The organism is Aeromonas fluvialis (genome assembly GCF_000819885.1).
Classification (GTDB): domain Bacteria; phylum Pseudomonadota; class Gammaproteobacteria; order Enterobacterales; family Aeromonadaceae; genus Aeromonas; species Aeromonas fluvialis.
Genome location: NZ_CDBO01000014.1, coordinates 1 through 42,818 on the forward strand (window position 1 = coordinate 1; position 42,818 = coordinate 42,818).

Genomic DNA, 42,818 nt, shown 5'->3' on the forward strand with positions numbered 1-42,818 from the left:
AAACACTTCATGCTCCCGGTCCTGCAGCAGGGTTTGCAGCCGCTCGGCGGCCTCAGTGGTACTGGTAATGGCAGTGCCTTTGGCCAGGCGTTTACGGGCAATCTGATTGGCAATACGCAGCAGGTCTTGCTCGGTCACCGGCTCGGTGACGACATAAGTGCCGGGGCATTCTCCGGCTTTGAGTTTGTGGTAACGCATGGTGGTCTCCTGAAAAAGAAAGACCCCGGCACGCATGAAGCATGGCGGGGTCAAAGGTAGATAGGTTGTTGGTTCGCTCGAAAGGGGTTTTCAGTTGGCCGTGGAGGGGCCTGTCGTGGCTGCGGGGTCACTCTGTACCGGTGTCAGCGATTCGGGGACTAGCACAGTGAGCGGTATAGCCAGCGCCAGGCTCAGGCGCTCGGCTAGTTCGTAAGCTGGGCCGATGGTGTCGTAGTCAGCTACCCAGGTTGCCAGAGCAAGGTCACTGGCCTCTACCGCCCGCAGATAGACGCTGTAGCCTTGAACTGTCAGGCCACTGTCGCGCACCACCTGCGTCTCGCCATCTCGATTAATCGCTTCAAGCTCAACGGCGATCGGTTGGTTGGGCATCGTGTGTCTCCTCTGGGGGTAAGGGATCACTCTCCACGCGATAGCCGAGATGAATGCAGGTACGCTGCAAGTCGGCCAGAAAGCTGCCCAGTACACGAGGCTGCTCGGTGAGAGAAACCGGTCCTGCTTGGCAGCGCCAGAAACAGCGACGAGTGGGGTCCACACAGATCTCATCCCTCGGTTGGCTCATGCTCCGCCAGTCCTCGGCATTGGTGAGGGAGAGCAGTTGCCACTGCACGCCAGACCAGCGCACTTGTAAGGTGACTGTGCGGGCTGGTGGGCTACCAGGAGTCAGGTGCAGCAGCCAACGCTGACCACTGCGAGTGGGGGTTAGCTTGGCGCTGATGGCGACTCGACCCAGCCACTGACGCGAGGTGTGGGAAAGCGGCAGTTCGTTAGTCATCACACACCTCCTAATCCCCACTGACCGTGACTGTGAAGTACGCCATCCGGCAGTAGGCAACAAAGTTGGTCTGCCACAGGGTGAATAACTCATGGGCCTCTGAGCGCTGGATAGGCCCCCATCCTTGCAGATAGTGTTCGTCATCCAGGAAGTTGAAATCGAGCTCCTTGCAGAGCTCGGCATCCTGGCCCAGTCCCTGATAGCTGAAGTCGGTGACGTAATCGAACAGCCAGCCATCAAGGCCGCGTATCAAGCGGATCTCGACCGGGTGAGCCCCTCCCTGATCGGGGCTGTAGGTGGGGCTGCGAAAGTTGAAGGTGAGTTGGGTCATACGCTCGAGGTTGAGGCCGATATTGGCAACCTCCTGATTGAGTAACGTGAGCAGCGCTTGGGCAACGGGCAGGGCAAAGCCATCCCGGAAAAAGGGAATAGTCATAAGCGTTCCTTGTCATATATCCAATAAAACGAGGGAGGCATTAGCCTCCCTCTGGGTGTGGTTGAAATGGTGGGTGTAAGCCATCGTCACGGTGTGCCAAAGTCCTGTGATGACCCAGGCGCAATACAGTTGTTATCTGGCGAGCCAATGGCTGGCAGTACCTCTGCAAGGTGGCTGGTGGGCAAATCGATGGGGGGATTTGACGGCAGCAATAGCGCCACCGAAGTTGCGTTGCGAAGTGCTTCCCAGAGCGTGGGGAAGTCACCTTGCCGGTAAGGGGCGTCATAGCGTTGTCCGTCCACCAGTAAGGCAAACTGACGTTTGCTGTCGCTGCCATAATCACGACCGTTCATCGTCGCCAGCATGGTGAGCGGCGCATCATCCCGGCAGATAATAGTGAGCAGGGCGGAGCCTGCGAGGGTGACATTGTAATTCGCCTGCGTACCCGGCCCCCAACTGCGAGACCAGCCATTTTCCTCTGCCCCGACACCACTGGTGGCAAGAGCCACCAGCAGCGCGATAAGTCGGTTCATTGTGATTACCTTTTAAAAATAACAGGGAGGCTGTTGCCTCCCTGGGTTGGGTTATTGGTCAAACGACAGCGTCTGCTCGCCACCCAGGGTGGTCACAGTGACCTCAAGGGGGTTACAGTCCTCCGGCAGCAGAGAGAGCGTCACTTTGCCGCCAAAGCCCATTCGAAATGGCAGCTTGGCTTTAGGATCGATCTTGCAACTACCCCGGTTGATCTTGAGATCGGTGATCACCATCCGGTTGCTGCGGCTGGTGATATCGAGCAGGTACTTGTTCCAGGTCGTCTTGCCGTAATAGGGATTGCCGCGTTTTCTCAACTGTACATCGCCCTCCTTCAGCGGTTCGATGTTAGCTAGGTCTTCGTCGAGGACGGCGGCGTCATAGGTCTCTTGTGATTGGCAAGGAAAACCAGGCGAGCCCAGCGCCGGTAGCGTGTTTGCAATGTTCGCTGTTGGGAACGAAAATTTGCGGCTGCCTTTTTCGCGTTGATATACGCCTAGTTCTTTCGCATTTCTCAGTGCGGTCCAGAGTTCCTCAAAACTTTTCTGGTCTTGAAGAACCTGGTGGCCAATGAAGATCTTGCCATCCACTTCAAAAACGAAATCACTTTGATAGTCCTGAGAGCCGTATTTTCCGACACTCATGATGTCCACATTGATGGTGGCGGGTTTCTTAGGATGACACCGAATGGTGAATGAATCCGCCCGGTCATAGACACCATAGCTGTATCCCTCAGTAGCGTTACCAAATTGCTTCCATCCTGTTTGCTTAGGGGCATCAGGTATTGATTCCGGTTTAGGCCGTGCCTTACAGATATATTCGGGTGAATCGACGGCAGGCAGCACGGAGGTGAGCCCCTCGATCGGCAAGGGAATTTGCTGGTCTTTGGTCAGCATCTCCACCTGTTTGGCGTGGCGCAGTGCTTCCCAGAATGCCGGGAAATCTTCCCCTAGCTGTCTGATGTTCTCAAAACGCTTGCCATCAATCACCAGCCCTACGCCGCTATAGCCAAAGTCCCCCATGTGTGAGTAACCGAGGTTGGCATCCAGCGCGACAGGCTGAGTCGGGTGGCAGGCGATAGTAAAATCGACCCGCTCTTCCCCCGAGCCTGGCAACGCTACTGTGTAGTTGTATCCCGCAAGCGGGTAATTAGCTTGTCGCCGCCACACACCCTCTTCGCCAGATGTCTGTGAGCCATCCAGAGCCTGAACCTGGGCGGTGGCCAGCATCGCTAGCAATACCATGGATTTTTTCATGTTTGTTTCCTTGTAAATTGTATTGATGTAATTCGATCCATTCGGTCCACATCCAACCAAAATCAACCACAAAAGGCGATCCTCACCCTTTTGAGTCCTTCATGTCAACAAGTCCAACTGCCAACTTTAAAAGTTGGATTTGGAGGTGTGATGGGTATCAATCAGGACGCGTTAGCCAAAGCAGTGGGCAGAGCCATCGCTTATCAACGTCAACAGCGGGGAATGACCCAAGAGGAAGTCGCGGAACGACTGCAGATTGGGATGGAAGCGGTATCTCGCATGGAGCGGGGTATTGTGGTTCCGACTATCGTGCGACTGGCTGAGTTGGCACAGATATTTGGATGTGAGCTGACGGACTTGCTCCGTGAAACCAGTTCGCGGCCCCTTGAGCAAGCCGTCAGATTAGCTCACCAACTCGAGCAACTCACCGACGATGATCGTCAGTGGGTCACCGATACCATGACTGCCCTGATGAGCCGTCTAATCCGTTAACCAGTTCCACAGCTTGTGTGCGCCGTAGGCTGCAGCAGCCCCGACAGCCAACGGTGCCCACGCTGGCGCTGTGGACACCCCTACCAAGGATGTCAGTGCCGCCGTGGTGGCACCACCAGCTACGGATGAGCTCAGAGAGGCACCTGTTACCCCTGCGGTAGCCACTGAGGTCAGGTGCCCCAGTGAAGATCGCGTGACTTGAGCCGCCAGTAACGTGGCTGCGGCCTCCGTGACCTGGGCTGAGTGGTGCTGGTCTTTGATACACCACATCACGAAGTGCTCACAGTTGTTGAACAGCAGGTTATAACTGCGCTCGCCCAGACGGCTGTGCGCTCGATTGACACTCTGGTCCGGGGTCAGTCGCTGAGGATGGCTCCTGATAATAAAGTCCTTCTCTTGGCAAAACGCCCCTAACGTAGACATGACAACCTGACACGAGTCATGACCAGAAAACGGGCCTTGGTAGTGGATCACCCAATCGTCACCGACGTAGATCCCGTGATGCTCATACCCGATGCGCGGGGAGATAAGGTGGTCGCCATAGTGCAATGAAGACATGTTGGTCTCCCCTACTGCAGCAGAGTGATGGCTTGCGCCAGGGCACGGGATTTGAGTTGTGCCCCTTGGCCAAACCAGGCGGAGTCCAGCCGATGATCCTGGCTGCGGGTACGGCGATGATGATCGACATACTCGGTCACCGCATTAACCAATCCCCACGCGGTGTTATGCGAGCTGGCCAGCTCGGCCCCCATCCCTGCCCCTTGATAGAGCTCATGCAAACGCTGCACAGGCCGAGTGAGCACAATATTCTCTTCATCCACAGGCTGTGCCAGCAGATCACTGAAAAAGCGCAGTGCCTCTTGAGGTGCCACAGGGCGTTGGCTGAGCGCTTTAGCATGCTGACCGAAATGGTCCCACTGGCTTATCCCCAGTCCCAGCGCCTGTTTCACGGCACTTGCGTCGAACTGGGTTGAGTGGGGCACCTTGATGGCGGCGGACTGGTTACCTACTGCTACCTGCAGGGTGTTGTTGCAGACTACCCGCACCGAGGTGAATTGCGCCGTGGTGCAGAGCGTGCCATCACAACTGGTCGCCAGCAGCAGATAAGACTTCACCAGATCACCGCCTGTGAGCATCAGGTCCTGACCGGTCTTGGCCAGGGCCCAGAGTTTGCGACCACCTTTGAGTGAGCCTGCTGTCTCCAGCTCGAAACCACCGGCTTCCACCAAATCTTGATAGAAGTGCAGTACCTCATGAGGCTGCACCACGTTGTAGCGCTGTGAGACCACCGATAGCGGTGCCAGGGTATCGGAGCGGTAGAGGACTTTGCTGTCGGGGTAGGTGTGCAGGATGGGATTGTCAGGCGATCCCTGATACAGCACATCGCTTTGCTCGATGGTCCAGTCCATCCCGGCTGCTTGCAGCCAGACATCGAGGGATTGCTGTGGGGGTAAGACATTGCCGAGGCCATGCCAAGGGGTTTGGCCGGTGTAGGCCATAGAATCAATCAAATGAGCCATAGAGATCTCCAATGAAAAAGGGACTGCCGAAGCAGTCCCTGAGGTAGGTTCATGGAGATAACATATGTCTGAGATTTGGTTCATTAGGAGTCTGTGTGCGCGTAGTAATAACGCCTAATTTCAATCCATTCATCTTTATCAAGAAACATCAAGAGGAGTCGTCTTCCAGACATCTTGCGCCAAAGAGATCAGCAGTCCGTGACGTTTTTCGATAGATAAAGCATTCCATGACGGAAACGATTCAAGTTTTGCATTGATCCGCGAGATCGAGGTGTTTTGCCCTACGTTGGTAAGCATAACCAAACTGCGGGTCAGATAATTGCCACTCTTGCTGTACTCGACTAGTTTGCCTGTATAGAAGTCATTGCCTGCGACAATGTTAATGGGTTTCTCAAGTAAGGTCAGGTTACCTAATCGGTTCTTGTAGTCGTCGTAAAGCATACCTGGATTCTCGGTGTTCCACTTGTCGCGCAGATCATTCTCTGGCTTGTTGGGCAGGATATGCTCTATGTCCAAATTGGTGAACGACGCTAAGCTGCCTGGCACCTTCAATCCACTAAAGGCCATTTCAACATGCTGAGCTAGTCGCGCCAGAAGGTAACGTGTTCTGTACTGCTGCATTGAATACAAGGTGAAGCGTTTGAGAGCATCGGCTAGTTCCTGTGACTTACCAGCCATGTTCCTTTCGAAGCGATCGGCGACGAAAGTATTGAGCTGAATTTTCTGCTTAACAGGGTCAATTATCTCAGCAATCGCACGAAGCTCGTCGGCCCATTGGGAAAAGTTGCGCTCCAGTGCCTTGGTTGGGGTTTTGGTGAAGATATAGTAGAAGAGAAAGCTCTCTAACTGCGCGACAAAATGGTCGTATAAGGACTTGGGAAAATTGGCGGCAGCCAGTAGCAGAACGTAGTGCAAGCTGAATGCGCCCCCGGTCAGCCGCTTGAGACTGTCCATCACTAAACTGGGCTTATTGTCATTACCCAACCCACTGGCAAATGCGAGGTAATGCTCTACGTTGCGGGTCACCTTTCGGACGAACTCAAAAGGCTTATTGGCATAATCACACAAGGCCGCGTTTTCCCCGACTACGAACCAGTCGTAGATTTCATCTTCGCGCACAACTGAGTCACCGCGCTCATTTTTGATAACGTAGTTGGCCATCAAGAAGTAGCGCAGGAAGCGTAGCGGCTTTTCCTTGGACTTCTCCAGTGGTTTGGTAATCCTCTTCCACTCATCTTTGAGTTGAGTGAACTGGGTTTGTTTGACCTGCGTGAATAGCAGGTTTTTCAATAAATCCATCGGGTTGAGGCCTACGCCGCGCTCGTTAATCGTCTCGAAAATTTTCAGAGCGCTGCTGACATCGGTTGATATCTGGATGAATACCACGTTGTTGGCTAGATAGCCCCAGTATTTTTTAAGCTTGGCGACATCGTCGTAGTTGTCCTTCAGGTAGCGGTATAGGGTACTGTAGGCATTGACCAAATTTTCCAGTGACCCAAAGCTGGCGATGCCTGCAGCCTGAATACCAGATCGTACCGTCTGTGGCTCAGAATCCAATTCCACCAGCTTAGCCATCACTTCACCTGCGTTCTCGTAACGCGGCTCCAGTTTTAAACTGGAACGAACCTCGCCCTCGCTGTCCACATAGCTGGTCGAGATCAGCCCGGAAATCATCTGCCGTTGAAGTTCACCTTGAAACAAATGTTTTAGAGCACACAGTAGCAGGAAGAAGGTAGTCAAGCGTTGCTGACCATCGATGACTTCGTAATGATTCTTTTGATCTGTTGGGGACACCAGTATTGTTCCGATGAAATATTCCCGCGTAGTGCCAACATCAATCTGTTCGCCGATGTCTTCCAACAACTGATGTACTTCTTTATCCGTCCAGACATACTCGCGCTGGTAGTCTGGGACTATGTAGAAGCATTCTCTGAACGCTTCCTCAATACTGTATTTATGATTTTCGATGCGAGCCATGCTTGTCCCAGTTTCCTTCTGATATAGCCTTGACTAGGGCTGTAGTATTTTTGGCGAAAAACGCATGGCATGGTGATGGGTAAAATCTACTTCAGCAAAAAGTATTCCCCTTAGCCACGCATACCGAGGAGATGCTATCAGATAATCAATTGAAGCTGCTATTCCACGTCATGTTGAACTCCACAGAGGCCCCCTGACAGCAGTTCAGGGGGAAACTGGTGAAGAAGGGCAGACCAGTTAGGCTCTCGTAGTGCTGCTCAAAGACGCTGCGTGTGGATCTGGCAAATTGCTCGATAGTCAGATACTACCCCAGGGAGACCTTGAGAACCCAGCTCTTGAGCCGCCTTATCTGAATACACTGGTCCTCAGCAAGATTGCTGCAGCAACTGACAAACTTTGACATTCGCCTCAACAAACTCTTCCCAGCTATACAGACCTGAATAATTCATCCGGAATTGCCGTTCCACCCGGCAAATATCTGGCCGGGTTTCATAAATCCGGCATTGCTTGTCTGCATCACAGTAGTGCAGGCAAGCGCCATCCCCCCGATCCAGATATCGGGTTTCCTCCGCCAGATGCACATTGCGGCAGCACTGCCCGCATTGAGTACAGGGAAAAGCTGGTAACGTCATACCTTTGAAGCCAACCAGTTACGGGTGCTGGCGGCATTCCCCATCTCGAACGGCAGTTCTATACCGCGGGCCAGCACCTGTTGCTGCAACACCACACTACGCTCAAGTTCATCGTTACAGCTTTGCAGTTCGAGGGTAAAGGTCTGCAATTCTTCTACGTCTAGATTGAATTCCAGTTGACTCAACTCGGCCAGATAACGATCCAGTTCCGCATTGATAGCCTGGAACTGTTTAAGCGTGCCTGCATGTGGCCCCATGGATTCGACGAAGGCCCACAGCTTACAAGCCACACTGCTGTGCAGCAAAAAATAGTTGAGTCCGAGGGTAACAGTGCCTGTTATCAGAGCACTGGCAAAGGCTGCAAGCTCGGCACCGAACGGAAAACTGCATATTGGCAGCAGTTGGGCGTAGGCCATGGAGCCTACGGTGGTAGCTGCTCCGACTGACAACAATGAGGTGACCGCCTGGCACAATTCAACGAAGCTGAGCTTGTCGGGATTGAAGGCCAATAACTTGATGGCTTTGACCAATACACCCCAGATCTCGCGAATGATCTTAATCGCCATTACATGGGTGGTGGCGAGGATGTTGAATACGGTGGTGGTAAGGCTACCGAGGATGCCTGAAAATACGCCGTCTTTGAATGCAACCAAGAAGGCGTTAAAACGTGCTTTGACTCGTTCCCAGATGCCTTTAAGCGAGGCAGTGATGCTGTCTACAAACGTTTCGAAGCTGAAATTGACTTTGAGCTTGGTCAGCAGGGCTGGCAGTTGCTCGCGTAGTTCAAACCACACCTCTGCCATGACCATTCCGAGCATTTGTCGGGTGCCCATGGCCAAGCCGGCTTTACCTGCGGCGCTGGCGGTTTGGTGGAGAAACTTGCTGCTAGTGTAGTAGGTGTGGTTAATCTGTTGCTCATACGGCGCTCTAGCCTCTGCATCACGTTTACGCATGGCATCAGGATCCACCGACTTGAGTTTTGAGACTTTGATTTCGGTTTTACGGATCGTGTCTTCCAGCTCCCGGGCCTTGTGCTGCTGCTCTGGTGTGTCGCGCTGCAGGGTAGCCAAGCGGGCTCGGTCTTTAGCCAGCTGAGTTTCGTGCTCATTAATCAGACCCGGTAGCCGTTGCAGATACTGGTTGATAGACGAATCTTTTTTCGATTTATTGACGGTTTCGAGGGTGGTTTGCAGGTTGCTACTTTGATTAGCCAGTTCCACCCCATTTAGACCGGCCAGAACACGACCAGGATCGTTATGGATTTCATTTGCACTGATAACGTGGTCGAGGTTGCGTTGTTCGTTCGCGCCCATCATCGTATTGCGATAAGGGTCATGCAAGGTGCCGGCGGATTGCTTGGCTTTATCCCGCTCGCCGGTGGCAATGTAATTAGCGTGCTTATGGTAGAGCCCACTATTGTAATCTTCGCGTTGTTCATAACGCAGCTGTTCATCAGTTGTGGCCCACACGCCATTACGAACATTGTGGATCGTGTTTACATCACCGCCCTTCTGATCTTTAAACAACAAAAAGTCCAGTCCAAAACTGGTAACCAAGCTATTGATAACGGTTTTCTCGAGCTCTACAGTCCACGGGAAGTCTTGCGCGGCGGTGTGCATAGTGGCGTCCATGACTATCTAAACAATATCAAAAGGGGGCCTAACGGCCCCGCAAGTAAGTTACGCAGGCTCAATGCGGGCCGCGCTGGTTTTGGTGTCGCAGAGTTGTTTATCCAGCTGATCTGTATTGAGGATCATTGAGCCGTCTTCGTCCGTATCCATCACCGGCACGCCATTTTCGTCTTTCTGGATCTCACCGTTGACATGCTTGACCCGGAACAACGGTGTGGTGATCAGGTCAACGAGGATAGCTGCCAGTGCATAGCCGTTGCCAATTGCACGCATAATCGTGTCGCTCAATTGAGCCAGCGCCACTTGTGGATCCTGTTTGAGCATCTTAGCTGCTTCAATTTGGTGTGAGACGGCCTTGAGTATGTCGAAGTACTGGTCAAACTGGATGTAAACAGTCTTTATCACCTCGATAATTTCGAAAGCATAATCTTCGGTGTTACTGAGCTGTTCCTGAGCCTTTTTAAGTTTCGCAATAGCGCTGCCAACTTGGCTGTTTATTTTATTCGCGTTCTTAATCGCCTCCTCGCCGTGGCTGTTGTATGCCCAGCCAGCAATAGCTAGCACTGGACCAGCCACGGCTGCACCGAGGATCGCGCTGCCTCCAGCCATGCCCAAACCACCAGTGGCAAGAGACCCACCGCCAATGGCCGCCAGAGTAGCGTTGGTAGCAGCGACGCCGGATAACGCAGAAATACTTATACCGGTAGAGGCAGCACCCAGAGCCATGACTCCGCCATAAATGGCAAATCCGGCCGCAGCTCCAGCAGCCCCAGCTCCAGCCGCTGCACCCAACACACCAATGGCTGTATAGCTGTAACCCTCAATTTTCTGTAGTTTGTGCTTGGCAATGCTGATCTCAAGTTTATCCTGACGACCGCTGTTGAGCTTTTGCAGAAGGTCATCGGCAAGTGTTTTGAACTCGTTGAACTGCTGTCCGACCTTTAGTTCTTCCTGCCCCAATACATCAAGGACTTCGTTGGTGGCCTTTTCCTGTATGTCAAACGGTGTTCTTGTTTCCTCGTAACGTCTTTTTGCAGAGTTAACGGTATCGTCTGCTTCAGAGTGTTTCTGGTAGCCGTCATAGCCCTTTTTGGCGCCGTAGGCTGCAGTAACCAGTGCAGCTGCACCGAGGATAATTGGAATTGGCATAGTAGTATTCCTTTACAAATTTTAATAAAAAATACAATGCTGAAAGTAGTTGCGTAATCCCTACCTACTACCTGCGCACTCCTCATTCAGCAGATAAAAAGTGTGCAAGTAGATGAACAACTGTTGTTTCTTGTTTAGTCATCATACATAAAAATTTAGTGGCCTGAATTGGTGTATAAAAACACATGTCACATTTTCAAACAGAAGTTAGCTTGCTAATCCCGGATAAACTGAATCGGACGAAGCGGTCGAGACTGCAAGGACAACTGAAGCGGATCCGGCAGGAGTTGAACGGCAGGAGACTGCACAGGCCGGTGGGTGAGACAGGAGGATGGCTGTGGAAGGTTGTAACGGGGCACATGAACTACTATGCAGTCCCACACAATTTGCAGGCTATTGGACAGTTCATTCTTGAAGTGAAAAGAGCGTGGCTAAAGGCGCTGAGGTGTCGAAGCCAGCGAAAACGGATGCCGTGGGAGTGGTTTAGAGGGTATTTATCCCTGTGGATCCCGACCCCGCGAGTGATGCATCCATATCCTGATGCGCGATTTGGCGGTATGACTCGAGGTAGGAGCCGGATGCGTTAGTAGCGAACGTCCGGATCTGTGCGGGGGGGGGGAGTAATTGCCATTTCTACCGCGACCCCGTCTTTGACCAGCACGGCAACCGCTTTCTCCACTGTACTGGTTGACTTACCAATCCGCTATGCGACTTGTTTGAGAGTCAACGTTGGCTCAATAGCCAAGACACCCAAGATCAAGTCCCGCATTTCTACCTTCATTTCTGCCTGCTTTTCTACCCGCGTTTATTCCAGCTCGTCGTCTACCTAACGATATCACCCGATTAGACGACATGGGAGCCAATGAGATACTACTCCCAACGTTCCCTGAGAACCCTGGGTCTTCCACCTTTCCCTCTTCTGTGAGGTACCTCCATTTTACCCACACTTCTAAAGCGCTCATGCATCACTGCCAGTAGCGCTTCATCAAACTTGAGCAAATAGCTCAGTGCATTATGTAATAGCAGATGACGTTTTTCTAAGTCATCGCAACGCACCATCCCAATACCGTATGCTCCCCACTCTTCGTATTTATTCCTATCCGCATTGCAGTTGTAATATGTTCTGGGTTCACGACTCAATGATTTCCATTCCTCACCCAATTTACGCCCAAGACTAATATCACCCTGGACTTTATTGCCATTGAATATAAATGCCATATGGTAGTGATAGCCCCTGGCCACTCCATACTCTAACTTCCATACATACCCTAAAAGATTACGATAGCGACGTTTTACCGCTCTCAGGTACGTGTCTCTATCATCTATCGCTTCTTCGATGGTCAGGGTGTCTTTAATTTCATCACCATAGTGAACATCCACCCTGACCACCAGGAGTTTAGAATACAGCCTAAATAGTTTGTTGATATAGTCATGGACACTAGTGCTATTACGTGCCTCAGAGCGTTTCAGATTACGTAAACGCTTCTGATGCAGAGATGTATCAAGCTCCTCCAAGAACTCCTCTATAACGTCTTCTAGTTCGGGAGATAATTGCCTATCTACATATATCTCTCGATAAGGGTAAAAGTATCTCAAGAACAGCTCAACCGAGGGATGAGCAGACTTAGCCTCTCTGTAGTGATAGTAATGTTTGGTAACAGCATCCATTGCTTTTTGGAAAGCATGGATGTTTATAGTTGGATAGTTAGATTCTAAGCTTTTAATAAATTGCAGGATATGGACAGACATGAGTAATCCCTCAATGAAGAGTAGGTTTAATATTCTAAGGGGAGTGTATGGTTAACTGAGGTTAGGTAGTTAGTAGATGGGTATAATGTTGATTGACATTAAATAATATAAACACCTTAACTTGCGTTAATTAATGGGTATCTCTCCGTAGGCATGCTTGCGAAGATAAAGACATTTAATGATGTGTGTTTGTCGTTATAGCTGTTAGTTGGGAGTAAACAATCAGCAGGTTAACTTATGGAGCCTTTATGGCTTAAATTAAAATACTCTTATTGATGCTTGTGCGTGTAACCAAGTATCAATTTCATGTTCAAACCAGCCGACAGCTGACAAGCCCAACTTAAGTGGCTTGGGGAAATTTTGGTCATAGCGAGGGGATTTCTTGCTGATGCGGTCATATATAGTTGAACGGGCAAGGCCGGTCTTTTGGATAACGTCTTTGATGCGCAGTACTTTGGGGGAAGTGTTCATGGTGTTCTCCTGGTAGTTGGGGGTTTCGTTCACCAGAAGGGATTGGGGGTAGAAAAAAACTGGCTTTAAGGAGGGGGTGGCTGCGATAGCAAGTTAATGATGGCCTGTCATAACAAGGCTGTATGATGCTGTAGAGCAAGATTGATTGAGGGCAAGTGGGATGCTACGCGGTGTGTTCTTGAAGGATAACTCATGTGATAGTCAATGTGACTGACATAGGATTGGGCTGTGCAATGTATGGAAACAATCGTCTGCAGAGGCTATGATAAAGCAGCTATCTGTCACCTAGGTGACCATCTCTTTTTTTGTTTTTAATTTATTAATGGGCAGGGTCATTTGAATATAGAGCGTAGGGTAATTAATTTTATTTTTCATTGCTTTTTATTTAAATCCAATAAAATAAATGGAGGGTGTGAAAAATACAAGAGAGACGCGGCATATATATCAATAATGTCACCTCTTATTGAAACAAAAGAGCGTGCGGTGCATGATCTTATCTACAGATATATTATCTATAAGCGGAGATATCCCATATCATCACCCCACCCCCCTCAATTTCAATTGGACTTTGAGGATGTATGCCACTTTCGACGTGCGAGTGGAAATATGCTTTTCCAGCTTATCCCTAAAAATAAAGTTAACACTGCATTTAGGCTAGAAAATGCTCACATTGACCTAGAAAGACTAGATTTAATTATTCATGATTGGCTTCACATCTCAATTGAACAGATAGAAAACGTTATTGAAATATACAAGCAAAACCTATCCATAGAGGATGTTAGATTATTTTCAAGCACTATCCTTTCTTATTTCTCGAGAGCGCTTGATAGCAAATCTTACACTGTTCAAGGGGTCTTTGAGAAAACCCCATCAATGGATACATTGTCAGTGGTATTCATTAATTTAATGAAGATGTCTGAGAGCGATAAAAACCATATGGCGTTACGAAGTAATGTCGTTGCCGAGCGTTTTTTCTCCTTGAGTGAAAAAAACTTGTTGCTGTCTCAAGACAATAAACGTGTTGAAGGAATGCTTCAGATTTTAATAGACGCAATAATTATATCCGCAAGTATTGATGATAAATCAAGGCTTGCTCGTAAAAATGCTATAATGGCAATAATACTTGGTGCTAAGCAGCTAGCATTAACTGTGATCGATGAGCGTTTATCAAACAAGCTAAAAAAATTAGTCTACTCAGATGAACATACCATTGAGCGTTTATCTAAAACTGTTTTTTCACGCATCAAGTCATGCTGGTGGTTTTCTGAGTTAATGGCATCAGCAAAAAACAAGCAGGATAAATTTGTTTACATAAAAGCTCTTCTGAATTCCTTCTTTATGACATATCAGCAGATAGATAGCCTGTTAAATAGTATAAAATCTGCCAATAGCACGAAAAAGAATAAAGAACTAAAAAGAGTAGAGCAACTTACTTTTGATGTTCCATCTCTAGTGAAGGATCGATTTGAAAAATTATACTTGGAAAAACGTAAAGACAATAATGAATTAACTAAGAGGGGGCTTATTTCTGCTCTTATTGATGAAGAATACAGAAAAACCTTTAACAAATCTGAACAAAATAATTCATGCTTCGGTATAATGTATGATGAAGAGAATGACTTGTATTCTCCCGCGTTGGAGGTTGACGCCAATCTGAAAGCTAAAAATACATCCAAGCCACAATCTGGAAAACGGTAATTTTTGAAAGTGGACATGGGCCTTTCAAATGGAGTGTATCAGCAGGAAGCCTGGGGCGAGCAGTAAGAACCAGGTAATCTGCTAGGCGTTTAAGTAGAGAAAACGGATACCGATCCGGTCAATTGATTTGGACTGCGGTTTAAGAGGTATCAATGAAGCAGTACCAAAACTGGCTGGCCCAGTATCTGATTTGTCGTCGTTATAACGACCATGCCATGGCCGCAGAATTGGCCGAGAGCATCTGTGCTTTCTGGCTGGTCAGAGGCGATAAGGTTGAGCATACCAAGTGGCAGAAGGTCTATCAGGATCACCTGCAACAGGCCACCTGACAGGCAAGGCTAATGGCCAGGGAAGGCGCCGCACCAGCTTTGTGCCTATCAGGTGGCTGCGTAGCATAGCGGAGCAGTCTGCAAAATACAGCAAAAGTAAATGGAGGGTACACCCGGTGTACCCTCCATTTACACAGTCTACAAATCACTGAAGAAAGATCTGTGCTCCCCTACCCCACTTGTAGATGCACAATATTGTCTGGTGGTTGTTCTGAAGGTTTTAAAATCCCTCCCCACAACTCCAGAGCCATTTTTTGTTCCGGTAACCGAACCGTATGAACATAGTGAGCCATTACACCAGGTAGAGCATGACCTAAAATTTGTTCCACGACATGGGGGGCAATCCCAGCCTCGTTAAGGCGGGTCGCTAAGCTCCTTCGCAGATCGTGCCATGTCCAAGGGGCGTTATGCCCAATCCGTTTCCAAATCCCCCTTCCCCACTGACTTACCGCTTCTGGTCGCTTGAGCTCCCCTAGCAAGTATGAGGAGGACTGTGCAGCGGCTGCTTTCAGCAAGAGCTCTATCGTCGGCCGAATAAAATCAGGTATTGGTCTCACGATTTTATTACCTGTTTTTGAGTTAGACGCAGGTACTGTCCATGTACCTTCGACTAGATTCCATTCTTCGGGTGCTGATAGCCGAGCTTCTTGGGTTCTTGCACCGAACGACAACAGAATCTTGGCCAAATTTCCGTAGTAGCAATATGGACCTAGCTTCTCAGCCCACTTCCATAGTGTTTGCAGTTCTTCTAGCGTCAGAACCCTATCTCGCTTACTCGCTTTTTGCCCAACATCAGCAACAGTCAAGTCATCCAACGCATTACTCACTGCAAACTGTCTGACACGGCAAAACTTCAGAGCATGCTTACAGTTTTGGAAACAATACCCACTAGCCACAGGTGCTTCCTTCGAGTACTCGTCAAAGACGCTCAACCAGTGACGAGTATCACAATCTGACAAAGGAAGATCTCCGATACGGGGATAGACCCACTTCGCAAATTGCTGGCGATGCTTCTCACTATTGGACCTTTTCTTATCAGCGTGATGGCAGAGCCAATACTCGAGTGCATCTTTAACCGTGACAGGCTTCAGCCTTTCATCTTTCCCGATCCGCGTCATCAAGGCGGGATCATTGCCCTCTTCTAACCAAGCTCGACATTGCGCCGCCTTTTTTCTTGCTTCGGAAAGCGACAGTCCCCCCTCCTGGCCGGTATAGGATCCCAGAGTCAGATTTTTTGCCTTGCCTAAAATTCGATAGCGGTACACGAAGCTGACTTTTCCGCTATTCCGCCACAGAACAGATAGCCCATCCCTGTCTGCAACCTTTCTGGGCGTATCATCATCGTGACCACGCAGCATTGCTTTGAGTTTTGAATCTGAGATTGCCATTTTGAACCCACACTTGAACCCACACCTGTCTTATATCCCCTAAGATAACTTTAGACAAGAATGGAAAATTAAATGATACATATCAACTAGATATGCGTAATTCACAGACGGCATAAAACAGCATTAGACAGGCGGTACGATAATACGGCATGAACTGATTGCTGGCCGCGAACCGCGACGGCGGTTCAAGGCTGATGCGAAAGGCGCCGGGTAGCAATACCCGGCGCCTTTCCTTTATTCTCTTTCCTCTTGTTTCATCACTATGTCCCCTATGAACCGTACTCCCCTGCTGCTGATGGTGCTGGTCACCCTGCTGGCCGCCGCTGGCTGGCTCTTCTCGAAAGAGGCGATCCGCGAACTGCCCCCTGCCGCCTTTATCGGCAGTCGCTTCCTGCTGGCCGCCCTGTTGCTGCTGCCCCTCGCCTGGTTGCGTGAGCCACCGCCAACCCGCGCCCAGCTGGTGCGCGCCGCCGGTTGCGGTACATTGCTCGGTGCCAGCCTGCTGCTGTGGGTCACCGCCATCAGCCAGAGCGATGCACTGGGCAGCGGCGCCTTTATCATGAGCGTCGCGACCCTGATGGCCCCGCTGGCCGCCTGGGGAGCCTTTCGGGCCAAGCCCGGCCGCCACTACTGGCTCACTTTGCCCATCGCCATCGCCGGTTTGCTGCTGCTCTCCAGCAGTACCCATTGGGGAGTGTCGTTCTCGCTGTTCTGGTTTCTGGCAGCGGCCACCACTCTCGGTATCCAGCTCGCCGTTCATCGCCACTTTGCCCAATCCATTGCCCCCACCTGGCTCACCTGCATCCAGCTGGCAGTCACCGGCCTGCTCGGCACCCTGCTCTCCCTGCTGACTGAACAGTGGCCCGAGGCCGGGGTCAGCCACGGCATATGGGGCTGGTTTGCGGCGAGCGTGCTCATTGCCACCACATTGCGCTACTGGTTGCTCACTCACGCATTGAGCAAGATGACCACTGCCCACGCCGCCCTGATGATGCTGCTGGAACCGGTCTGGACCCTGATCCTGAGCACCCTCTTCTACAGCGAACCCCTCGGTGGCGCCAAACTGGCCGGTGCCGGACTGGTGCTCGGCGCCCTGGTGCTCTACCAGCTCCCCCTGCTGCTGCGCAGTGCACGGCTCAAAACGCCCGTCTGATACGCGTCACCGCCCTGCGGGGCGGTGTCACCATTTCCCTCTTGTTTGCTTATCTTGTCCTGTCAATGCTGACATTCTGTTAACAGTATTTAACCCCTGGTATCCAGAGGGTTAAAGGGCATACCCCATGAAAAAATGCCATATGGCCAGCTTGATGGAGGTCACATTCCTCCCCCGCGCCCCTCCCTATCATGCCCCCATCATTCGCCAGCCCGTCAAGTTGGCGATGGCACTTAAGTAGAACACTCACGAATAACAAGAGAACAGACCATGCAGCAAACCAGCCCCCTCAAGACGGTCACGGTCAGCATATTGGCAACCGCCATGCTGATCTTTGTGGCCCAGTACCTGATAGGCAAACAGGAGATCAAGATAGGCATCGCCATCATTCCGATCCTGCCGATGCTCTTTGCCGTCATCATCGGCATGTGCATTTCCGCCAAGCCGATCAAGGATCGCATCCCCGGCTGGAAGCAGCTCTTCACCGAGAAAGAAGAGAGCTTCTGCGGCAAGATGGTGGGCTTCAGCCTGCTGATCCTGGGCACCCAGTACGCGGGGATGATCATCCCCAACCTGAAGATGATCCTGAGCGTCGGCGTGCCGCTGTTCCTGCAGGAGATTGGCAACCTGCTGCCGATCCTGATCGCCATTCCGCTGGCGGTGAAGTTCGGCTTTGGTCGCCGCGCCATCGGGGCCTGCTCCTCCATCAGCCGTGAGCCATCCGTCGCTGTGATCCAGGGCAAGTTCGGTACCGGCTCCCAGGAGTACATCGGCGTGCTGGCCATCTACCTGTGCGGCTCCGTCATCGGCACCCTCTGGTTCAGCGTACTGGGCAGTATCGCTCCCCTCACCGGTCTGCACCCGCTGGCGCTGGCCGCCGGTTCCAGCGTGGGCTCAGGCTCCATGCTGAGTGCCGCCTCCGGTGCCCTGATTAACGGTCTCGACGAAGCACTAGCCCAGCAAGTACTGAGTATTGCGGCTGCCTCTAACCTGCTCTCGTCTGCCCTCGGCGCCCTCTCCCTCACCTATCTGGGTCTGCCGCTCGCTGAAAAAATCTATGCCCTGACTGCCAAAGGAGAGAAAGCATGAAAAGCATCGTAATGGATATGCGGTTCGTCTTTCTGGCGATCCTGCTGGCCATGTTTACCCAGACCCTGACCAGCGGCACCCCGCTCTGGCTGATGGGTGACAGCTTCATCGCCATGTCGTTGGTGGTGTTTGCCTCGCTGGTTGCCAAGCGCTACCTGCCCTCCTCCCTGCCGGCGTTTGCCTACGCCACCATCATCGGCATTCTCATCTGCCTGCCGGAGACCCCGGTGCGCAGCCTCTTCATTGACGCCGTTGCCAAGATCTCCTTCCTCTCCTGCTGCGTACCGCTGCTGGCCTTTGCCGGTCTCTCGGTGGGCGGTCAGCTGGAAGAGCTGAAGAAGATGTCCTGGAAAGTCATTCTGATCTTCATGATCGTCTCCACCTGCTGCTTCTTCGGCGCCTCGCTGGTTGCCCAGATCGGCTTCTCCATGCAAGGGATCATCTGATGAACAATACCCACATTGAACCGGCCCTGCTGGCCCTGCGCGACTTCAGTCAGGAAGTGCGCCACCACTTGCACACCATCCCGGAGGCCTCCGGCGTCGAGTTCAAGACCTCGGCCTACTGCCGCGAGCTGATGACAAGCTTCGGCTACCGCCTCACCGACTACCCCGGCTTCACCGGTTTTCACGGGGATCTGGTGGTCGACCCGGTGCTGCCGACCATCGCCTTCCGTGCCGACATGGATGGCCTCGAGATGCACGACATGAGCGACGTTGCGTTCAAGTCAAGCCACGAAGGGATGGCCCACAACTGCGGTCACGACTCCCATATGGCGATCGCCCTGACCGCCGCCAAATTCCTGGCCAGAAATCGGGAGCGCCTGCAGTACAACGTCCGCTTTGTCTTCCAGATGGCGGAAGAGGACATGCGGGTACCGGGCGCCGAGAAGATGGTGGAGCTTGGCTGCATGAAGGGGGTGGACGAGGTCTATGCCCTCCATAACGACGGCGCCATGGAGACCGGCACCATCAAGTTCAACAACGGTGTCATGTCCTCCTGGGGCTCCGCCTGGACGCTGGATGTGCACGGTATCTCCGCCCACGGCTCCACCCCCCACAAGGGGCTGGATGCCATCCGCGAAGCGGTGCGGATCATCGAGGATATGGACTACATCGTCGCCAAACGCACCAGTCCGTTCAGCCCGGCAGTGTTTGGCTGCGGCATGATCAACGGCGGCACCATTCCCAACGCCATCGCCGACCATGTGCAGGCACGCGGCACCATCCGCGCCATGGATGCCGAGACCGACCAGATCCTGAAGAACAGCTTCAAGGAGATCGTGGCCCAGAGCGAACTGCGCGGCTTCAAGACCAAGATGGTCTATGCCGGTTATCCAGCGGTAGAGAACCACGCTGATGCCTGCGCCCGCCTGCTGCAAGCGGCCGCCGATGTGCTGCCCAGCGATGGGATCAACGCTCAGGGTAAGCCGATGACCGGCAGCGAGGACTTCAGCTACATGGTCAACGCCTGCCGTGGCCGCAAAGGCGCCATGTTCTTCCTCGGCAGCGGCTGTCAGGCCAAGGGGATCTGCAACTACCTGCATGCAAATCCCTACTATCTGGATGACGACTGCCTGTTAGTGGGAGCCCAGATCTTTATCAATCTGGCCACGACCAGAAATCCCTAACGGGTCAGGGGATTTGCTCCTACCTACATCAGGCCAAATTCCCTACTACCCGGTTGATGACTGTCTGCAGGTCGGAGCACGGATCTTTATCAATCTGGCGACCCGCCGCGATTAATCCCGCATCCAGATAAAACCAAAAGAGAGGCCAAGGCCTCTCTTTTCTTATCTCTGCATTTTTGCTCTGGACGCGGCAAACAACCCGCGGCTAGAGCCACGGCAGCTCCGCCATATTGGCGGCAGGCGGCTGGTTGATGACGTGCAGTTGCAACGTCTCCCGGCTGATATGGGGGGCATAGAGGTGGATAAAGTCGTACATGTAGTCACGCAGATGGGCATGCTTGCGCAGACAGATATGGGTGGCGCTCGAGGCAATCAGGTGGTCGATGTTGAGGCTCACCAGATCCTCCCTGTCCCCCTCGTCGAAGGCCACGCTGGCGATCACCCCGACCCCCATCCCGAGCCGGACGTAATGTTTGATCACATCGGTGTCGGTGGCGGTCAACACGGTTTTCGGCGAAAGGCCGTGGCGGCTGAAAGCCTTGTCCATCTTGGAGCGACCGGTAAAGCCGAACACATAGGTGATGAGGGGATAACGAGCCAGATCCGCCATCGAGAGCGGCTGACTGTCGATCAGCGGATGACCGTGGGGCACCACCACACTGCGTCCCCAGCGATAACAGTGGACGGCGGCCAGCTCGTCGAACAGATACATGGATTCGGTGGCGATCGCCATATCCACATCGCCACTTTGCACCATCTGGGCCAGCTGGGCAGGCGCCCCCTGATGGAGCTGGATCGCCACATCGGGATAACGGCGGCTGAACTCTGTGATCACCGCAGGTAGCTTGTATCGCGCCTGAGTGTGGGTAGTGGCGATGCGCAGCACCCCGCTGGTGGCCAGTTGCTCCCCCAGCGAGAGCTGGTTGCCAGTTGCTCCCCCAGCGAGAGCTGGTTGATCTGCTCCACCTGCGCCACCACCCCCTTGGCCAGCTCCATCACCTGCTCGCCTGCGCGGGTCAAGCCGACCAGATTCTTCCCCTTGCGAATAAAGAGAGCGAGCCCCAGCTCATCTTCCAGCATCTTTATCTGCTTGCTGAGGGTGGGCTGGGAGGTGTAGAGCTTCTCCGCCGTCGCCGAGATGTTGAAGTTGTTCTTCACAATCTCGGTAAAGTTCTTGAGCCGGGCGATGTTCATCTGGTTACGGTTTCTCGGTTGCAAACAGCCAACAGAAAGTGGCATCGGATAAATAGACCTAGTGACCATACCACAGAGGGGTGAGGGATAACCTGCCTCAGGTCAGAAACCGGATGACTCATCCGACAGCCGTGATTAATTGCAGGCGAGGCGAACGCCAAGGACAACAAACAGGGCACCGATCGTCCGGTTGAGCCAGCGACCAACATGCTGTGACAACCGTACCTTGTGGCTGGCATAGGCGGTGCTGAAGACCAGAAAGTGGCACCAGATCATGCCGTTCAGGTTGAAGATGCAGCCGAGCAGGATAAAGGCGAGCGCCTTGTCGGGGGCATCCGGCGCGATGAACTGCGGCACGAAGGCGAGAAAGAAGAGCGCCACCTTGGGGTTGAGTACATTGGTCAGCACCCCCTGCCAATAGATGCGGCCATAGGAGAGCGCACGCAGGCTCACTCCCGCACTGTCGACCATGGTCGATTGCTGGCGAAACAGCGAGATCCCCAGATAGATGAGATAGAGAGCCCCCACCAGCTTGATCACGGTAAACAGCTCGGCCGAGGCACTCAGCAGAGCCGAGAGGCCCAGGGCCGCCGCCAGCACATGGACCATGACGCCGGTGCCAATCCCAAGGGTGGCCACTGAGCCAGCACGCCACCCTTGCGACCCGCTGCGCAGCATGATGAGCAGGGAGTCTGGCCCCGGCATCATGTTGAGCAGCAAGCCCGAGACCACAAACAGTGCCAAATCGTGGATCCCGAACATCTCTCCTCCTCTACTTCATCACTGCCAAAAGCAGAGGGCTCCGCAGAGCCCCCTGTATCATGAGTGTCTTTCTCTTGCCCCGCGGACTTGCACCTGCATCAGGGACGCAGCGCCTTGTCTGCCCGGGAGATGCCGCAGACGCCGGAGCGCACCACTTCGATGATCTCGTTGGTCTGGGCGGCAGTCTTGATAAAGGCATCCAGCTTCTCGCTGGTGCCCACCAGCTGTACCGTGTACTGCTCGGAGGTGACGTCGACAATCTGGCCACGGAAGATATCTGCCAGCCGTTTCAGCTCGTCACGGGCCCCACCGGCGGCACGCGCCTTGACCAGTGCGATCTCCCGCTCGATATGCTCCCCTTCGCTCAAGTCGCACACCTTGAGCACATCCACCAGCTTGTGCAGCTGCTTCTGGATCTGCTCCAGCACCCGCTCGTCACCCATGGTGACTATGGTCATGCGCGACAGGGTGGGATCCTCGGTAGGCGCCACTGTCAGGGTCTCGATGTTGTAGCCGCGCTGGGAGAAGAGACCCACCACGCGGCTCAGGGCGCCGGATTCGTTCTCCAGCAGAACGGAAATTATATGTCTCATCAGGTTCTCTCCGTCTTGCTCAGCCACATCTCGTCCTTGATGGAACCAAACTTGAGCTCCATCGGTACGACCGAAATAATGTGCCCCATTGTCAGGTCCTCTCCGTCTTGCTCAGCCACATCTCGTCCATGGCGCCAAACTTGATCTGCATCGGGTAGACATGCTCATCCGGATCGACCGAGATATCCATGAACACCAGCCGATCCTTGATGGCAAAGGCTTTCTCCATGGCGCTCTCCAGCTCCGCCGGGTCGCTCACCGCGATACCGACGTGGCCGTAGGCTTCCGCCAACTTGACGAAGTCGGGCAGGGACTCCATGTAGGAGTGGCTGTGACGGCCGCCGTAGAACATCTTCTGCCACTGCTTGACCATGCCCAACGCACGGTTGTTGATGGAGATGATCTTGATGGGCACCCCGTACTGCATGCAGGTGGAGAGCTCCTGAATGTTCATCTGCACCGAACCGTCACCGGTGACGCAGCAGACCACAGCCCCGGGATTGGCAAACTGGGCCCCCATGGCAGCCGGAATACCGAAGCCCATGGTGCCAAGGCCCCCCGAGTTGATCCACTGGCGCGGTTTGGCAAACGGGTAGTAGAGGGCGGCAAACATCTGGTGCTGGCCCACGTCGGAGGCGACGAACGCCTCACCCTGAGTCACTTTGTAGAGGGTCTCGATCACCTGTTGCGGCTTGATCTGGGTAGCCGACTTTTCGTAGGCCAGACAGTGACGGGAGCGCCACTGGTTGATCTGGCTCCACCAGTCCGCCAGCGCCTCCTTGTCGTTATCGAAGCCACACTCGCGGATCACTTCCAGCATCTGCTCCAACACGGTTTCCACCGAGCCGACGATGGGTACATGGGTCTGTACCGTCTTGGAGATGGAGGTGGGGTCGATATCGATGTGCACTATGGTGGCATTGGGGCAAAACTTGGCCACGTTGTTGGTGACGCGGTCATCGAAGCGGGCACCCACGGCGAAGATGAGATCCGCGTTGTGCATGGTCTTGTTGGCTTCGAAGGTGCCGTGCATTCCCAGCATGCCGATGAACTGCGGATGGATACCCGGGAAGGCCCCCAGCCCCATCAGGGTGGTCGTCACCGGCAGGTTCAGCAGCTCCGCCAGCTTGGTCACCAGATGATCCGCATTGGCGTTGATGGCACCGCCCCCCACGTACATCACCGGGCGCTGCGCCTCCACCAGCAGCTTGGCAGCCCGCTTGATCTGGCCCTTGTGACCCGACTTGGTCGGGTTGTAGGAGCGCAGGGAGACCGACTCGGGATACTGGTAGGGGAATTTCTCTTTCGGATTCTGCACGTCTTTTGGCAGGTCCACCACCACCGGCCCCGGGCGGCCGCTGGCAGCAATGTAGTAGGCCTTCTTGATGGCCTCGGGAATATCGCTCGCCTTCTTGCACAGGAAGCTGTGTTTCACCACCGGGCGGGAGATACCGATCATGTCGGTCTCCTGGAACGCATCCTCACCGATCATGCTGGTCGGCACCTGGCCGGAGAGGATCACCAGCGGAATGGAATCCATATAGGCAGTGGCAATACCGGTAATGCAGTTGGTCGCTCCCGGGCCTGACGTTACCAGCACAGTCCCCACCTTGCCGGTGGAACGGGCGTAACCGTCAGCCATGTGAACCGCGGCTTGCTCGTGCCGCACCAAGACATGCTCCATCTTGCCGTTTTCGAAGAGAGCGTCATAGATGTCGAGCACTGAGCCACCAGGGTAGCCGAAGACGTGCTCAACTCCCTGATCTTCCAGCGCTCTAACCACCATCTGGGCGCCTGATAACATCTCCATGATAAAGCCCTCCAGGCTTTGCTCCGTTTAGCGAATCCCGCCGACGATGCCGTGCTTCCCGGTACGGCCCGATCCGTTTCTTGTTGTTATCTGAAGTCAGATCGGCCCAATTCAGCCCCGTCGACAGGTGAAAAAAAGGATTTTTCCGTCATTCACCCGAAAATCGGGTGAAAAAACAACTTAACCCGCTTCATAACGCTTGTCCACGGCTTTATCTGACCAGAACAGTCATACATTTCAACCGGCTATTAACATTCAATGACTTGCCACAGCGACCATGAGACAAAAGGGAAGGAAGTCGGCGAATGGCTAGCTGATCATTCCACAGAGGGGAAAAACAGCCACAAAAAAGCCCACCGGTCAGCGGTGGGCTTGATGCCGGATGATGACTCAATTGTCCTGATCCGGCTCCGCCAGCCAGATCTGCTGATCCGGATCGGTCTCTTCACTGACCGAGATGCTGACGCCCATGTCCAGCAGTTCGTGCAGGGTCAGGTTGTCCGCCAGCGTCATGGTTTCGCCATTCTCATTGGTAAAGCGCATTTGCTCCGTCCTCTCCTTGGTGGGATCGCCTTTTAGTCTAGTCAACAACGCTCAGTTGCGATAACCAGCAACGGGATAAACAGTCGCCCCCATCCAGCTCGCTCAGACGATCGCTCACCTCCTCCGGAAACAGGGTGCGAGCCCAGAGCCGACGCGATAGAGAGGCCACACTCTCGTCAGCGCCCGCCGCCAGCCAGCGGGCCAGCTCCCCTGCTACATCGGGGTAACAGACTGCCCCGGGCGAGGCGCTGTCGAGCCAGGTGCGCACCAGATTGGCATCAAGCACATCCATCAGGGTCGCCAGCCCCATCATCTCGAGAGTCTTGCCATTGGTCAGCTGCTCGAACTGGCCGCCGAGGGGTTTGATTAGCAGCTTCTTGCCGAGGGTGAGCGCCTCGGAAGCCAACTCGAAACCCGCGTTGGAGATGACGCCACGACAACCGGCCAGCACGGCGATAAACCCGTGCCGTGACGGCGGCTCGAAGCGCAAGTTGCGCCACTGGTTCGGGGTGCGAATAGCGGGGTGAAAGCAGACGAAACGCTGCTGACCAAAGCGCGACAACAGGCCGGCGATCGCCTCGGTCTGCTCGAACGGCAGATAAACCAGGATCTCGCCGTTATCCGGCGCTGCGGCGATGGGGTCGATCACCGGCGGCAGCAAGGGGTGACCAAAGTGAAACCAGTGCAGCCCGAGCGGCTTATCCACAGGAGCAAAGTGACGCATCAGCTGACGGCTGACCCCATCCTCACCCCAACGCGGGATGGGCCAGTTGAAGCTGGCCTGATGACTGACGGTGAGGCTCGGCTTGCCATAACGGCGAGCGGCGTGGGCGGTCAGCGGCTCAAAATCGCTCACCACCAGATCGTATTCGCTGCAATCGAGAGCCCGCAGATCCCGCCAGAAGGTGAGCGGCGATACAGCTTGCAGGGTGCGCCACGGAGAAACTCGCCCCTCGTGACTGACAAAAGTGAGGCCGGGAAAGGCGCGGTAGGCGCCAAACTCCTCCATGTCGAAGTAGCGCTCGGCGGGGCGACCGCTAAAGAGATAATCCACCTCGACCCCTGCCGTGCGCAGCGCCCGCGCCAAGGTGCGACTGCGACTGATATGGCCGTTGCCGGTGCCTTGCACCCCAAACAGTATCCTCATGAGTGGCTCCAGCCGAGCGCCAGCACGGCGCAACCGCCCCCCAGCAGGGCACCGGCTACCAGATCGCTCAGGTAGTGTACCCCGAGCAGCAACCGGGATGCCCCCACCAGCGCCGCCCAGCCAAACAGCAGGGGCGCCCAGAGCGGAAAGCCGGTCGCCAGTATGGTGGCCATCAGAAAAGCGGCGGCGGTGTGGCCGGAGGGGAGGCTGTAACGATCGGAAGGGGTGATAAAGACCGGCAAGCCGACTGGCCGTTGCCGTTTCAGGCTGTTTTTCAGCAGCAGATAGAGGGGCAGTTCGATGGCGAAGGCAAGCAGCGCCAGTCGTACCAGTTCCCGCTCAGCCTCCCCCTGCCACCAGAGCAGGGCGGCCAGCACGGCGTAAAGCGGGCCATCACCGGTGCGGGAAATGAGGCGACTCACCCTCGCCTGCTGCCGGTTGTAGCCGTGAAGCAGGCAGACCCGGCACACCTGCAGGTCCCATTGCTGGATCTTGTTCATATTCCCTCCTTCCCTGAATGCTGCTTGCAGAGTAAGAAAGCGGGATGACGTTTCGTTGAACAAGGGATAACAGATTGATGAAAAAAGGGCCGAATGACCCTTTTAAATCTCGATATTGCGCCAAAATCAGTGGCTGCCGCGCAGGCCGGTCTCCATCAGACGGCAGTTGTGATCCGCCAGACGGGCCCTGAAGTGCTCATCCACTTTCAGGCCAAATACCTGCTCGTAGAGATCTTTCATCACGAATGGCTGCCACATCATGCTGAGGAAGGAGATCTTCAGCATGTCGGGATCCAGGTTGTCACCCAGCTCGCCGTTGGACTTCATGGTTTCCAGCAGGGCATCGAACTGTGGCAGCTGACGTTCCAGCAGGCGGTTCAGCACAAAATCCCGGCCCGGGCTCTTCTCGGTCGACAATGCGCTGGAGATGGTCGAGGTCAGCTCGCTGTTGGGCGCCATCACCTGATAGTAGGTGTTGAGCAGCTCGTTGAGGCTGTGAGTGCTGTGTTCATCTTGCCAGGCATGGTCGAGGGGCTCGGCGACATCGCCCAGCACCGCTTTGTAAAGACCCTCTTTACTGCCGAAGTAGTAGTGGAACATTGCCAGATTGGAGCCAGCAAGTTCCGCGATTTCGCGTGTAGTCACCTTGCTATAGGGAATATCGAGAAAACGCTCGCGGGCGGCAGCAAGCAACTTGTCACGAATGTCAGAACGTCCGACCGGACGACCTAGTCTACGTTTTTCCATTTAACACCTCAGATAATTCAGCCAATGCTGATAAGTCGATCTGGTTGCACAGAGAATAAATCGCAGCAGGAATGACCAGATAATCGGTCATGCACCGAATATGGGACAAGGGAATTTGCAATCCTTTACAATCCGATTAAATACGTCAGCAGATTGCCCCTGCCCCTCCAGGTTGACACAGCATAAAAATCTCGATATTGGTAAAAGCGTTATCGACAGGAAGGAATAACTACGTCATGCGTATCGCCACCCCGCTACTACTAATCTCCCTAATCGCGTTTACTCGCGCGGGATCCTTGTAGCCGGGCTAAGGCATAGCCGGAATTTACAAAAACCCGTGCACCCTGCACGGGTTTTTTTATGCCGCAGCAGGATGCACGTTACCGAAATTAGGAAGAGGGAAGTCACATGTCAGATCGGGTCATCATATTCGACACCACCTTGCGTGATGGTGAGCAGGCCCTGGCGGCCAGTTTGACAGTCAAGGAGAAGCTGCAGATCGCCCAGGCGCTGGAGCGACTCGGTGTCGACGTCATGGAGGTGGGCTTCCCGGTCTCCTCTCCCGGCGATTTTCAATCGGTGCAGACCATTGCACGCCACATCAAAAACAGCCGGGTCTGCGCCCTCGCCCGCGCCCTGCCAAAGGATATCGACGCCGCCGGTGAAGCCTTGCGGGTCGCAGAGGCCTTTCGCATTCACACCTTTATCTCCACCTCCTCCATTCATGTGGAGAGCAAGCTGAAAAAGAGCTTCGAAGATGTGCTGGAAATGGGGGTTGGCGCTATCAAGCACGCCCTGCGCTACACCGACGATGTGGAATTCTCCTGCGAGGATGCGGGCCGCACACCGATTGATAATCTCTGTCGCATGGTGGAGGCCGCTATCAAGGCGGGGGCCCGCACCATCAATATCCCGGATACCGTGGGCTACACGATACCGACCGAATTCTCCGGCATCATCCACACCCTGTTCAACCGGGTACCCAACATCGACAAGGCGATCATTTCGGTGCACTGCCACGACGATCTGGGGCTCTCGGTCGCCAACTCCATCGGTGCGGTGCAGATGGGGGCACGCCAGATCGAGTGCACCATCAACGGCATCGGTGAACGGGCCGGCAACTGCTCGCTGGAAGAGGTGGCAATGATCCTCAAGACCCGCGCCGACCTGCTCGGGTTGCACACCAATATCCGCCACAACGAAATCCATCGCACCAGCACCTTGGTGAGCCAGCTCTGCAACATGCCGGTGCAGCCCAACAAGGCAATCGTCGGTGCCAACGCCTTCTCCCACAGCTCCGGCATCCATCAGGATGGGGTGCTCAAGGCGAAAAATACCTACGAAATCATCACTCCCGAGAGCATTGGCCTGACCCAGAACAATCTCAACATGACCTCCCGCTCCGGCCGTCACGTCATCAAGCACCGGATGGAGTCAATGGGGTATGCCGAGACCAGCTACGACCTCGACCACCTCTACGGCAAATTCCTGACCCTGGCCGACAAGAAGGGTCAGGTGTTCGACTACGACCTCGAAGCGCTGGCCTTCTTCAGCCAGATCCACGAAGAGCCCGAGCACTTCAAGCTGGAGTACCTCGGGGTGCAGAGCGGCAGCTCGGTACTGGCCACCGCCTCGGTCAAATTGAAGGTGGGACAGGACCTGATCTGCGAAGCGGCTACCGGCAATGGCCCGGTGGATGCGGTCTACCAGTGCATCAACCGAATCACCGGCTATGAGATCCGCATCGACAAATATGCCCTCAAGAGCAAGGGCGAAGGGGAAGATGCCCTCGGTCAGGTCGATATCGTCGCCGAGTACAAGGGGCGCAAATTCCACGGCATGGGGCTGGCCACCGACATCATCGAATCCTCGGCCCACGCCCTGCTCCATGTGATCAACAGCATCTGGCGCGCCGATCAGGTCGCCGAACAGATGGAACGAAATAACACTATCAAGACGGAGACAGTATGAGCAGTTATCGGATCGCAGTATTGCCGGGTGACGGCATTGGCCCTGAAGTGATGGCCGAGGCCGTCAAGGTGCTGGAAAAGGTGCAGGCCAAATTCGGCTTCGCTCTCGACTACGAGCACCATGACGTGGGCGGCATCGCCATCGACAACCACGGCACCCCGCTGCCGCAAAGCACCATCAAAGGTTGTGAAGCGGCCGATGCCGTGCTGTTTGGCTCGGTGGGCGGCCCGAAATGGGAACATCTGCCCCCCAACGATCAGCCGGAGCGCGGTGCCCTGCTGCCCCTGCGCGCCCACTTCAAACTGTTCTGCAACCTGCGTCCGGCCCGTATCTATACCGGTTTAGAGCAGTTCTCACCCCTGCGTGCCGACATCTCCGATCGCGGATTTGACATCGCCTGTGTGCGCGAGCTGACCGGTGGCATCTACTTTGGCCAGCCCAAGGGGCGCGAGGGAGAAGGGGCGAACGAGAAGGCGTTCGATACCGAGGTGTATCACCGCTTCGAGATTGAGCGCATCGCCAAGATTGCCTTTGAGTCGGCGCGAGTGCGCCGCGGCAAGGTCACCTCCATCGACAAGGCCAACGTGCTCGCCTCCTCCATCCTGTGGCGTGAGGTGGTGACCGAGGTCGCCAAGTCCTATCCGGACGTAACCCTCAACCATATGTACATCGATAACGCCACCATGCAGCTCATCAAGGATCCGTCCCAGTTCGATGTGCTGCTCTGCTCCAACCTGTTTGGTGACATCCTCTCCGACGAGTGCGCCATGATCACCGGCTCCATGGGACTGCTCCCCTCCGCCAGCCTGAACGAATCAGGTTTCGGTCTGTTCGAACCGGCCGGTGGCTCGGCGCCGGATATCGCCGGCAAAGGGATCGCCAATCCCATCGCCCAGATCCTCTCCGCCGCCCTGATGCTGCGCTACAGCTTAGGGATGGAAGCCGCCGCCCAGGCCATCGAGCAAGCTGTGGCCCAGACCCTGGCCGAAGGCTACTTCACCGCCGACCTGCATCAGGCCAGCGCCAAGCACCCGGTGCAGAGCACGTCCGAGATGGGTAGCCAGATCGCCGCCCGGATCTGAGCCGCATAACAGATAACTCTGAGCCACATAACAAGGAAGAGAGACGCAATGGCCAAGACCCTCTATCAGAAAGTATTCGACGCCCATGTGGTACGGGAAGTGGAAGGGGAGACCCCCCTCATCTACATCGACCGCCATCTGGTGCATGAAGTGACCAGCCCGCAGGCATTCGACGGCCTGCGCGCCATGAACCGCCAGCTGCGCCGCCCGGATCTGACCTGGGCCACCATGGATCACAACGTCTCCACCACCACCAAGGACATCGCCGCCTCCGGCGAGATGGCCCGCATCCAGATGGAGACGCTGGCCGACAACTGCAAGGAGTTCGGAGTTCGCCTCTACGATCTCAACCACAAATATCAGGGGATCGTCCACGTAATGGGCCCCGAGCTTGGCATCACATTGCCCGGCACTACTATCGTCTGCGGCGACTCCCACACCGCCACCCATGGCGCCTTCGGTTCGCTGGCATTCGGCATCGGCACTTCCGAGGTGGAACATGTGATGGCCACCCAGACCCTGAAACAGGGCCGGGCCAAGACCATGCGCATTTCGGTCAACGGCAAGCTGAGCGATGGCATCAGCGCCAAGGACGTGGTGCTGGCCATCATAGGCCGGGTCGGCCATGCCGGTGGTACCGGCTACGTGGTGGAGTTTGCTGGCGAGGCCATTGCGAGCCTCTCCATGGAAGGGCGGATGACGGTGTGCAACATGGCCATCGAGCTCGGCGCCAAGGCGGGGATGATTGCCCCCGACCAGACCACCATCGACTACATTCGCGGCAAGGAGTTTGCCCCCGAGGGCGAGGTGCTGGAGCAGGCCATCGCCTACTGGCAGAGCCTCAAGAGCGATGAAGGTGCCCACTTCGATGCCGAGGTGGCGCTGGACGCCGCCGATATCGCCCCGCAGGTCACCTGGGGGACCAACCCGGGGCAGGTGATTGCCGTTAATGAGCCGATTCCGGCGCCAGAATCATTTGCCGATCTGATGGAGCAGCAGTCCGCCCGCAAGGCGCTCGCCTACATGGATCTGCAGCCGGGCCAGAAGCTCTCCGATATCGCCATCGACAAGGTGTTTATCGGGTCGTGCACCAACAGCCGTATCGAGGATCTGCGCGCCGCCGCCGCCATCGCCCGCGGTCGCAAGGTGGCTGCCGGTGTGCAGGCGCTGGTGGTGCCTGGTTCCGAGCAGGTGAAGGCGCAGGCCGAAGCCGAGGGTCTGGACAAGATCTTCATCGAGGCGGGCTTTGAGTGGCGCCTGCCCGGCTGCTCCATGTGTCTGGCCATGAACAACGACCGGTTGCAACCGGGAGAGCGCTGCGCCTCCACCAGCAACCGCAACTTCGAAGGGCGTCAGGGCCGCGCCGGTCGCACTCATCTGGTGAGCCCGGCCATGGCGGCCGCCGCCGCCGTCACCGGCCGCTTCGCCGACATCCGTGCGCTGTAATTACGAGGAGAACAAGATGACAGGCTTCAAGCAACACAAAGGGATCGTCGTCCCCCTCGACAGCGCCAACGTCGACACCGACGCCATCATTCCCAAGCAGTTTTTGCAGAAGGTCAACCGCACCGGTTTTGGCAAGCACCTGTTCCACGACTGGCGCTTTCTGGATGATGCCGGGGAGCAGCCCAACCCCGAGTTCGTGCTGAACCAACCGCAGTTCGCCGGCGCCAGCATCCTGCTGGCCCGCGAGAACTTCGGCTGCGGCTCGAGCCGCGAGCACGCCCCCTGGGCGCTGGCCGACTACGGCTTCAAGACCATCATAGCCCCGAGCTTTGCCGACATCTTCTACGGCAACGCCATCAACAACGGCATGGTGCCGGTACGCCTGAAGGAAGAGGAGGTTGACGCCCTGTTCCAACTGGTGGCCACCAAGCCGGGCATCGAGATCGAAGTGGATCTGGAAGCGAATCAGGTGCGTGCCAGTGAGCTCAGCTTTAGTTTCGAGATTGACGAGTTTCGCCGCTACTGCCTGCTCAACGGGCTGGATGCCATCGGCCTGACCCTGCAACACGAAGCGGCCATCAGCGCCTTCGAGGCCAAGCAGCCGAGCTGGATTTAACGCGCCAGTTGCAAAAAAACGAGTAGAATCAACAGGGAGCTTAGGCTCCCTGTTTTACTGTCCGCTACGCTTCCCACTTTGAGCCACCGCAACTGGCCCGTGTCACAGGAAAGGATGATGAAGAGACCGACGGCAATTCCTCTGCTCTGTGCCCTGCTGCTTGCCCTGCCTGCGGGGGCCAGCCAAACCAGCTTCAACAACAGCCTCGGTCAGATCAGCGTCGGCTGGCAAGATAGCGAAGGCAAACCCCAACAGCTCACCTACCGGCTCGAACAGGGCAAGTTGCCGCCCCTTATCGCCTATCGCCCGGCGAGAATGCAGGAGGAGGTGTTGCAGGTGTTGCTGCGGGAGGTGCGCCAGAACTACCCCGAGGTGCAGTTCACCCTCGCTCGCCCATCGCTGGAGCTGCATCTGAAAAGCCGCAATCAGGACAAGGCGCGCGAGGCGATGGCCTGGCTGGAGTCACAGCGGAGCAAGGAGGAGCAGGCGTGGCTGACCAAGCACTATTTCCAGTACTTCACTCCCCCTGACGGGCAACTGGCGGTCAAACAGGATCATGTGCGCATTGCACTGGAAAGCCGCAACGGGCTGGCTCCACTGGCGGATCAACTCAAGCAGCAAGGCAGTACCGAAACGGAAGCGCGCCAGAAGACCGTGGCCCATATGCTCACCTTTATCCAGAGCATCCCCTATCAGCAACTCGACAGTCTGAACGGCAGGCAGGGCAAGGGATTTCTATCTCCCCGTCAGGTGCTGGAGCAGAACCGGGGTGATTGCGACAGCAAGGTAACCCTGATGGCCGCCATGCTGGCTCAGCTCTTTCCGGAGCTGAAACAGGCCATGGTGTTCGTCCCCGGCCATGCCCTGCTGGCCGTTGACCTGCCCGCCAAGCCGGGGGATGTGACCCTCAACTGGCAGGGGCAGAACTACCTGCTGCTCGAACCTACCGGTCCCGCCACCTTGCCTGCAGGCCAAATAGCATCGACCAGCAAAACGCTGGTCGATAGCAAGCAGTTGAGTGTGCAGCCAGTTCAGGAAAAAGGGTAATCCCCTCCCTCTGCCGATAGAGAGAAAAAGGATTAACCCTGAGGCAGAAACTCCACCGCCAGCAGCAACCCGCTCTCCTCCTCCAGCACCCGGATAATACGGGCATGGGCTTCAAAGGGAGGTAACAGGTTGTTGTTGGTGGCAAGACTGATCCGGATGGGTTGATTGATGTCGAGCTGGTGTTCAGAGACCGCAATCCCCATGCCGTTGGCACTGAGATCCCGGCAGATCCCCTCCAGCACCAGCTGCTGCTGATAGACGGTGACCGGAGCATTGATGACCATGCGCGCAAAGGCACGCCTTTCCTTGGTATTGGTAAGCACGCGAACATCCTCTGTTGGGTGGGCGTCATCTCATGGGTATTGCACAATTGTGCTGGTCTACCCAAAAGAACGTTAATACAATGCGGTTCGTTTCTCAAACGGGGTGCGGTTTACCGCTGAGATTATACCCGTGTACCTGATCCAGATAATGCTGGCGGAGGAATTTGAGGCATGGCGCTCATTTTTTGCGCCCTCACCCGCTGGCACCTCGTTATTAACAAGTAATAGGGAGTGCCACCCATGAAGACCCTGCTGCTGGTCACCACCGGCCTGCTGTCGGCCAATGTGTTCGCCGCCGACACCCTCACCGTCTACACCTACAGCTCCTTCACTGCCGAGTGGAGCCCGGGACCCAAGATCAAACAGGCCTTCGAGAAGGAGTGCAACTGCACCCTCAATCTGGTTCCCCTCGAAGATGGGGTGGCCATCCTCAACCGGTTGCGGCTGGAGGGCAGCCACAGCAAAGCTGATCTGGTGCTGGGGCTCGACGATGCCCTCGTCAGCGAAGCCAAGCAGAGCGGCCTGTTCGCCCCTCACTCCACCAAGCTGGATGGTCTGAAGGTGCCCGGCGGCTGGCAAGATGAGACCTTCGTCCCCTACGACTACGGCTACTTCGCCTTTGTCTACGACAAGGAGAAGCTCAAGCAGCCACCCAAGAGCCTGAAAGAGCTGATGGAACGGCCCGATCTCAAGGTGATCTATCAGGATCCCCGCACCTCAACCCCGGGACAGGGACTGATGTTGTGGATGAAGTCCGTTTACGGCGACAAGGCGCCTGCCGCCTGGGCCGAGCTTGCCAAAAAGACGGTCACCGTCACCAAGGGGTGGTCAGAGGCCTATGGCATGTTCCTCGATGGCGAAGCGGACATGGTGCTCTCCTACACCACCTCCCCCGCTTATCACCTGATTGCCGAGAACAAGCCCCAGTATCAGGCTGCGGAGTTTGAGGAGGGTCACTACCGTCAGGTGGAAGTAGCCGCCAAACTGAAAAGCTCCAAACAGGAGAAGCTTGCTGAGCAGTTCCTGCAATTTATGGTGAGCCCCGCCTTCCAGAACGAGATCCCGACCGGCAACTGGATGTATCCGGTCATCGACACGCCGCTGCCCAAGGGCTTCGAGCAGATGATCTCCGTCAGCAAACCGCTGGCCTTCAGCGCCGATGAGGTGGCTGCCCATCGTAAAGGGTGGATCCGCGAGTGGCTGCAAGCCGTCACCCAGTGAGCCGTCATCTGAAACCACAGACTCGCCTCCTCTGGTGGCTGCCGGGTAGCGCAGCCACCCTGTTGATCCTGTTGTTGTCCCTCGGACCACTCGCGGCCCTGTTGTGGCAGGCCGGTTCGCTGGCGCCACGCACCCTGCTCGCAGATCCTTATCTGCGCCATGTGCTGGGCTTCAGTCTCGGGCAGGCACTGCTCTCCACCCTGCTCAGTCTAGGGTTAGCCATTCCGGTGGCCCGCGCGCTGGCGCGGCGCCGCTTCATCGGTCGTACCCTGCTCATCAAGCTGTTTGGCCTCTCGCTGGTGCTGCCGGTCATCATCGCCATCTTCGGTATCGTGGCGGTACATGGCAAACAGGGGTGGCTGCCACAACTGCTACGCTCGCTTGGGCTCGATCCCGGCAACTACCTCTACGGCCTGTTTGGCATCCTGCTGGCCCATGTCTTCTTCAATATGCCGCTAGCGGCCCGCCTGATGCTGCAGAGCATAGAGAGCATTCCCGAATCGAGCTGGCGCCTCGCCAGCCAGCTCGGCATGCGATCAAGCCACATCTTCCGGCTGCTGGAGTGGCCGCTTATTCGCGGCATATTGCCGGGGCTTGCCAGCCTCATCTTTATGCTCTGCTTCACCAGCTTCACCACAGTGCTGGCGCTGGGGGGTGGGCCGAAATCCACCACGCTGGAGGTGGCCGTCTATCAGGCGCTGCGCTTTGACTTCGATCTCGCCACCGCGGGTGGACTGGCGCTGGTGCAGCTGATCCTGACCGCCGCCCTGCTCGCCCTGCAACACAAGCTGCAGAGCACCCCAGCCAGCAGAGTGACACCACGTCGCCCCTGTCTGCGGCCGGATCGCCATCAGCCGGGGACAGGCCTGGTGGATGCCGTGGCGCTCTGCGCCGGGCTAGCCATCTTCCTGCCGCCGCTGCTGGCCATCGTCTTCGCTGGCCTCCACCCTGGACTACTGACGGCGCTTACCTCCAGCAAGCTGTGGCAGGCGAGCGGCCAGTCGCTGCTGATTGCGTTGGCAGCCGGTGCATTGGCCACCTTGCTCGGCGGTGCACTGCTGCTGACCAGCCGCCATCTACGGATACGGGCTCGCAAGCGGCGGGCTGCCGCCCTGTGGGAGGCCAGCGGCTCGGTGATCCTGATGATCCCGGCAGTGGTGCTCTCTACCGGTCTCTTTATCCTGTTTATGCCGTTCGCCGATGTGTTCGCCCTCGGCCCCTGGCTGGTGGTGCTGGTCAACGCCCTGATGGCGCTACCCTACGTGCTGCGCACCCTCTCCGCCCCCATGCAGCTGGTGGTGCGCCAATACGACCGGCTGGCGGATAGCCTGGGGGTACGCGGCCTGCATCGCCTGCGACTGGTGGAGTGGCCGCTGCTGCGCCGCCCGCTAGCACTAGCGATGGCACTGTCGATGATCCTCTCGCTGGGGGATCTCGGCGCCATCGCCATGTTTGGCAGTCAGGAGCTCACCACCCTGCCCTGGCTGCTCTATCAGCAGCTTGGCAGCTATCGATTGACCGAGGCAGCCGCCACCGCTCTGCTGCTGCTGACGCTCTGTTTCTCCCTGTTCTGGCTGGTGGAGCGGGGTCTTGGAGGAAAACATGCTGAACATTGATACGCTGGTGACCAGCTACCCCGACTGGCGAGTCAGCTTCAGCGCGACCCTGCCCAAGGGGGAGATCACCGCGCTGATAGGCCCAAGCGGCGCGGGCAAGTCGACCCTGCTCGGGATGATCGCCGGCTTCGTGCCGGTGGAATCAGGCCGCCTCAGTTTCGATGGTGAAGACCTACTGCCACTGGGCCCCGCCGAGCGACCGGTCACCACCCTGTTTCAGGATCACAACCTGTTCCTCCACCTCTCGGTGTTCGACAATATCGCCATCGGCTTGCACCCGGGCCTGCGCCTGAGTGCAGCCCAGCGTGCACAGGTGATCGATGCAGCCGGGCGGGTTGGCCTTGGTGAGATGTTAGACCGCCAGCCTGAACAGCTCTCCGGCGGCCAGCAGCAGCGGGTCGGGCTGGCCCGTGCGCTGGTGCGCGGCAAACCGCTGCTGCTGCTGGATGAACCCTTCTCGGCCCTCGATCCCGCCCTGCGCCGGGAGATGCTGGCGGAGGTGGCTCGCCTCGCCTGCGAGCAGGGCATTACCGTGCTGATGGTGTCCCATAACCCAGAGGATGCCCAACTTATCGCCGATCAGGTGCTGTTCGTCGACGAGGGGCGCATCGCCCTGCAAGGCAAACCGGATATGCTGCAACACAGCGACCACCCTGGACTGCTGCGCTACCTTGGACAATGACCCAAGGACACTGAACCGGTGACGGGATCAAAAAAGGGAAGCCAAGTGGCTTCCCTTTTTCATATGAAGATAGTCAGCTAAATCAGAGATTTTCCTCGGCGAACGAAGCCAGTCGGCTGCGCACCACGCCATTGAGGAAGATGTTGGCACTGCCGTCGAAATCCTTGAAGCGCTCGACGATGTAGGTCAGACCCGAGGTCACCGGGCTCAGGTAGTTGGAGTCGATTTGGGCCAGGTTACCGGAGCAGACGATCTTGGTACCCTCGCCGCAGCGGGTGATGATGGTCTTGATCTGGGAGGCTGTCAGGTTCTGGCACTCATCCAGCAGCACGAAGGTGTTCTGGATGCTGCGCCCGCGCATGAAGTTGACCGATTTGAACTGGATATTGGCCTTCTCCATGATATAGCTGAGCGAGCCACTCATGTTCTCGTCCTGCTTGTGCAGCACCTCCAGGGTGTCGGTCACCGCCGCCAGCCAGGGCATCATCTTCTCCTCTTCGGTGCCGGGCAGGAAGCCGATGCTTTCGGCAATTTCCGGGGTATTCCGGGTGACGATCACCTTCTCGTAAATGCCCTTCTCAATCACCAGCTCCAAGGCCGCCGCCATTGCCAGCAAGGTTTTACCGCAACCCGCCGGGCCGGTCAGGATCACCAGATCGATGTGCGGATCGAGCAGTGCATCCAACGCCATCCCCTGATAGACATTCTTGGGATGGACGCCCCACGCCTTGCGGGACATCAGCCGCTCGCGCCCCAGATCCTTGATGCGGATCTTGTTGCCATCGTGGCTGAGCACCCGGGCGGCAAAGAAGTTCTCCTCGTCGATCAGGTACTGGTTGACGTGAACCCCCTCCAGCAGATTGGCATCGATCACATGGATGGTGTCGCGGCCGTGGGTCTCGCTCTCGCACTCGCCAACCCGCTCCCAGAAGCTGCCGGGCACCACCTGAAAGCCTTTGGCCAGCAGCCGGATATCGTCGATCAGCTGATCGCTACGGTAATCTTCAACGTGAGCAAGCCCGGCCCCTTTGGCCTTGAGGCGCATGTTGATGTCTTTGGTGACCAGCACCACCTGACGCTTCAACTCGTGCTTTTGCAGATAGAGGGCCGCGTTGATGATGCGGTTGTCGGCCTCCTTGTCGGTAAACACCTCGGCATCCTGCGGCAGATGGTGATCGCTGAAGATGCAGATATTGCCGCTCGCTTCGCCAGCCAGCGGAACGCCTTGGGTGATCTGATCCGGGGTTGCATCGCGGAACACATCTTCCAGCGCACGAATGGCCACCCGCGCGTCGCGGCTGACATCCTTGTTGCGATCCTTGATGTTATCGAGCTCTTCCAGCACCGTCATGGGGATGAGCACGTCGTGCTCTTTGAAGGAGTAGATAGCGAGGGGTTCGTGAAGCAGAACGTTGGTATCCAGGATAAACAGCTTTCGGTCCGTATTGTCCATAAGCATCCTCCTTGGCACTGAAGGGCCACGTGTGTGAATCTCGGATGTCATTGAAACCACACGGCCGTGACAGTTTTATTACCCTCAACGCTACGCCCGATTTTACCTTCACGCAACAAATCCCTTGGCCGCCCGGGTTGATTGCGTAGAAAAACAACAATAAAAAGACCGGCACTGTGGCCGGTCTTTTTTCTATCGTTCAACTACTTGGGCATGTCTGTCAGCCGCACTTGGAGTCGCCACAGTTGAGGCAGGTCATGCAGCCATCCTTCAGCACCAGCGCCTTGGTGTGGCACTTGTAGCAGAGCGCGGCATTGGCCGGAAAACCACTGCTCGTCTGCTGCTCTTCAGCCTCCTGAGCCGCCTTCAACTCGGCCTGCTTCTCGGCCAGAAACGCCTGCTGATGCTCGTCCAGTCCGGTTGCCTTGAGCATGCCAATCTCGGTGAGATGGCTCTCGATCACGTTGCCAATCTCGGCAATCAGCGAGGGCACATACTTGCCCTTGTTCCAGTAACCCCCCTTGGGATCAAACACCGAGCGCAGCTCCTCCACCAGGAAGGTCACATCCCCACCCTTGCGGAAAACGGCGGAGATGATGCGGGTCAGCGCCACGATCCACTGGTAGTGTTCCAGGCTCTTGGAATTGATGAAGATCTCGAACGGGCGGCGGGTTTCGTGCACCGTCCCCTCATTGAGAATGATGTCGTTGATGGTGATGAACAGCGAGTGCTCGGAGACATGCTCCGGCGTCTTCAGCTTGTAAGTGGTGCCCATCAGCCGCTCCGGGCGCAGCACAGTTTCGTGCATGTGCACCACGTCATCCTGCGCAGAAAGGTCTTCTTGCGGCTCATCCTTGGTCCGCACCTTGTAGGCGATGATTTTCTTGTCGATCTTCTTGACCATAATGTCTTTCTCAGAATTTACCGTAATAGCCTTCTTTCAAGGCGTCGTAGAGGTTGGCGGCCGTGTGCAACTCGCCATCGTATTCGATCTCTTCGTTCCCCTTGACGGAGATGACGGAGCCATCTTCCAGGGTGAACTCATAGAGGGTGTTCTCCAGATCTTTCTCCTTCACCAGTACGCCCTGGAAGGCCTCCGGGTTGAAACGGAAGGTGGTGCAGCCCTTGAGGCCGGAGTCCGAGGCATACATGTAGATGTCCTTGAACTGCTCGAACGGAAAATCGGTCGGCACATTGGCGGTCTTTGAGATGGAGGAGTCGATCCAGCGCTGGGCCGCAGCCTGAATGTCCACGTGCTGGGCCGGGCTGATATCGTCGGCAGTAATGAAATAGTCCGGCAGACGGCTCGCCTCATCATCGCTATAGGGTATGGCGGCCGAATTCACCAGCTCGCGGTAGGCCAGCAACTCGAAGGAGTAGACGTCGACGCTCTCCTTGCTCTTCTTGCCCGGCTTGATAACGTTGCGGCTGTAGTGGTGGGCAAAGCTCGGCTCGATGCCGTTGCTGGCGTTGTTGGCCAGTGACAGCGAAATGGTGCCGGTCGGCGCAATACTGCTGTGGTGAGTGAAACGCCCGCCCGCTTCCGCCAGCTCGGCGACCAGCGCAGGATCCACTTCGGCAACCTGTTGCATATAGCGGCTATAGCGCGCGTGCAGCACCTTGCCCTTCACCTTATCACCCACCTTGATGCCATCGGCAGCCATCTCGGGGCGCAGACGCAGCATCTTGCCAGTTACTTCGAACTCCTGTTCCATGATGGGCGCCGGGCCCTTCTCCTTGGCCAGACGCAGGGACTCCTGCCAGCCGGTCATCGCCAGCTCCTGTGATACCTGCTCGGTGAAGGCCACTGATGCAGCGGAGCCGTACTTGATCTGCAGCATGGTGAGAGTTGAACCAAGCCCCAGGAAGCCCATACCATGCCGGCGCTTGACTATGATCTCCTCGCGCTGCTTGGCCAGCGGCAGCTGGTTGATCTCCACCACGTTGTCGAGCATGCGGGTGAAGATGGCCACAACCTTGCGAAACGCCTGCCAATCGAACGCCGCTTTTTCAGTAAACGGGTCACGCACAAACTTGGTCAGATTGACCGAGCCAAGCAAACAGGCACCGTAGGGTGGCAACGGCTGCTCGCCACAGGGGTTGGTCGCACGGATCTCTTCACAGAACCAGTTGTTGTTCATCTGGTTGACCTTGTCGATCAGGATGAAACCGGGCTCTGCGTAGTCATAGGTGGAGGTCATGATGACATTCCACAGCTTGCGTGCTGGCATGGTCTTGTAGACCTTGCAGGCAACCTGCCCCAACTCGTTGAACACTACCCCTTCCTTATTGGGCCAGTCGGCCCAGAGCACCTGAGCGGGATCGTCCAGCGAAATGCCATCCTGCTCCACCTCTTTGGCGGTGTAGGGGAAGAGCAACGACCAGGGTGCATCCTCTTTCACCGCCTTGACGAACTCTTCGGTGATCAACAGGGAGAGGTTGAACTGGCGCAGGCGGCCATCTTCACGCTTGGCCTGAATAAACTCAATCACATCAGGATGGCGGATATCCATAGTGCCCATCTGGGCGCCGCGACGGCCACCGGCTGACGAGACGGTAAAACACATCTTGTCGTAGATATCCATGAAGGAGAGCGGGCCTGAGGTGTAGGCACCGGCACCGGAGACAAAGGCACCACGCGGACGCAGGGTCGAGAAGTCATAGCCGATACCGCAACCGGCTTTCAGGGTCAGGCCAGCCTCGTGCACCTTGCCGAGGATATCGTCCATCGAATCTTCGATAGTACCGGAGACGGTGCAGTTGATGGTTGAAGTGGCTGGTTTGTGCTCAAAAGCCCCGGCATTGGAGGTGATGCGGCCAGCCGGAATGGCTCCATTGCGCAGCGCCCACAGGAACGGCTCATACCAAGCTTCCGGCTCCTGCTCCTGCTCTGACAACGCACGGGCTACCCGCTGGTAAGTATCATCGATAGAGCTGTCGATGGGCATACCTTCCTTGCTCTTGAGGCGATACTTGCTATCCCAGATCTCGAGGGACGTTTCCTGCATGGGAATAAGGCGGGAGCCAAGCTCACTCTCCAGCACCGGGTTCGATTTAGCCATTTTCAATCAACCTTATGTGAATGCATCAACATCATGACAACAGCAGAGAACACAACCAATAGTGCCATCTAAAATAAATGACACAACATATAGTACACGTAATGCCATGAGGGCGCCGATTCTAACCTAAAAAAATGCCCCGGCCAGCAGATTTCTGGGTCGGGGCACTTAACTGATTAATTTACTGAGAGATTTAACACTCAGAGATAGATCAAGGCTTCTTGACGTAAACGGTCGGCGTTTCACCCGCCATATTCAGATAGAACTCGTAGACGCCATCGGCATCCGGTGAGAACTTCATGTCTTCATACTTGGAGCAGGGGTTGACCGGCACAGCCTCACCACCCAATACAGCGACACCATCACTCGGGCTCTTGTAGCCAAAGTTGGTACCGCAGCTCCAGCCTGAATCAGCAAACTTGAACTTGTAAGGGGCCCACTCTTTCTTGAGCGTGCCTTTGGCCATATAGAGCTTATCAGCGACCTTGACCACCTTGCTTTCATCAGTCGCCATCCAGTCGTTCATCTCCCCACGCAGGTAGATGGACTTGCCACCGAAGTCGCTGTTGTCTGCCCCAGCCTGCTCTGCGCCACCATTGGATGCACAACCGCCTAATACCAGGGTTCCCGCCGCCAGCATCATCGTTACTGTTCTTTTGAACATGGGTCTATTCCTTAAATTATTGTGATTCCTTGGCCCACCCATGTGGACTGAAGAATTAAACCAGAGGAGGCATCACAAGAAAGGTAGAGGCATCACATTCTGTGCTTTTAATATCCAACTCATTGAACCAATAAGCAAATATCAAGCACAAGGAAGAGTTTTTGGGCGCATTATGAGGGGAGGGTTAATGATAAACCGATTTGCTGAATATCAGCCA

Annotated in this window: 43 protein-coding genes, 1 pseudogene and 1 riboswitch; of the genes and pseudogenes, 15 read left to right on the top strand and 29 right to left on the bottom strand. The window is 55.7% G+C overall.

Annotated elements, in window-relative coordinates:
- The 6 genes and pseudogenes from BN1125_RS04045 to BN1125_RS04070 all read right to left on the bottom strand — a co-directional run.
- Window positions 1-198: pseudogene (locus BN1125_RS04045) on the bottom strand (DNA repair protein RadC); the annotation flags it as partial.
- 90 nt (window positions 199-288) lie between these two features.
- Window positions 289-588 carry a hypothetical protein gene (locus BN1125_RS04050; protein WP_042010843.1) on the bottom strand — a complete coding sequence of 100 codons (300 nt, stop codon included), beginning with the start codon at window positions 586-588 and terminating at the stop codon, window positions 289-291.
- Complete coding sequence (locus BN1125_RS04055; protein ID WP_042010844.1) at window positions 563-991, bottom strand: hypothetical protein; 429 nt, start codon at window positions 989-991, stop codon at window positions 563-565. Before BN1125_RS04055 ends, BN1125_RS04050 begins: the two co-directional genes overlap by 26 nt.
- 10 nt (window positions 992-1,001) lie before the next feature.
- Window positions 1,002-1,427, bottom strand: coding sequence for a DUF2787 domain-containing protein (locus tag BN1125_RS04060; RefSeq protein WP_042010845.1), 426 nt, complete (start codon window positions 1,425-1,427; stop codon window positions 1,002-1,004).
- Between the two features lie 86 nt (window positions 1,428-1,513).
- Window positions 1,514-1,960 (bottom strand): hypothetical protein, encoded by a 447-nt coding sequence (locus tag BN1125_RS18095; RefSeq protein ID WP_052446056.1) that lies wholly within the window; start codon window positions 1,958-1,960, stop codon window positions 1,514-1,516.
- Between the two features lie 51 nt (window positions 1,961-2,011).
- A complete protein-coding gene (locus BN1125_RS04070; protein WP_042010846.1) occupies window positions 2,012-3,214 on the bottom strand; it encodes a hypothetical protein in 1,203 nt (400 codons plus the stop codon).
- A 150-nt stretch (window positions 3,215-3,364) separates the two neighbouring features.
- On the opposite strand from BN1125_RS04070, the gene BN1125_RS04075 reads away from it, so the two are divergent.
- Window positions 3,365-3,706 carry a helix-turn-helix domain-containing protein gene (locus BN1125_RS04075; protein WP_042010847.1) on the top strand — a complete coding sequence of 114 codons (342 nt, stop codon included), beginning with the start codon at window positions 3,365-3,367 and terminating at the stop codon, window positions 3,704-3,706.
- Here the strand turns inward: BN1125_RS04075 and BN1125_RS04080 are convergent.
- The 8 genes from BN1125_RS04080 to BN1125_RS04110 all read right to left on the bottom strand — a co-directional run bounded on the left by BN1125_RS04080 (window position 3,695) and on the right by BN1125_RS04110 (window position 12,835).
- On the bottom strand, window positions 3,695-4,264 hold the full coding sequence (locus BN1125_RS04080) for a lecithin retinol acyltransferase family protein (RefSeq protein WP_042010848.1): 570 nt from the start codon (window positions 4,262-4,264) through the stop codon (window positions 3,695-3,697). The genes BN1125_RS04075 and BN1125_RS04080 overlap by 12 nt on opposite strands.
- A gap of 11 nt (window positions 4,265-4,275) precedes the next feature.
- Window positions 4,276-5,226: a DUF932 domain-containing protein gene (locus BN1125_RS04085; protein WP_042010849.1), complete on the bottom strand. Its 951-nt coding sequence runs from the start codon at window positions 5,224-5,226 to the stop codon at window positions 4,276-4,278.
- A 138-nt stretch (window positions 5,227-5,364) separates the two neighbouring features.
- Window positions 5,365-7,203: a DUF262 domain-containing protein gene (locus BN1125_RS04090; protein WP_042010850.1), complete on the bottom strand. Its 1,839-nt coding sequence runs from the start codon at window positions 7,201-7,203 to the stop codon at window positions 5,365-5,367.
- Window positions 7,204-7,568: 365 nt separating this feature from the next.
- On the bottom strand, window positions 7,569-7,835 hold the full coding sequence (locus BN1125_RS19835; RefSeq protein ID WP_084202248.1) for a YkgJ family cysteine cluster protein: 267 nt from the start codon (window positions 7,833-7,835) through the stop codon (window positions 7,569-7,571).
- Window positions 7,832-9,454 (bottom strand): hypothetical protein, encoded by a 1,623-nt coding sequence (locus BN1125_RS04095; RefSeq protein ID WP_042010851.1) that lies wholly within the window; start codon window positions 9,452-9,454, stop codon window positions 7,832-7,834. Before BN1125_RS04095 ends, BN1125_RS19835 begins: the two co-directional genes overlap by 4 nt.
- Window positions 9,455-9,514: 60 nt before the next feature.
- Complete coding sequence (locus tag BN1125_RS04100) at window positions 9,515-10,615, bottom strand: hypothetical protein (protein ID WP_042010853.1); 1,101 nt, start codon at window positions 10,613-10,615, stop codon at window positions 9,515-9,517.
- Between the two features lie 870 nt (window positions 10,616-11,485).
- Entirely contained in the window at window positions 11,486-12,364 is an 879-nt protein-coding gene (locus BN1125_RS04105; protein ID WP_052446058.1) for a YagK/YfjJ domain-containing protein, read from the bottom strand.
- A gap of 258 nt (window positions 12,365-12,622) precedes the next feature.
- On the bottom strand, window positions 12,623-12,835 hold the full coding sequence (locus BN1125_RS04110; protein ID WP_042010854.1) for a helix-turn-helix transcriptional regulator: 213 nt from the start codon (window positions 12,833-12,835) through the stop codon (window positions 12,623-12,625).
- A gap of 336 nt (window positions 12,836-13,171) precedes the next feature.
- Between BN1125_RS04110 and BN1125_RS04115 the strand changes: the two genes are divergently transcribed.
- Both BN1125_RS04115 and BN1125_RS19220 read left to right on the top strand, forming a co-directional pair.
- Window positions 13,172-14,533, top strand: coding sequence for a hypothetical protein (locus BN1125_RS04115; protein WP_156993072.1), 1,362 nt, complete (start codon window positions 13,172-13,174; stop codon window positions 14,531-14,533).
- A gap of 152 nt (window positions 14,534-14,685) precedes the next feature.
- Window positions 14,686-14,862, top strand: coding sequence for a hypothetical protein (locus BN1125_RS19220; RefSeq protein WP_167562306.1), 177 nt, complete (start codon window positions 14,686-14,688; stop codon window positions 14,860-14,862).
- A 170-nt stretch (window positions 14,863-15,032) separates the two neighbouring features.
- Here the strand turns inward: BN1125_RS19220 and BN1125_RS04120 are convergent, their stop codons facing one another.
- Entirely contained in the window at window positions 15,033-16,250 is a 1,218-nt protein-coding gene (locus BN1125_RS04120; protein WP_042010856.1) for a tyrosine-type recombinase/integrase, read from the bottom strand.
- A 271-nt stretch (window positions 16,251-16,521) separates the two neighbouring features.
- On the opposite strand from BN1125_RS04120, the gene BN1125_RS04125 reads away from it, so the two are divergent.
- The 4 genes from BN1125_RS04125 (at window position 16,522) to BN1125_RS04140 (ending at window position 20,122) form a co-directional block, all read left to right on the top strand.
- Entirely contained in the window at window positions 16,522-17,403 is an 882-nt protein-coding gene (locus BN1125_RS04125) for a DMT family transporter (protein WP_042010857.1), read from the top strand.
- Between the two features lie 270 nt (window positions 17,404-17,673).
- The gene (locus BN1125_RS04130) at window positions 17,674-18,492 is read left to right on the top strand and encodes a DUF3100 domain-containing protein (protein WP_042010858.1); all 819 of its coding nucleotides are present in this window, start codon (window positions 17,674-17,676) and stop codon (window positions 18,490-18,492) included.
- Window positions 18,489-18,938 (top strand): hypothetical protein, encoded by a 450-nt coding sequence (locus BN1125_RS04135; RefSeq protein WP_042010859.1) that lies wholly within the window; start codon window positions 18,489-18,491, stop codon window positions 18,936-18,938. The genes BN1125_RS04130 and BN1125_RS04135 overlap by 4 nt, the downstream gene beginning before the upstream one ends.
- The gene (locus BN1125_RS04140) at window positions 18,938-20,122 is read left to right on the top strand and encodes a M20 metallopeptidase family protein (RefSeq protein WP_042010860.1); all 1,185 of its coding nucleotides are present in this window, start codon (window positions 18,938-18,940) and stop codon (window positions 20,120-20,122) included. The genes BN1125_RS04135 and BN1125_RS04140 overlap by 1 nt, the downstream gene beginning before the upstream one ends.
- Before the next feature lie 205 nt (window positions 20,123-20,327).
- Here BN1125_RS04140 and BN1125_RS19460 read toward each other — a convergent pair whose 3' ends face one another.
- From BN1125_RS19460 to BN1125_RS04175, 9 genes are all read right to left on the bottom strand, one after another.
- The gene (locus BN1125_RS19460) at window positions 20,328-20,957 is read right to left on the bottom strand and encodes a LysR substrate-binding domain-containing protein (RefSeq protein ID WP_244268458.1); all 630 of its coding nucleotides are present in this window, start codon (window positions 20,955-20,957) and stop codon (window positions 20,328-20,330) included.
- Complete coding sequence (locus BN1125_RS19465) at window positions 20,954-21,316, bottom strand: LysR family transcriptional regulator (RefSeq protein ID WP_244268459.1); 363 nt, start codon at window positions 21,314-21,316, stop codon at window positions 20,954-20,956. Before BN1125_RS19465 ends, BN1125_RS19460 begins: the two co-directional genes overlap by 4 nt.
- Window positions 21,317-21,451: 135 nt before the next feature.
- Window positions 21,452-22,078, bottom strand: a complete 627-nt coding sequence (locus tag BN1125_RS04150) for a LysE family translocator (protein WP_042010861.1) — start codon at window positions 22,076-22,078, stop codon at window positions 21,452-21,454.
- Window positions 22,079-22,176: 98 nt separating this feature from the next.
- Complete coding sequence (ilvN, locus tag BN1125_RS04155) at window positions 22,177-22,671, bottom strand: acetolactate synthase small subunit (protein ID WP_042010862.1); 495 nt, start codon at window positions 22,669-22,671, stop codon at window positions 22,177-22,179.
- 91 nt (window positions 22,672-22,762) lie between these two features.
- Window positions 22,763-24,481 carry an acetolactate synthase 3 large subunit gene (locus BN1125_RS04160; protein ID WP_042010863.1) on the bottom strand — a complete coding sequence of 573 codons (1,719 nt, stop codon included), beginning with the start codon at window positions 24,479-24,481 and terminating at the stop codon, window positions 22,763-22,765.
- Window positions 24,482-24,871: 390 nt separating this feature from the next.
- Window positions 24,872-25,024 carry a hypothetical protein gene (locus BN1125_RS18915; protein ID WP_098972262.1) on the bottom strand — a complete coding sequence of 51 codons (153 nt, stop codon included), beginning with the start codon at window positions 25,022-25,024 and terminating at the stop codon, window positions 24,872-24,874.
- Between the two features lie 37 nt (window positions 25,025-25,061).
- On the bottom strand, window positions 25,062-26,171 hold the full coding sequence (locus BN1125_RS04165) for an MJ1255/VC2487 family glycosyltransferase (protein ID WP_042010864.1): 1,110 nt from the start codon (window positions 26,169-26,171) through the stop codon (window positions 25,062-25,064).
- Window positions 26,168-26,671 carry a phosphatase PAP2 family protein gene (locus BN1125_RS04170; RefSeq protein ID WP_005339149.1) on the bottom strand — a complete coding sequence of 168 codons (504 nt, stop codon included), beginning with the start codon at window positions 26,669-26,671 and terminating at the stop codon, window positions 26,168-26,170. Before BN1125_RS04170 ends, BN1125_RS04165 begins: the two co-directional genes overlap by 4 nt.
- 126 nt (window positions 26,672-26,797) lie before the next feature.
- On the bottom strand, window positions 26,798-27,418 hold the full coding sequence (locus BN1125_RS04175) for a TetR/AcrR family transcriptional regulator (RefSeq protein ID WP_042010865.1): 621 nt from the start codon (window positions 27,416-27,418) through the stop codon (window positions 26,798-26,800).
- A gap of 408 nt (window positions 27,419-27,826) precedes the next feature.
- On the opposite strand from BN1125_RS04175, the gene leuA reads away from it, so the two are divergent.
- The 5 genes from leuA to BN1125_RS04200 all read left to right on the top strand — a co-directional run bounded on the left by leuA (window position 27,827) and on the right by BN1125_RS04200 (window position 33,580).
- Window positions 27,827-29,389: a 2-isopropylmalate synthase gene (gene leuA, locus BN1125_RS04180; RefSeq protein WP_042010866.1), complete on the top strand. Its 1,563-nt coding sequence runs from the start codon at window positions 27,827-27,829 to the stop codon at window positions 29,387-29,389.
- Window positions 29,386-30,471, top strand: coding sequence for a 3-isopropylmalate dehydrogenase (gene leuB / locus BN1125_RS04185; RefSeq protein WP_042010867.1), 1,086 nt, complete (start codon window positions 29,386-29,388; stop codon window positions 30,469-30,471). Before leuA ends, leuB begins: the two co-directional genes overlap by 4 nt.
- Before the next feature lie 48 nt (window positions 30,472-30,519).
- Window positions 30,520-31,917, top strand: a complete 1,398-nt coding sequence (leuC, locus tag BN1125_RS04190; protein WP_042010868.1) for a 3-isopropylmalate dehydratase large subunit — start codon at window positions 30,520-30,522, stop codon at window positions 31,915-31,917.
- A 16-nt stretch (window positions 31,918-31,933) separates the two neighbouring features.
- A complete protein-coding gene (gene leuD, locus BN1125_RS04195) occupies window positions 31,934-32,533 on the top strand; it encodes a 3-isopropylmalate dehydratase small subunit (protein ID WP_042010869.1) in 600 nt (199 codons plus the stop codon).
- 117 nt (window positions 32,534-32,650) lie between these two features.
- Complete coding sequence (locus BN1125_RS04200; RefSeq protein ID WP_042010870.1) at window positions 32,651-33,580, top strand: hypothetical protein; 930 nt, start codon at window positions 32,651-32,653, stop codon at window positions 33,578-33,580.
- Window positions 33,581-33,612: 32 nt separating this feature from the next.
- On the opposite strand, the gene BN1125_RS04205 is transcribed toward BN1125_RS04200, so the two are convergent.
- Window positions 33,613-33,903, bottom strand: coding sequence for a PilZ domain-containing protein (locus BN1125_RS04205; protein ID WP_005339160.1), 291 nt, complete (start codon window positions 33,901-33,903; stop codon window positions 33,613-33,615).
- 89 nt (window positions 33,904-33,992) lie between these two features.
- Window positions 33,993-34,083: riboswitch (TPP riboswitch) on the top strand.
- A 60-nt stretch (window positions 34,084-34,143) separates the two neighbouring features.
- Here BN1125_RS04205 and thiB point away from each other — a divergent pair.
- From thiB to thiQ, 3 genes are read left to right on the top strand one after another with little or no spacing between them, the layout of a single operon-like run.
- Window positions 34,144-35,124: a thiamine ABC transporter substrate binding subunit gene (thiB, locus tag BN1125_RS04210; protein ID WP_042010871.1), complete on the top strand. Its 981-nt coding sequence runs from the start codon at window positions 34,144-34,146 to the stop codon at window positions 35,122-35,124.
- A complete protein-coding gene (gene thiP, locus BN1125_RS04215; protein ID WP_042010872.1) occupies window positions 35,121-36,740 on the top strand; it encodes a thiamine/thiamine pyrophosphate ABC transporter permease in 1,620 nt (539 codons plus the stop codon). The genes thiB and thiP overlap by 4 nt, the downstream gene beginning before the upstream one ends.
- The gene (thiQ, locus tag BN1125_RS04220; RefSeq protein WP_042010878.1) at window positions 36,727-37,422 is read left to right on the top strand and encodes a thiamine ABC transporter ATP-binding protein; all 696 of its coding nucleotides are present in this window, start codon (window positions 36,727-36,729) and stop codon (window positions 37,420-37,422) included. Before thiP ends, thiQ begins: the two co-directional genes overlap by 14 nt.
- An 82-nt stretch (window positions 37,423-37,504) precedes the next feature.
- Here thiQ and BN1125_RS04225 read toward each other — a convergent pair whose 3' ends face one another.
- From BN1125_RS04225 to BN1125_RS04240, 4 genes are all read right to left on the bottom strand, one after another.
- On the bottom strand, window positions 37,505-38,875 hold the full coding sequence (locus BN1125_RS04225; RefSeq protein WP_042010873.1) for a PhoH family protein: 1,371 nt from the start codon (window positions 38,873-38,875) through the stop codon (window positions 37,505-37,507).
- Window positions 38,876-39,095: 220 nt separating this feature from the next.
- A complete protein-coding gene (locus tag BN1125_RS04230) occupies window positions 39,096-39,779 on the bottom strand; it encodes a TSCPD domain-containing protein (protein WP_042010874.1) in 684 nt (227 codons plus the stop codon).
- Window positions 39,780-39,789: 10 nt separating this feature from the next.
- Window positions 39,790-41,937 carry an adenosylcobalamin-dependent ribonucleoside-diphosphate reductase gene (locus BN1125_RS04235; protein ID WP_042010875.1) on the bottom strand — a complete coding sequence of 716 codons (2,148 nt, stop codon included), beginning with the start codon at window positions 41,935-41,937 and terminating at the stop codon, window positions 39,790-39,792.
- Window positions 41,938-42,148: 211 nt separating this feature from the next.
- Window positions 42,149-42,601: an early set domain-containing protein gene (locus BN1125_RS04240; protein ID WP_005349109.1), complete on the bottom strand. Its 453-nt coding sequence runs from the start codon at window positions 42,599-42,601 to the stop codon at window positions 42,149-42,151.
- Between the last annotated feature and the right edge of the window lie 217 nt (window positions 42,602-42,818).

Excerpts from the sequence above, each read along its gene's own strand:
- leuC (WP_042010868.1), top strand. The coding sequence starts at position 30,520 with ATGGCCAAGACCCTCTATCAGAAAGTATTCGACGCCCATGTGGTACGG.
- BN1125_RS04100 (WP_042010853.1), bottom strand. The coding sequence starts at position 10,615 with ATGCCAATTCCAATTATCCTCGGTGCAGCTGCACTGGTTACTGCAGCC.
- BN1125_RS04235 (WP_042010875.1), bottom strand. The coding sequence starts at position 41,937 with ATGGCTAAATCGAACCCGGTGCTGGAGAGTGAGCTTGGCTCCCGCCTT.
- BN1125_RS04080 (WP_042010848.1), bottom strand. The coding sequence starts at position 4,264 with ATGTCTTCATTGCACTATGGCGACCACCTTATCTCCCCGCGCATCGGG.
- BN1125_RS04170 (WP_005339149.1), bottom strand. The coding sequence starts at position 26,671 with ATGAACAAGATCCAGCAATGGGACCTGCAGGTGTGCCGGGTCTGCCTG.
- BN1125_RS04090 (WP_042010850.1), bottom strand. The coding sequence starts at position 7,203 with ATGGCTCGCATCGAAAATCATAAATACAGTATTGAGGAAGCGTTCAGA.
- ilvN (WP_042010862.1), bottom strand. The coding sequence starts at position 22,671 with ATGAGACATATAATTTCCGTTCTGCTGGAGAACGAATCCGGCGCCCTG.
- BN1125_RS04230 (WP_042010874.1), bottom strand. The coding sequence starts at position 39,779 with ATGGTCAAGAAGATCGACAAGAAAATCATCGCCTACAAGGTGCGGACC.
- BN1125_RS04135 (WP_042010859.1), top strand. The coding sequence starts at position 18,489 with ATGAAAAGCATCGTAATGGATATGCGGTTCGTCTTTCTGGCGATCCTG.
- BN1125_RS19835 (WP_084202248.1), bottom strand. The coding sequence starts at position 7,835 with ATGACGTTACCAGCTTTTCCCTGTACTCAATGCGGGCAGTGCTGCCGC.
- BN1125_RS04075 (WP_042010847.1), top strand. The coding sequence starts at position 3,365 with ATGGGTATCAATCAGGACGCGTTAGCCAAAGCAGTGGGCAGAGCCATC.
- BN1125_RS04130 (WP_042010858.1), top strand. The coding sequence starts at position 17,674 with ATGCAGCAAACCAGCCCCCTCAAGACGGTCACGGTCAGCATATTGGCA.
- BN1125_RS04125 (WP_042010857.1), top strand. The coding sequence starts at position 16,522 with ATGAACCGTACTCCCCTGCTGCTGATGGTGCTGGTCACCCTGCTGGCC.
- BN1125_RS04055 (WP_042010844.1), bottom strand. The coding sequence starts at position 991 with ATGACTAACGAACTGCCGCTTTCCCACACCTCGCGTCAGTGGCTGGGT.
- BN1125_RS19465 (WP_244268459.1), bottom strand. The coding sequence starts at position 21,316 with ATGAACATCGCCCGGCTCAAGAACTTTACCGAGATTGTGAAGAACAAC.
- BN1125_RS04200 (WP_042010870.1), top strand. The coding sequence starts at position 32,651 with ATGAAGAGACCGACGGCAATTCCTCTGCTCTGTGCCCTGCTGCTTGCC.
- BN1125_RS04240 (WP_005349109.1), bottom strand. The coding sequence starts at position 42,601 with ATGTTCAAAAGAACAGTAACGATGATGCTGGCGGCGGGAACCCTGGTA.
- BN1125_RS04175 (WP_042010865.1), bottom strand. The coding sequence starts at position 27,418 with ATGGAAAAACGTAGACTAGGTCGTCCGGTCGGACGTTCTGACATTCGT.
- thiQ (WP_042010878.1), top strand. The coding sequence starts at position 36,727 with ATGCTGAACATTGATACGCTGGTGACCAGCTACCCCGACTGGCGAGTC.
- BN1125_RS04060 (WP_042010845.1), bottom strand. The coding sequence starts at position 1,427 with ATGACTATTCCCTTTTTCCGGGATGGCTTTGCCCTGCCCGTTGCCCAA.
- BN1125_RS04120 (WP_042010856.1), bottom strand. The coding sequence starts at position 16,250 with ATGGCAATCTCAGATTCAAAACTCAAAGCAATGCTGCGTGGTCACGAT.
- BN1125_RS04225 (WP_042010873.1), bottom strand. The coding sequence starts at position 38,875 with ATGGACAATACGGACCGAAAGCTGTTTATCCTGGATACCAACGTTCTG.
- BN1125_RS04165 (WP_042010864.1), bottom strand. The coding sequence starts at position 26,171 with ATGAGGATACTGTTTGGGGTGCAAGGCACCGGCAACGGCCATATCAGT.
- BN1125_RS04095 (WP_042010851.1), bottom strand. The coding sequence starts at position 9,454 with ATGCACACCGCCGCGCAAGACTTCCCGTGGACTGTAGAGCTCGAGAAA.
- BN1125_RS04110 (WP_042010854.1), bottom strand. The coding sequence starts at position 12,835 with ATGAACACTTCCCCCAAAGTACTGCGCATCAAAGACGTTATCCAAAAG.
- BN1125_RS19220 (WP_167562306.1), top strand. The coding sequence starts at position 14,686 with ATGAAGCAGTACCAAAACTGGCTGGCCCAGTATCTGATTTGTCGTCGT.
- BN1125_RS04160 (WP_042010863.1), bottom strand. The coding sequence starts at position 24,481 with ATGGAGATGTTATCAGGCGCCCAGATGGTGGTTAGAGCGCTGGAAGAT.
- BN1125_RS18095 (WP_052446056.1), bottom strand. The coding sequence starts at position 1,960 with ATGAACCGACTTATCGCGCTGCTGGTGGCTCTTGCCACCAGTGGTGTC.
- BN1125_RS04070 (WP_042010846.1), bottom strand. The coding sequence starts at position 3,214 with ATGAAAAAATCCATGGTATTGCTAGCGATGCTGGCCACCGCCCAGGTT.
- BN1125_RS04105 (WP_052446058.1), bottom strand. The coding sequence starts at position 12,364 with ATGTCTGTCCATATCCTGCAATTTATTAAAAGCTTAGAATCTAACTAT.
- BN1125_RS18915 (WP_098972262.1), bottom strand. The coding sequence starts at position 25,024 with ATGCGCTTTACCAATGAGAATGGCGAAACCATGACGCTGGCGGACAAC.
- BN1125_RS04085 (WP_042010849.1), bottom strand. The coding sequence starts at position 5,226 with ATGGCTCATTTGATTGATTCTATGGCCTACACCGGCCAAACCCCTTGG.
- BN1125_RS04050 (WP_042010843.1), bottom strand. The coding sequence starts at position 588 with ATGCCCAACCAACCGATCGCCGTTGAGCTTGAAGCGATTAATCGAGAT.
- BN1125_RS04140 (WP_042010860.1), top strand. The coding sequence starts at position 18,938 with ATGAACAATACCCACATTGAACCGGCCCTGCTGGCCCTGCGCGACTTC.
- leuB (WP_042010867.1), top strand. The coding sequence starts at position 29,386 with ATGAGCAGTTATCGGATCGCAGTATTGCCGGGTGACGGCATTGGCCCT.
- leuD (WP_042010869.1), top strand. The coding sequence starts at position 31,934 with ATGACAGGCTTCAAGCAACACAAAGGGATCGTCGTCCCCCTCGACAGC.
- thiB (WP_042010871.1), top strand. The coding sequence starts at position 34,144 with ATGAAGACCCTGCTGCTGGTCACCACCGGCCTGCTGTCGGCCAATGTG.
- leuA (WP_042010866.1), top strand. The coding sequence starts at position 27,827 with ATGTCAGATCGGGTCATCATATTCGACACCACCTTGCGTGATGGTGAG.
- BN1125_RS04150 (WP_042010861.1), bottom strand. The coding sequence starts at position 22,078 with ATGTTCGGGATCCACGATTTGGCACTGTTTGTGGTCTCGGGCTTGCTG.